Source organism: Lysinibacillus sp. C5.1, from assembly GCF_016350185.1.
Classification (GTDB): Bacteria; Bacillota; Bacilli; order Bacillales_A; family Planococcaceae; genus Lysinibacillus; species Lysinibacillus sphaericus.
Genome location: NZ_CP066226.1, coordinates 1,798,651 through 1,856,321, shown reverse-complemented (window position 1 = coordinate 1,856,321; position 57,671 = coordinate 1,798,651). Strand labels below are relative to the sequence as shown.

Sequence of the window (57,671 nt, the reverse complement as noted above, 5' to 3'; positions counted from 1 at the left end):
ACGGGTCACACCAAGAATATGGGCCGCTTCTTGCTGTAATAATTCATTTGCATCGAGAACTTGACGCATCGCACGCAGCATCGTTTGTCCTTCGCTCGTTAATGTTACACCTGTTCGACTTCGATGGATTAGTGCAAATCCACATTCTTTCTCTAAGCTTGAAACAGCATGACTAACTGCCGATTGGGTTAATCCAAGCGCATCAGCTGCTTTTGTAAAACTCGATACTTCAGCAACTTTATTCAAAATCTCGTATTTGACTAAACTCATTCACTTTCCCTCTTATACATGAATTTTTTTAATATTAATCATTATAAACATTCGTTTTACTAATCACAATACAAGATATATAGTAAATTTTAGTATAAAACTGTTTTAGTACACAGATTGAAGGTGGCATAATGAGTAATCAAGGAAAAGCAAATTTACTAATGGTAATTGTAACAATGTTTTGGGGATTGTCTTATACGTTTATGGTTATGGGGCTTGAAACATTGGCTGTTTATAATGTGGTAGCGTTGCGTTGTATTATCGCATTTTTTGCAGCAGGCATACTCTTTTATAAACGCATGATCAAAGTCGATTTCAAAACATTAAAATACGCAGCTATTCAAGGTTTGCTTTTATTCATTGTGTTTGCACTTAGCTTATTCGGACTGGAGACTACTTCCGTTTCCAACGCAGGATTTATTTTAAGTCTGACAGTTGTGCTAGTGCCTATATTCAGTAGCTTTATCGACAAAAAATTGCCTTCAAAAGCTGTTAGTTTTGCGATTGTTAGCACAATGATTGGTATTACTGTATTAACTGTACAACATTCATTTACTTTCCAAACAGGCGATATTTTAGTCGCTATTGCTGCGTTAAGTTATTCAATTTATCTGCTGTTAAACGGTCGATTTACTCGTAGCGTAGAGTCGATTTCATACGGCATCTATCAACTCGGCTTCGCTGGATTGTATGCACTTGTATTAACGCTACTTTTTGAAACACCAACACTTCCAAATTCTACTACTTCATGGATTGCCATTTTAGGGCTTGGTATTATTTGTAGCGCCTTTTGCTTTGTTGGCCAAACTGTTGCACAACAGTATACATCTGCTACACATACAGGGCTTATCTTTTCATTGGAGCCTATTTTTGCCGCGATGTTTGCCATGATGTTTATCGGTGAGGGGCTTACGGTTAAATTACTGATTGGTGGTAGCTTTATTTTAATCGGCAATCTTGTTGCCCAACTGGAACATCTTCACCTTTTACGCTTTATAAGAAAACATGAACAGGAAAAAGTGATGCATTAATCAATACGAAAAGAGTGAGATTGACCATAATCAATCCCACTCTTTTCTATTATCTGCTGCTCTGCCCACTCGGTGAGCGCTTTCCGCGACAATAATCATTTATCGTTAACTACAAATATCTTCTTATTTGTTCAGCATCATTCATACGCTCTTCAGCCTTTAAGCGTTCCTCACGTTGAGCTGGTGTCTCATCCACAATCGATTCAGGTGGCGTGACACGTGTATCCAGCGCATCCAGTTGTGCACGTTGTGATTCGACGCCAAGTGTAGCCGATGTTGGATCGATGTTGTCATCATGTTCCGCATATAATACAATGGCCCCTTCTTCCACAAGTTGTGCGTAATATGCTGTCTGACCCTCTGTCAAATCAAAACGTTTTAATCCTTCTGTAACCGCTGTTTCTCCTGTAAACCATGATTTAATTTGGTCAAACCAATTACCAGCTTCGTGGGTTTTCACATCAGCGTTCCATTTGACATCTTCCAAATCGCTAGCTTCTCTTGCAATAATATGGATTTCATCCGTGTGGTAACCTTCCATGCGCATACATTTTAAAATGTGAAACATCTCTTCTCTCGTATGTGCAACTTCAATTTTTGGGTTTTGTTCATTCATCATGTTCAATTCCTCCTAATTTGTAAGGCTTACTATGTATGTACCCCGACACTTTAAGAAAAAACCCTTTTTATGCATCCTTTATACAACTGTAATAATTGTCATCTCAATTATTATTCTGTTGCCTGTTTGTCATATTGCCTGTCCTCCCAAAATTTAAAAAACACTTGGAGCTTTAACTAAACTCCAAGTGCTCTGTATTTTAAGCGCCTTTTTTATCAAGAAAGGCTTTTAACATCCACGTATGTTTTTCAAGGGATTGATACATCGCATTCAGCAAATCTTCTGTACGGTCATCGCCTTCTTCTGCAGCAAGCTGCATCGTATTATTGATAGCTTGCATTTGCTTTTCAAAGTCAGAAATCGTAGTTGCGACCATTTCCTCTGCTGTCTCTTTTCCCGTTGCTTCTTCTACATAGGATAACTCAAGGTATTCTTTTAAAGTAGCGACAGGCTCGCCACCTTTGGATAGAATACGTTCAGCCGTATCATCAAAATTTAATGTAACCTCATTGTATAATTCTTCAAATTTTGCATGGAGTGTAAAAAAGGCATTCCCGGTTACATACCAATGATAGTTATGTAGTTTTGTATACAGTACCGACCATGTTGCTACGAGTTTATTCAATTCCTTGTTTAAATCTTGTGGCATAATTACCCCTCCAAATTATTGTTATTTATATAATTTCAGTATGCAATATACTGTCGAACCCTGTCAAGTAGACACCTTAAATAAAATAAAAAATAACAAAAAGGGTAAAAATCTTAATACACTATGTACGATTGGCATCCAAATAAAAAGAACTCTACATTGAGTACTTTGAACAAGCATACTTGATAGAGTTTGTTAAAGCATTATGTCCTTAAATTACGTATAATGGAATAAAAATGTTGGATACATCTTTCCAAAAAGGAGACTCTATGAATATTACATTAAGCCAATTGACATACGTTGATATGGAAAGTTTATATACATTCGAGCTTACTAATCGGGCTTATTTCGAAAAAATGGTACCAAGTCGTGGTGATGATTATTATGAATTTAATAATTTTCAAAAGCAAAACCTTATGCTAATACATGAACAAGAGCAAGAACGATCTTATTTCTATTTAATCAAAAATGAACTTGGACAAATCGTTGGGCGCATCAATTTAACCGACATAGATAAAAAACAACAGTTAGGTCATATCGGTTATCGAGTTGGCGATGAACATAGCAGCAAGGGCATTGCTAATAAAGCGTTAAAGTTATTATTAACAATCGCGAGCAATAAAGGCATTCGACAAATTGCTGCGAAAACAACAACAAACAATATAGCTTCACAAAAAGTATTAGAAAAAAATGGATTTATATACACTGGCACAAGTTCTGAAGAGTTTGCAATGAATGGACAAAAATTAAATTTTGTTTATTATAATTGGAACGATTCGGAGGCAAGCCGTTTGTAACAATAAGGTTTATTTAATCCTAGTATCACTTAAAATAGTAACTACTTCAACAAAGGGTTATAGCCAAAATATAGTAGTAGACGAAATAAACCGAATGCATATTATATGTACTACAAGCGTCCTTCATTTTAGCATTCGGTTTATTAATTTAGTTTATATATTTTTAGCAGTATTCCGCAATTTCTAAACTACAATCAATACTATTCCTCATTGAATAGATTTCCAACAGGATTTTTTAGAGTTGGGGTAGGCTGTGGTGCGCCCATTTGCATACTTTGTGATGGCGAAGCAGCTAGTTTCATCAATCGATAAATCCGTTTATGATTAAATTGTTTATTGTATTTATGGTTTAGATGGAGCTTCATTTTGCGATAGCCAACGTTTGCTTGTCCCTTTTCATGTAGCGCGTTTAATTCTTTTAAAATCTCGTTATTTTCAAGTTGCCTTTTTGTTGGTACGCGCTGTGTCCATTTATAATAGGCTGAGCGTGCAATTCCTGCGCATTCGCATAGTAGCGAGATAGAGTAGTTGTCGTTGTGATGCAATGCTTGAATGGCTGTATATTTATTTACATAACTCTCCTCCCTTCGATTTCCTCTAGCTTTTTTAGCAATGCATTTTCTGTACGTAGACGTTCATTTTCGCGTTCAAGATATTTTATTTCTTCTTTAAATTGTTCTTCTATTGTACGCTCCTGTTCTTTTTTAGTTCGCCCGCGTTTATCTTGTAGCGATGCTTCGTCACCCGCTTCATATTTTTTAACCCATTGGTAAACTTGTTGGTACGACACTTGAAACCTATCTGCAGTAAGTTGGTAGTTTTTATCATGCTTTAAACAAAAGAAAACGATTTGAACTCGTTCCTCTAATGTCGTTTTTCTTCCCTTTGGCATCAGTTCGGCTATCCTTTCAGCAATTCCTTTTTTATACTATTATAATAGTTAGAACAATAAACGAGAACAGAATAGTAAAGCAATATATTGTAAAAACCCCCTTCTTTATGAACTGCACCCCAATTGTTAGACACATCTAACAATTGGAGGTGCAGTTTTTAATGGCAAAATATACTGCAGAGGAAAAATTACAAGCAGCTTTACGATACTTAGAAGGCAAAGAAAGTTCACATGAAATTGCTAAATCGATTGGGACAGATCATAAGGCTATTCTTAACTGGGCTAAACAATATGAGTATAACGGTGTTGAAGCGTTTATAAAATCATATACAAACTATACAGCACAGTTTAAACTAGACGTACTAAACTTCATGATTGAGCACGGCACGTCCTTAATAGAAACAGCGGCTATCTTTGGTATAGCAGCTCCATCGTCCATTATTCATTGGCGAAAACAGTTTGAAACAAAAGGATTCGATGCCCTTCAATCAAAGGAAAAGGGGCGTCCATCCATGAAAAAAGAAACCAATAAACAACCAAAACATACACCAGTAGAAGGCTCACCAGAAGCACTTCAAGCTCGTATCAAGCAGCTTGAAATGGAAAACGAGTATTTAAAAAAGTTGAACGCCTTAGTTCAAGCCAAAGAAACATCACCAAAGAAGACAAAGTAAAGGTCATCTATGAATTAAGGCATAAATACTCGGTGAAGGCACTTGTCGAATTCGCACAGATTCCACGTAGTACGTATTATGACATAGTGAAGAAACTGAATCGTCCCGATCCAGATACCGACTTAAAGGCTGAAATTCAATCCATCTATAACGAACATGAAGGGCGTTACGGATACCGTCGCATTCGTGATGAACTCGCAAATCGTGGACGAAGAGTGAATCATAAGAAAGTACAACGTATCATGAAAACACTTCGTTTAAAGTGCGTAGTCAGAATGAAAAAGTATAAATCATATAAAGGGACAGTCGGTAAAATCGCACCGAATATTTTAGACCGCAAATTTACAGCTGAAGCCCCTAATGAAAAGTGGGTAACAGATATTTCAGAGTTTAAATTGTTTGGTGAAAAACTCTATTTATCCCCTGTTTTAGACTTATTTAACGGAGAAATTATTACTTACACAATTGGTCATCGACCAACGTATTCACTTGTCTCAGAAATGTTGGAGAAAGCATTAGAGAAGTTACCAGAGGAACGCCAATTACTGATGCATTCCGATCAAGGCTGGCATTATCAAATGAAGCAATACCGTCACGCACTTGCATCAAAAGGCATTGTGCAAAGTATGTCACGTAAAGGCAACTGTTATGACAACTCGGTGATGGAGAATTTCTTTGGGATTTTGAAATCGGAATTCCTTTATTTAAAGGAGTTCGAAAGTGTTGAGCATTTTAAATTGGAACTTGAAAACTATATAACGTATTACAATACGAAACGAATTAAGGCAAAATTAAAACTGAGTCCGGTACAATACCGAACTCAGTTTACCCAAGCTGCCTAAATGAAATAACCGTGTCTAACTTTTAGGGGTCACTTCATTAACAGAAGAGGGTTTTACTTACGTATTATCTTTATTCAATTGTTCCGCTTCTTCCAAACTTTCTTCTGCTCTTAACCGATGCTCTCGTTGCTCAGGCGTCTCGACATGATCAATCGTATCAATAAATGGTTCAGGCGCAGTAACGCGAGGTTCAAGTGGATTATGCCAATAGCGATTTTCCTCTTGATCAATCGCTATTGTTACTGGGGCATCTGTGTTGGCCTTCTCGCCAAACACAACAATAGCACCATGCTCTACAAGTTGTGCATAATAGGCCGTTTGCCCCTCACTTAAATGAAAACGTTTGACGCCTTCTTTTACAGCAGATTCACCTGTAAACCATGATTTAAACTGATCGAGCCAATTGCCTGCCTCATGCGTGTGTATATCTGTTTCCCATTTAATGTCCGCAAATGGCGTAGCGTCCTTCGCAATAATATGAATATCATTCGTGTGAAAACCTCGGTTATGCATTTGTTTTAATATTTCTAGCATTTCCTCTTTCGAGTGTGCCACTTCAATATATGGATTTTGTTCATTCATGCAATATATGTCCTCCTATTTTTAATGGCCACTCCATACTTATTCGTATCAGAGGAACTGCCTTTACTGTTTTTTTGTCTTCCTTTTAAAGTTATTCGTTCAGGAATGCTTTTAACATCCATGCATGTTTTTCAAGTGACTGATACATAGCGTTTAATAAGTCTTCCGTTCGATCGTCGCCCTCTTCTGCCGCAAGCTCCATCGTTGCGTTTAAAGCTTTCATCAACTTTTGGAAATCAGAAATTGTTGTAGCAACCATTTCTTCCGTTGTTTCTTTACCTGTTGCTTCTTCTATATAAGAAAGCTCCAGATGCTCTTTTAAAGTAGCTACTGGTTTGCCATCTTTGGATAGAATACGCTCTGCGATTTCATCTAAATTTAATGTTGTTTCATTATATAATTCTTCAAATTTTTCATGCAGTGTAAAAAAGGCACTGCCAGTTACATACCAATGGTAGTTATGCAATTTTGTATACAGTACAGAGTATGTTGCTACTAGCTTATTTAGTTGCTTGTTTAAATTTTGTGACATAATATCTCCTCCAATAATTCATACTAGCCTTTAGTATGCGTTGCTTTGTACTCTGGCTATACTTCATTTTTCCCTACTGACACAATTTCAAACATGTTCTGCTTCTTTTTAAAAAAAAATCATGATTTCGCTAGGCTACTAAAATCTTATTCTTCCCCCTGTAATTATTTCACTTTTCGAAATAGTTTCGTTATAATGGAATCACTTACGTTAAAAGGGGTGTTCTGACATGGAAGTATTACCATTAAGGAAAGATGTTGCAGTGGAAGAAACGTGGAATTTACAGGATTTACTTGAAAATGACGCTGATTTTGAACCTGCATTAGCTCAGTTTGTAGAAGATGCAGTAAAATTTGAAAGCACCTATAAGGGGAGCATTACGGATGCGCAAAAGGTAATTGAGGTACTGACAGCCTTTGAAGCATTACAAGTAGGCATTATCCCTCTGGGAACCTATGCGAGCTTAAATATACAGGCTGATCGTACGGATGACGTTGCACAAATGCGCGCAGCAAAATTTAGCACTGCGATTGGAAAAATTAGCAGTTCCATCGCATTCGTGAATAGCGAATTGCTTGCATTAGACGAAACCATTTTAGAGCAAGCTGCAGCGTCAAGTCCCCTATATAATCGCTATATCACACAACTGTTAAAGCAAAAGCCTCATCAACTACATCCTGAAGTAGAAAAAACGCTTGCTGCTTTGCGTTCTACATTCGACGCACCTTATGAAATTTATAACACGACAAAGCTCGTGGATATGCATTTCGGGGAGTTTGAAGCAAATGGCAAAAATCATCCGCTTAGCTATGTGTTATTCGAAAATGATTGGGAACTTGAAAGCGATCCAACGATACGTCGAGCAGCATTCAATGCCTTTTCTAACAAGCTTCGTGAGTATCAACATACTACGGCAAAAGTATATAACACGCATATCCAGCAAGAGAAAACAATCGCCGATTTACGAGGCTTCGACTCTGTCATTGACTTTTTATTATTTGACCAAGATGTCGATCGTTCGCTTTATAATCGTCAAATTGACCTTATTACAAAAGAGCTTGCCCCACATATGCGTCGTTATGCCAAGCTTGTACAAAAAGCGCATGGCTTAGATAAAATGACGTTTGCTGATTTAAAAATAGCACTTGATACAAGCTATGATCCAAAATTAACAATGGCAGAAGCAAAAGATTATGTTGAAAAATCATTAGCTGTAATGGGTAAAGATTATGAGGAAATGATTGAAAGGGCGTTCAACGAGCGCTGGATTGATTACGCACCAAATAAAGGAAAATCTACAGGCGCATTTTGCTCAAGTCCCTACGGTAGCCATCCGTACATTTTAATGTCATGGAATGAGCGTATGAACGAGGTATTCACACTAATCCATGAGCTTGGTCACGCCGGTCATTTTGTTAATGCACATGCACATCAATCGTATTTGAATAATCGCCCTTCCCTCTACTTTATCGAGGCACCATCTACAATGAATGAAATGCTATTAGCAAACTATTTATTGACACATAATGATGATAAACGCTTTAAACGTTGGGTTATATCAAACATCGTATCGAAAACATATTATCATAACTTCGTCACACATTTACTAGAGGCAGCATACCAACGTAAAGTATATGAACTAGTGGACGCTGGCGAATCAGTGAATGCTACAGTATTGAATCAATTAAAACGTACTGTTTTAGAAGATTTCTGGGGCGATACTGTCCATATCCTAGAAGGCGCAGAATTAACATGGATGCGTCAGCCTCATTACTATATGGGCTTGTATCCATACACATATAGTGCTGGTTTAACGATTTCTACACAAGTATCGCAACGTATTTTAAAAGAAGGTAGTACGGCTGTAGATGAATGGTTAAAAGTACTGCAAGCAGGTGGCACTAAATCGCCTGTAGAGCTTGCCCAAATGGCAGGTGTTGATGTCACGACAGATCAACCGCTGCGAGATACAATTGCTTACATCGGTCAGTTAATTGACGAGCTTGAAAGACTAACAGCAGAGATTGAAGTCTAATAGTATTACCATCTACGCTCAATTCAAGTGCGTAGATGGTTTTCTTTTTTTAGTTCTAAGCTAGAAAATACATACATATAATAGAATTAGGGCGTCCCTCTAATTTTTTGATATTTCAAAATAGATAATCATTTTTCTTCATACAAAAGTACCGTTATTATTAAGTGTACGCAATTTATTTAGCAAAAATCGACTAACAATTTTCAAAGGAAGTGTTTCTAATTATGGTAAAACGTAATGATCCATGCCCATGCGGTAGCGGCAAAAAATACAAAAAATGTTGTGAAGGTAAACAGCAAGTTACAGTTGAAGCTGTAGCAATCGAAGAACTAGAGCGTGTACTACAAACATTCTATTTAGAATATCCAGAACGCAAAGATGTTCGTGCTTATATCGAGCATGTTGGCACATGGCAGCCTAAATTAGAGAGCGTACTACAACGTGAGCTTATTGAAGCGATTGCGTTAGACGACTTCTTCTTCCATCAAGAGCCATCTATTTGGAAAGGGTATTTAAAGAAAACGAAGAAAAAGACGGTAAGACCTTCAACTTTAAAAGTACTTGAAGGCTGGTCACAACCTACACTCTTTATTGGTACGGTAACTGTTGTAGAGGAAAAATATTTTAAAGCTAGTCATGTTCTTTCAAATGAAGAAATTTATATCCGTCGCGAAAATGATAAGCCAATTCCTGAGGGAATGCATGTCTTTGCGTTTATCCTGCCAGATGGCACGAAGCAGGAAGCGCATTATCTAGCGGTATCAACGCTTATATTCTTCCCACATGACCATGAACAAGTATTTGTGAAGTTAAAAGAAAACTTCGAGGCTTCAAATAAGAAAGTTCAAACATTCTTAAAAGAAGATCATCTAACATTCTGGGAGCTACTTGTGTCTAACGGCTACAAGGGCGAAGAATTCACAAACTTCGAGAACGGTGTTATTACGCAAGTTAAGGAATTCCTTGAACAAAATGAGCGTGAAACAGCACCGATGCTTGAACTATTAGAGGATTACTTAATCGAAGGACAACCCTCTGCACGTAAAGAAGCGGCCATCGCAGCAGGTGCTATTCGCTACGGTCAGGAAAAAGAGCTATTTGAATCACTTTCTATGACAGTCAAAGAAATTGCAGCGACTTTCGATATTTCCCCTTCCTCTTTAACAAAATACTACCAAGATTTAAGTCAATACGCTTCAACAAAATAAAAAACAAAAACAAGTGTTAGATTGAGTTACAATCAATCTAACACTTGTTTTGCTAAAGCGGTATTTGCCTTCTATCCGCGATTTCTTCTGTTTTACCCGCGTTTGATGGACCTCTATCCGCGATTTACACTGTTTTACCCGCGTTTCAAAAAATAAATAGAAAAAAGCTACGTTCGTTATCTGCATAATAACAGATAACAAGGTAGCTTTTTCTATGGTAACCAACCAATTTTATTATTTCCGAACATATAGTTATTTATGCAAGAAAAGCACTACATATGCTTAATTTCATGCATAAAAATTTCTTATTGGATATTTTTATGTGAGTTCTCACAATCGGCGCCTTATTTGCTATACACTTTCATTAGCTCTTCCCCTAAAAACTGCAGTCGCTCTCCTACTGTACACGCCTCAATACAAAAACGATGGGCCCCTTGTTTCCCACGCTCTTTCCGCAGTTGCTTAATGACTAAGCAATCAGCACAGTACATATCATGTAGTTCATCAATATCTTTCATAACCGTCACTTTATCCATTAAGAACATTCGCCCCCTTCACGTCCAAATTTCATGTCTTTCTATTATGAAGTCAACATTGTGTTCAAGCAACTATTTTGTTCATCCTAATTTAACAAAAATTGTTTCAATCATTTGGAGGTTGTCAAACAGCCCCATTGCTGTACAATAAAATGGAAGTCTAATCGCAAAGTAGGGATTTTCATGTTAGAGGTCTATATCGATGCGGCAAGTGCAGGTAATCCTGGCCCTAGCGGCATTGGCATTTTTATTAAAGGAGAAGGCCATCACGTACAAATTAGTGAGTACATCGGTCATACAAATAATCATATCGCCGAATTCACCGCATTAGTACGGGGCTTAGAAGAAGCACAAAAACTAGGTACAAGCATTGTCTCCGTCCGTTCCGATTCAAAAGTGGTCGTTACATCTATAGAAAAAGAATATGTCAAAAACGAAGAATTTAAACCTTTTCTTGAACAAGCATTAACACTTGCAAATAATTTTGATTTATTTTTCATCAAATGGATTCCAGATGGGCAAAATAAAGCAGCAGATGCACTAGCACGCAACGCTATTCAAAAAGAAAAAAATTAAAAAAATAGGGGGACCGCCCGCTAAAACAAGCAGTCCCCTATTCGCTTATTTTATTTCATTGTACGTTTCTAAAAGTCCACGATAAGAACTTTCTTCGGAAAACTGTAATTTCTCATTTTTACAAAACTCCACAAAATTAATAAATTCCTTTTTCACTTCATTTTTGAAAAGTTCAATAGGAACTAGAAAGCGTTGGTGACAATCTAGTTGGATTTCATAAAACTCACCAACTTCTTGAATTACCGTATCATTATAGGAAGCATTATCTAAAAAAACAATTCCATGACTTCTTCCATCATAGTGATTATTAAAAATATAAATTAAATCACTCCACGTTTCTAATAAACTTTCCGTTATTTGCTCTTCGCCAAAAATCACCACATTATTATAAATTAAGCTCACAAAGCCACATAAGTAATCACCCTCGTTTTCTTCTAATATCTTCTGTGCCTTTTCCACAGCTAATGGATTGGTAATAGGAAAACTTTCGATTTTATAAACAGGAGCAGTTATATCTTCTTCTCCTATAAAAGTCTCGATTTTTAGTTTATTCATAAAAAGCACCACACTTTTTTGAAAATGAGTTCCAAGTTTTTTAAATAATACTGTATATTGTGGGACTGCTCATTGAAAATAAACAGTCCCTTGTCTGTATTTTTACCTTTCAACTTCTTTCATCTTCATCATAAAGTAATTCATCATACGTTTCTAAAATTCCACGATATAAACTTTCTTCGGTGAACTGTAATTTTTCATTCTTACAAAACTCCACAAAATTAAGAAATTCCTTCTTTACCTCATTCCGGAATAGCTCTATAGGTACGAGAAAACGCTGTAAATGATTTAGTTGAATTTCATAAAAATGGCCAATTTCTTGAACTAATGCATTGCCCTTGTAATTATCTAAAAAAGTAATATCAATACTTCTTCCATCATATCTATGGTTTAAAATATAGATTAAATCACACCACGTATCTAATAAATCTTCCGTTAATTGTTCTTCACCAAAAATCACCATCTCATTATAAATCAAGCTTACAAACCCACTTAAGTAATCTCCTTCGTTTTCCTCTAAAATGTTCTGCGCCTTTTCTACTGCTAATGGAGAGGTAATAGGAAAACTTTCGATTTTATAAACAGGAGCAGTTATATCTTCTTTCCCTATAAATGTTTCGATTTTTAGTTTACTCATACAAAGAACCACACTTTCTCATCATTTTCCAACTGGAAAAGCTGAATTTACATGACCATACTTATTAAGCCTAACTTCATATTCAATTCTGTTTACTTTTGCTCGCACATTTATACCTTGAATATCATTTAATCTTTTAGATATCGCAAATTTATTATTATTAATTACTGTAGTGACAATATTTTTAATATCATGAACCGATAAATCTGGATCAAAAAACGTTTTCCCTTTATTTCCAGTCCAATAATTTGGATGATGATTTTCTAGAATATGTCTCATTTTAGCTTTCGTAAAGTAAACCTTTTTACCACCGCCTACATCCAAAGTGATATCTGTAAAGTTGGCTACAGCCTTTTTCGCCGCATCTTTTGATTTACTAAAAAATGTACGTTTGCCAATTTTCAGAACCTGTTTAAAACCAAATTTTTGTACTGTATATCTAACGACCGCACCACCGATTAAGTATACCAATGGCGGTATTACGTGTGCCTGTAATCTTGCTGGATTGCTTTCATACGTTTCATCCGTTTCTAAATCCGTAAAGATTGTACTATAATGGTCATCTTCCAGTTGTTGCATCGTCACACGATAATGGTTTTGCTCAACAGTGCCGTTTTCTTCGATGACACTATCGATTAATATGTCTTCGCTTTCACTATCAAACTTGATGTCTAAATCCGCTTTCAAATCCTCGGACTCAAAAGTTGTTTGGACAAGTAATTCGTTATCATATATTTCAATATTCCGAATATTTACCGTACTATCGTCTGAATAAATAAGATTTTTATTTAATTCATCGTATAGTTCTTGTTGGTATTCTTCTGTATTCACATCCTGTATTTCATCTATGGAAATCATCACAATAGGCTCATCAGATACTACATCATATTCCTGTGCAGAAATCAAATTGGGTGCAATATTTGCAAATAGCAACGCTGCAATAATAATAGATATAAAGTGTTTTTTCCATTTCATCGTTTCATTTCTCCTTTATTATTGTATAAATATCGTACCTTTGCCATATTCAACTTCATTCCAAAAATCTTTTGTCACAGTATATTGTTGTAAGATAGCGTTAAAATTTTCTTTTGACTCAACCTCCTTATATATTTCTTTCAACTGAATGAATAGATGTGTTGCATAGGCAGCTGCAAAAGAGGTTCCCGTAAAGACAGATGCTTGCCCATTATGATGAATACTTTGTACATTCTCCCCGTTAAAAACATAATCAATTTTTCCAATAGCTGAAAAAGAGGATCGTTTATTTTTTTCATTAATAGAACCAATTGACAATACACCAGCCAATTTTGCTGGATAGTCAGTTGCTAAACCATATGTATTACCTGCTGCGGCGACAATAGTAATTCCTTGTTCTACTGCTTTTTCAATAATAGATTCTAGTTCAGCATTGGGCGTTTGAAAGCCAAAACTAATATTAATGAAATCTACCTGTTTATCTATGCACCATGTAATAGCTTCTATTAAATGATCAATGGAGCCATTGCCTTGTGCATCTAAAAGTTTTATATCGTATATTTTTAATTTAGCTTTTGCTTCTCCTACAATAATTCCCGCGACTGGCGTACCATGATTAAAATCATCCTTAATTTTTTCCCCAGGATGCGTTAAATTGACTTCTTCAAATGCGACACCTTGAAAGACATCCAAATCTTTATTTATACCACTGTCCAGTACAGCAACTTTTATATATTCGCCGTCACTTTTTATTGCCAATTGTCCGAAGGCAAAATAACAAAGAATGCAAATAATCAATGACAACAATACACTAAATTTTTTATTGATAGTGTTCGCCACCTTATTATGTAGTTGTTAAAAAATATTTCCAACATGGATTTCGTAAAGAGAGTTATTCTGTAGGGTTTTTCGAAGACAAATGAAGTTTTTCAATAATTTTTTAGATTATTCTAAATTATCTCCATAAAGGTTGTCAATCAATTTAATGTAGATTTCCATGCCAATTTTAATGGCGTTTCCTATTAGTTTAGTGGCGTTTTCTGTAGGTTTTGTGGCGATTCCCGAGGGTTTCGTGACGTTACCTGAAGTTATACTGGCGATTTCCTCATGACTCTATCAACAAAAAAGCCATCTCAAATGAGACAGCTTCTAGATTATTTTAAATTCCTTTGTAAAAATGCTTTTGTCCGTTCGTGTTGTGGATTCGTAAAGAACGCTTCTGGATGGTTGGCCTCGATAATGTCGCCGCCGTCCATAAAGACTACTTTGTTTGCGACCTCTCGTGCAAACCCCATTTCATGTGTCACAACAATCATTGTCATTTGATCTTCCGCTAAATCTTTCATGACTTTTAATACTTCACCTGTCAGTTCAGGATCGAGGGCAGAAGTGGGCTCATCAAATAATAAAATTTGTGGGTTCATCATAAGTGCTCGTGCAATAGCCACACGCTGTTTTTGCCCTCCAGATAGATTCGCTGGATAGGCCTGTGCCTTATCAGCAAGACCAATTTTTTGTAATAAGTCTTGACAACGTTTTTTAATTGCATCCGATGACTCCGTTTTTAGTAAGCCTGGTGCAATTTCAAGGTTTTGTTGTACTGTTAAATGAGGGAATAGGTTAAAATGTTGAAATACCATGCCCATTTTTGCGGTAATTTTTTTAATGTCTTGTTGCTTAGCATATGCCCCGTTTTGCACTAAATAGTCACCATCTACACAAATGCTGCCGCCATTAATTTCTTCTAAATGGATTAAGCTTCGAAGCATTGTACTTTTACCCGATCCAGAAGGCCCAATAACAGCCACGACATCATTTTTCTCTACGTTCAATGTGATGGTCTTTAGCACCTCTAACTTGCCAAAGGATTTCTTCAAATTCGATACTTCAAGCAATGCCATCTGTGTCCACCTCTATTCAAATTTAAACCGTTTTTCTAGCCACTTAAAGAATACCGTTAAAACAAGCGTCATAACCAAATAAATAGCGCCCGCAATAAAGAACGGCACAATGGTAAAGTCACGGTTGACAGCTGTTTGTGCAAAATGCAGCAGTTCAGGTACAGCTACCGCATAAAGAAGTGCTGTGTCTTTAATCAATGTAACAGATTCATTCGATAAAGCAGGCAACGCTACACGGAACATTTGTGGCAATATAATGCGTGTTGTTGTTTGCCATTTTGACAGACCTAACACTTGCGCTGCTTCGTATTGGCCTTTATCAATTGCTAATAAGCCACCACGGAATATTTCTGCAAAGTAGGCAGCATAATTTAAAATAAAACCAAGACATGCGGCGACAAAGCGGTCAAGTACCAGATATTCACCGATTACCGGCACCATCGGTAAACCGAAGCAAATTAATAACAATTGTAGTAATAGCGGTGTACCGCGCATGACATAAATATACGTATTGGCTAGCCAAGACAGTGGTTTGATACGGCTTTTCACAGCTAATGTAAGCAAAAAACCTAGTGGAATCGATACCAAAATGGCAATAATGAACAGCAACACCGTCATTTTTGCGCCTTCAAGCATCGGCAAAATCATTGTTTGCCAGTAGTCCGCCATAATTATTTTCCCTCCAAAAAGATAAGAGTTTCACGAGGAAACTCTTATCGACTGATAACATTCAATTAAAACGTGCCGCATAAGTACACGATTTATTACCATTATTTTAAAACCTTATTTTCACCAAACCATTTTGTTGAAATTTCTGCGGCTGTGCCATCTTCATTCATTTTATCTAAAGCGGCTTGCAGTTTTTCTAATAATGCTTCGTTACCTGGTTTGACACCAATTCCATATTGTTCTGGTGCTAATGATTCATCTAATAATTTGAATGTGTCAGGCTCTTGCGTCATGTAATATTCTGCTACAACAGCATCAATAATGACTGCATCTACACGCCCCGTTTTTAAATCTGTTAAAGCTAAAACATTGTCTGCAAATTCTGTTACGTTTTTCACTTCTTTGTGAATTGGATTTGAATTCAGTGCTTCAGCAGCAGATGATTGTGATTGAATACCGATTTCTTTTCCTGCTAAATCACTTAATTTTTTAATAGACGATTTATTTAATATCATTACAGCTTGTGAGTTTTCTAGGTACGGTTTTGAAAATAAAACCTTTTCTTTACGCTCATCTGTAATTGTGTAACCATTCCAAATTACATCGATACGACCGCTAATCAATTCTGCTTCTTTCGTTTTCCAATCGATTGGTTGGAATTGAGCTTCCATTCCCATATGTTCAGCAGCAGCACGTGCTAAGTCAATATCAAAACCAACGATTTCATTTTTATCATCACGGAATCCCATTGGTGCAAACTTGTCATCGATTCCTATAATAATAGTATCTTTGTCTGTTGCTTTCGTTGTTTCCTTCGAGCTATCCGTCGTACTCGATTTATCTCCAGAATTACCACAAGCTGCTAAAGCAAGAATAGCTGTAAGCATAAAAAGTAGTGTAAAAATACGCTTCATGATTTAATATCCCCTTACATTGTAATTTGTTTTATAGCAAAAACTACACTTTCTCTTGCTAAACTACTAATGTGTTAAAGAATATCAAACTGGCGCATTATTGTCAATATCCTGATTGAATTATTAGAATATTATTCAATAAAAATTTCTCTATTCTGAACGATTGAATATAACAGAAGCGCAACTTGTTCCACCAAAAAAACAATTCAACTACTCAACGTAGCTGAACTGTTTTTCAAGATATTATTTATGCTGTTGTTTTAGCCATCCTATTGCTACATTTGCATGTAGAGCAGCACCATATTTAAAAATCTCTTCATTTTGGCGCATGCGCGGATTATGCACTGGAGCCTCGCCTTCTTTGCCAGTTCCTAACACAACAAATGCAGAAGGTACTTCCTGTGAAATGTAAGAAAAGTCTTCCGAACCCCCGAGGTATCCGTTATCCACCACATTTTCATCTCCTACTACATGTTGTAAAAATGGGGTAATGGCATCAATAAATTGTGGATTATTATAAGTTGTTGGTGTATGGAATTCGATTGTATGATACTCTCCACGCCATGCTTTTACCGTATGGTCAATCATCTCCGGAATGCGTTTACATAAGTGGTCACGTGTTTGTTGGTCATAGCTACGCATATTGCCTTGTAACACTGCTTTGTCAGGAATAATATTGGTCGCCGTACCGCCACTCATAGCACCTACCGAAAAGGTGACACTATGGTTTGGATCTGCTTCTCGTGTTATTAATAGGTTTAAACTAGTATATAACTGATTCATAATCATATTCGCATCAATTGTTTTATGTGGCTGCGAGCTATGGCCACCATTACCTTGAATTGTAACGATATACGTATCCATCGCTTGCGTTAATGTCCCTTTATGGACAGATAATGTGCCCGCTTGTTGATCGGGCATAATATGAATCCCAAAAGCAGCATCCACCTTTGGATTTTCTAGTAAACCATCATCAATCATTAGTTTAGAACCATAACCCCACTCTTCACCAGGTTGAAACAATAATTTAACCGTACCCTGTAACTCTGCTTCCCTGTCCTTTAAAATTTGTGCAGCGCCTAAAAGCATTGCCACATGGGAGTCATGACCACAAGCATGCATCACACCTGGATTTTTTGAAGTAAATTCACAGTCTACTTGTTCTTCAATGGGTAGTGCATCCATATCAGCGCGCAAAAGTATACAAGGGCTTCCTTGCCCAATTGTCGCAACTACGCCTGTACAATAATCTTGCGAACCAAATCCTGCTACTGCATATTTTTCTTTTATCTCAGGGGGGACTACTCCACATTGCTTATGGGCTATCCCCATTTCATCAAGACGTTGTTGAATATATTTTTGTGTGTTCGGTAGTTCAAAGCCAATTTCCGGATATTGATGTAAATAGCGCCGATCTTGAATAATTTGTTCTTCATATTTCTTAGCATGTTGTAAAATATTCATCATGTTGCAATCCCCTTTATTTTTTAGAATGAATTAATCTATTATAATGGTCCTAGATCCATATATTGAGCAATTAATATTAAGACAAATGCCGCGAAGTGTAGTAAAAGGAATAGTTTCACTGAAAATTTCACCCAAGCGGAATAACTAACATTTGACATACCAAGCGCTGCCATTAGCCCTCCTGATGTCGGCCATAAATAGTTCGTGAAGCCATCACCAAATTGGTAGACGACAACCATTACTTGCTGATTAATGCCTAATATTTTCCCTAAAGGTCCCATAATCGGCATTAAAATAATAACCTTTCCACTTCCTGAAACAACGAAGAAGTTAAAGAAAATCACCACGATGAAAAGGACTAATAAAGTAATAATAGTTCCTGTATTACTTAATAGATTCGATAATGAATGGACTGCTGTATCAATTATTTGCGCCTGCGTCATTAAAATCATCACCGAACGTGCAAACCCAATGGCTAGACCTGTAGGCAATAATCTCGCCGCTCCAATACCAAATGTTTCAGCAGCCTCGCTTGGTTTAAGTTTTAAAATTAGGACTAGTACGATCGCATAAATCGCATAGACAGCCGATAGTTCAGGCATGCCCCATCCTAGTTTAATCGCACCGAAAGCACTACCAACTAATACAAAAACTAAACCTACTAATGCCAACTTTCTAGACCGTGTAAATTCTTCTTCTTCATATTCTGCTGTTTTTGAATTCTCCAGCTCTTCCAAATACTCTGTAGCCACAATACTTTTACTCGGATCTTCCTTTGTTTTATTTGCATAGCGAAGAATGTAAATGATTGAAATAATGACAAAGACCATTAAGGCAACGATACGGAATGCTAAACCCGAATAAATTGGCAATCCAACAATTGATTGACTAACACCCGTCGTATAAAAGTTAACCACTCCTGATGTAAAACCAATGGCTAAGCCCACAGTTGGAATGGCAAAAGCCGTGATGCGGTCATACCCCAAGCCCATCACAACAGCCATCGCAAGTGGAATAAATGGAATGCCTCCTTCTCCGAAGCCAATTGTTCCCAATACGGAAAACAAGATGAGTAAAGTAATAATAATTAGTTTTTCTTTTCCTGCTGCAATGCTTAATAATTTATGGATACCGGCTGCAATCGCACCAGACTTTTCAAGAATAAATAGGGCGCCACTTGCAAACAGCAACATGACAATGATATCTGCTGATTGCACTACCCCGTTATGTAAAGCTGTGAAAAAATCCATAAACCCTATTGGTTTTGCTTGTTCCACATACGTAAATTTTTCTGTATTAAGTTCGGTAATACCCGTATCTGGATTGACAATTCGCTCATACTCCCCACTTGGAACAATCCAAGACAATATTACAACGAGCAACATGACGAGCATGAACATAATGTAAACATGTGGAAAGTTAATTCCCTTTTGTTTGTCCTTTAATGACATGTGAAATCCTCCAAATCCCTCTTGTTATTAGCAAAATTAGTATTTAATTAATGCTTTAAAAAGCTCCACACCCGATTCAATTAATTCATCACGGAAATCATATTCATGTGTATGGACATGTGGGTAATCTTCACCATTCCCTATGAAACAATAGGCTCCTTTTGTTAACTTCGTAAAGTGTCCAAAATCTTCAGACCCTCGAAAAGCTTCGCTCAATTCAACGAATGCGATACCTTCCGATTTTGCAGCACAACGAATCTTATCTACACTTTCTTTGTGATTGACCGTTTCCGGGAATTCATCATTGTAGTGAAAACTTACCTGTAAGCCGTATTGTTGCGCTTGAACTTTGGCAAAATGTTCAAGGTTTTCTTGAAGCGTATTGAGTTCCTCTTCATATAGGGCACGTATCGTTAAACGTAGATCCCCTTTCGAAGCTGCGATACCAAAAGCATTTTCTCCAACATCAATATGTACAACTGTACAAAGGACAAGCCCATTATGGCGTTCTGGAGCTGTAAAATCAGGAATTGCTTGGACAATGTTCGCAATCGCAAATGCTGGATTAATGCCCTTTTCCGGCTGACTGGCATGGGTAGGTGAACCTTCCATATGGATGGTCATACCCTTAGAAGCACATAAGGCTGTACCATCAATAATTCCGACGGTTTTATAAGCGAGCCCACTCATATTATGGTAGGCGAAAATTTCATCAATATTATGTGCTTTAATAAAATCGACACATTGAATGGCTCCATCGCCCGTTTCTTCCGCAGGCTGAAAGAGGAAAAAGATATTTTTATCAGCGCCCATTTGATCGACTTCCAGTGCCAAACCCGCTAAAGTCGCTGCATGACCGTCATGTCCACATTTATGTGCTTTACCTGGAAATTGAGAAGCCCAAGGAAGATCAATTACTTCATCCATCGGAAGTGCATCAAAATCTGCACGGAACGCGATATTTTGCGTAGCTGATTGGGCATAGTAAATGGCATAAAACCAGTTTCCTTTATCTACAATTTCTAGATTTGTATACGTTTTCAAAAAATTGATTAAATGTTGCTTTGTCCACACTTCCTCGTTCGAAAGTTCCGGATGTTGATGCAATTCGTGTCGCAATTGTTTTGCTAAATCGAAATTTAAACTTTTCACTGTGTAATTCCCTCCTAAAATAACCAGATTTTTTAATCCCTAACGCTTTCAATTTATACAAATTCGTATAATGTATATTGTATATTATATTTTATATTTTAATTTTTTCAACAAAAAAAATAATTCTGTCTTTTTAAAGACAGAATTATTTTTTGTGTATAAGCGAGCATTTTTCATCCTAAAGTGGGATAAGCTCTGCTTTATCAATATTCCAATGTACTTCTTTCATGTATCTCTCTAGTTCAGCTAGCTCACCTTTTTTAAATAATTCCATCATTTTTCGATGTTCATTATTAGTTTGAGACAATCTTTTCTTTGTCAGTTCTGCCTCACCAGAATGAGCGAAGTTTTTCAAAAACTTTTTTTGTAATTGTAAAAGAAGATTTACAAGACTTTTATTTGGGCAGACAGAAAGATAGACGCCATGAAAAGCTTCCTGCATTTTATGATACATCGAGAAATTACCAGTATTAATGGCTAAATCAATACTTTGAATATAAAACTCCATTTCATTCATATGTTTCTCTGTTAAAAAAGGGGCTGCTAATGAAGCAGCTAAACCATCTAATGCCCCAATAATAAAATACGTTTCTTTCGCTTCTTCTGTTGTTAGGTTTTTAATTACAAACCCTTTTCTTGGCACATTTTCTAATAACCCTTCAGAAGACAATTGTATTAATGCCTCTCTAACGGGTGTCCTGCTAACATTTAAGCTTTCACTAATCGCACTTTCATTGACCTTTTTTCCAGCAATCAGATTCCCGTTGTTGATTTGATCTACGATATAATTATAAACATGGTCTTTTAACGATAAATAATTATTCATAAAGTAACCTCTATTTAATAATATTTTTACAATCCTTTTTATCTACTATACACTATACACTTTTTTCAAGTATCTTAGCCATAGTCATGAAATGGATTTTTATTTGTTAAATCGCTTTCCCTCTTATGTTACTTTACAAATATATTAAAAAACCATTATACATTGCGATATTTCGCTAACATAATTTCATCATAGTATTTATCGAATTGAGGTAAACCCAACGCTTGTGCAACCTGAAGCTCAGCCTCTCTATCGTACTTTACCCTAATAAATTGAATAGCATTGTTTGCATAGGTTCCATCTAGTATTGCATAGGAAGCTGAAGTTAAATCCAGTGAATTGCCGACGCTCCCCACGTTACACAAAATACCATTTGTATATGTATGTAAAAAAGTTGTATGAATATCGCCGTAGAATACAATATCAGGAATTTTATTGTTATGGTTTGGATCGGTTATTGTACTATTGTCAAACATAGATAATCGCTTCTCAAGTGGATGACTATCCAAAATACGCTCAAATTCACTTCTTGGAGACGCATGGAAAAACCTTATCAATTGTCCATTTAATTCGAGATCAATGTGAAATGGTAACGATTTTAAATACTGATAATCTTTTATTGTTAATCTATTTTTGAACCACTGAATAAAATCATTGTCTGTAGGCGATTGAATAAATACGTCCCAATTGCCTCGCACAACTCGTTCGCAATTCTTTTGGATAAGTTCTATACATTCAGATCCACGCGGACCTTTGCCAATTAAATCACCTAAACAAAAAATTCTTTCAATTTTTCTTAAGCGAATATCTTTTAAAACTGCTTCCAATGCCGTTTTATTTCCATGGATATCCGAGATAATTGCAATTTTCGTCACAAAGCTTCCTCCTCTTATCCCACCTAATCAGGATTACCTATTACTGGAAAAACTAGCAAAATGTCTTCTACTTCCTTTACTAATCTTTGCAAATAGGATTGATCAGATTTAAATTCAAATTTTAACACCGCTCCGTTGCCTACTGGATAACATGTTTGACCTGACCACAATAGTTGTCCCATCTTGTTCATTTGACATTCAAGTTATATATAATCTTCCATATTTAATAGCATTGCTTTACCACTTAAATCACTACTTATCATAGTTAATTCAGCAAGAAAATCCCTTAATTCGTCTGTTCTTAAATCTGCAGTAAATTGAACTAAGTAACCTGGGATTTCTATTTTTATCGTTGATGTAATCCAATTGGCATCCCAATAATCTGTGCTATTAGGGTAACTTCTTATTAGTACTTCAATTTCTATTCGTTCATTTTTTTCCCCTAGTATATAAAATTTCATTTAAATCACCTCCTCAATCAAAATAAACCTTAAAGTGTCCCTTTAAATTTCTCGGGCTTTTTGACATAGCTTTCGATAATAAAACCGCAGTCTGTACAAAGAATATATTCAACTTCTGAGCCAAAGCTCATCTTGTTCACTGGGTGCATTAATGCATAACCACTATGTTTTCCCTTCCCTAATTCTAGTCCACCACATTTTGGACATTCCGTTATTGTCGGATATTGATTCACGCGAAAACCTCCTTATTTGATCTATGTAAAAGTTCAATAGATGCCATATTATTCATAGTTAAAAAATGTATGCTTATCCTTACTATATTTACGACCGAATAATTATTTCGTTTCATTTCAAAGTAATCGTTCACATTTACTAATAGTTTTTCAACAAACAATCTCTAAAAATATCTCCTTTTATCGTAATTCTACTATATTCATCTTAGTGCCAAACAACGCGAAGAACTTTTAACCAAAAGAAGTATTACAGATACATGTTTGTGTCCATTTTGTTAAAGATGTATTTTATATATTGCTTTAAAGATTGTTTAAGCATATAGTAAAGCACGAAAGGACGTGTTCAACATGTTAGATCAACATACAATTAACGTGATTAAATCCACAGTACCGGTTTTGGAGGTACACGGTGTAGCCATTACAAAAACTTTCTATCACAATTTATTTAAAGATAATCCATCACTATTAAATATTTTCAACCATACTAATCAAACAAAAGGTCGCCAACAGGGCGCTTTAGCAAATACAGTGTATGCCGCTGCACAACATATCGATAACTTAGAACCGATCGTACCAGTTGTCGTACAAATTGCACATAAACATGTAAGTCTTGGCGTCTTACCTGAGCATTATCCAATTGTCGGTCAATACTTGCTTGCAGCTATTAAAGAAGTTTTAGGTGATGCAGCAACTGATGAAATCATCGAAGCTTGGGGCAAAGCGTATGGTGTGATTGCAGATATCTTTATTTCAGTGGAAGAAGATTTATATAAAGCGGCAGAACAAAATAATGGCTGGCGCGCATTTAAACAATTCAAAATTACGCGCACTGTCAAAGAAAGCGATGATGTTACATCCTTTTACTTGCAACCAATAGACGGCTCAAAAGTACCTGCGTACAAACCGGGCCAATATGTTTCTATTCGTGTAACAATTCCAGGTGAAGATTATTTATTAAATCGTCAATATACATTATCCCAAGCAAGTAATGGGCAAGAATTCCGAATTTCTGTGAAACGAGAAAGTGCACACAGTCCAAAAGGGAAAGTTTCCAACTTCTTACATGATGCTGCACTTGGAACAATTATTGATGTTAGTGCACCAGCCGGTGTATTCACATATGAGCCAACAAGTGCTCCCGTACTATTCATTAGTGGTGGTATTGGTGTAACACCGTTAAATGCGATGTTACAAACGATTGAAAATAAAGAAAATGTTACGTTTCTCCAATGTGCACGGAATGAACAGGTCCTTGCTTTCCATGAAGATATTCAAAATAAAATGAATGCTTTAAATGGTCCTACTGGTTTAAGCAAGCTGTTCCGCGTATTCAAAAAAGACAGCAATGCCCATCATAAAGTGTTGTATTCTGATAATAAGGAGTACATTAATGCGAATGTGCTTCGACCTCTGTTAACACTAGATACGCAAGTATACATTTGTGGCCCAACTCCGTTTATGGAAGCAGCAGTAAATGCTTTACACGAATGCAATATCGCTGACAGTCAAATCCATTACGAATTTTTCGGTCCCGCACTACAATTAAATACAAAGTAACAATGGACTAGCCCTGTATGCGCAGGGCTAGTTTTTTCTATTGCTTAAGTCATAAGCTTAATTAGCGTTCCTCCATTACTATATGAATTGTATCCTTAATGTTATTTTGTTGACATAGAACTGTAATATTAGCATGTTAATATCATTATTGTACCAAGTAATACGTTTTAATGTTTTTAGGAGGATACATATCATGAAAAAGAATAAACGAAATAAGTGGGGGATGAAATTAGCAGTATTAGCTTTAGGCTCTTCTGTACTTTTTTCAACAATTGACACAGCATCTGCTGCAACATATACAGTGAAATCTGGGGATTCTCTATGGAAAATTGCCAGTCAAAACGGCATTTCTTATCAAACATTGATGAGATGGAATAACTTAACTTCTTCAAATATTCGTGTTGGACAAAAATTAACGCTGAATAGCACGCCTGCAAAAGTTCCAGCAACCCCGAGCGCACCGAAAAGCCTTGTTCAAGTTGCCAAACAGCAATTAGGTGTAAAGTATACATTTGGTGGTAGCAAACCGAGCACAGGATTTGATTGCTCAGGCTACATTACTTATGTTTATAATAATGCTGGTATTTCGACAAGCCGCAAATCAGCAGCAGGCTTTTATTATGCTGCAAAAAAAATAACATCACCACAAGTTGGGGATTTAGTATTTTTCGCCAATACTTATAAAGCAGGCATTTCACATGCAGGTATTTATATTGGCAATAACCAAATGATTAATGCTAGTAATGGCGGTGTTAGCATTGCCAACATTCACAGCTCCTACTGGAAGAAACATTTTGTAGGTTATGGACGCTTATCATGATTTATAAAACAGTTAGGCATGCCCTAACTGTTTATCTTTTTTTATAGCATTCAGGCTAATCACAAAATAAAATCGCCCTTTACAATCGTAATGGGCGATTTCTAGGTTTATCGGCATTCACAAATATGTTACGTGTGTGCTACTTTCTTGGCTTTTAATTTTGCTAAACGAAGCAAATAGATAATAAAAACAATCCCAAGTACAGCTGCTGCTGTAAAATAGACGGAAGCGTACCCTACTTGCACCGCGACCATACCTAAAATATAGGATCCAAGGGCAATACCAAGATCGAACATTGTAAAATATGTTGCGGTTGCATAGCCACTACGAGTATGAGCGGTTGATTGAACTGCTAGAGCTTGCAAGCTTGTCGTCACAGCACCGTAACCAAAGCCAATAAAAATGGCCGAAACTAAAAATAGTGCTGCTCCTGCAACATTAGCAAGGAGGATTAGTCCAATTGCGAAAGAAATAATACCGGGGATAATAACAAACTGCGGTCCTTTCGTATCATAAAGCTTGCCAGTATAAGGTCGTGTAATTAACATAGCGGCTGCAAATACAGCATAAAAAAGACTTGCCACAGCCATTAAATCTTTTTGCTGTGCGTATACTGACAAAAATGATAACACACTTGCATAAGAAAACGCGACCATACTTGCAATGGCAGCTACTGGCAATGCTTTCCGTTCAAATAAATCATCAAACTTAAATGTCAATTTCCCCGTATGTTCAGGCTTGGGTAAATCCTCTGTATCAACTGTTACAGCTAGTATACCCCCTACTAAAATACAGATACTCATAACGATAAACAAAACATTAAAACTACTATATTGAATTAGTAGTAAACCGATAAAAGGACCAATGACTACGGCTAAATTTGTGGACATTGTAAAATAGCCTAGCCCTGCTCCTTTACGGCTTGCCGGCACAATATCAGCCGCTAAAGAACCGGCTGCTGTCGTAATAATGCTAAAGAAAATCCCTTGCACAAAGCGCAAAGTTAATAAAAGGCCAAATGGATGAATAAATAAATATAAAATGGTACATAAAAAATAGCCTGCAATTGCGATAACTAATAGCTTTTTCTTACCGAACACGTCTAATAACTTACCAGAAAACGGGCGTACTATAATGGCAGATAACAAGAACCCCGATAGTAATAATCCCGCTTCTTTATCCGTTTGGTGCAGTTCACCAATCGCATATAAAGGTAAAGTTGTGACTAGACCATAAAAAACAAAAAATACCGCTATATTTGTTAAAAATAAACTAATGAACCGCTTCGTCCATATTTGTGTGTTTTCCTCTTGCTGCATATCAATCAACCTTTCATTTTTTGCAATAGATTTATAAATTGTGACTGTTCTTCTTCAGTCAGGGAACCAACCATTTCTGCTTCAAATGCTAATATCGTTTTTGTAATAATCGGTAAACGTTCTTCCGCCATGGCTGATAATGTCACAATTTTTTCGCGCTTATCTTCTCCTTCAACTCTTTCCACCCAGCCTAAATCTTCAAGCCGCGATATAGCTCTTGTTATACTTGGCGCCTCGACATTTAAATACTTCCAAATTTGTGTCAAAGTCATTGAACCGTGCTTATGTAAACAATATAAAATGGTCCATTGCGAACTATACAACTGATGTTGTTTTAAAACTTCGTTTAAACAATTCGTTAAATATCGACTTTTTTGAAATAATGCATGGAAAATTGGATTCATTGTATCTCCCCCTCATTTATTTACCTAGCTAAATAAATACTATACGCCTCATTTTTTATGTTGTAAAGGAAGATATTTATACTGGCGTTGCGCATGCATTTTATGGCGTTTTTCTTATGGTTTGTGGCGATTCTCACGAGTTTAGTGGCAATATGTCCTGTTTTACCCCTACTAGCAGGGAATTTATAGTAAATGTCGAATAAAGCTACTAGACTAAAAAAGGGAGATGGAAACATGGGGAAAAACATACTAATTATCGCAGGTGATGCAGTAGAAGCTTTAGAGATTTACTATCCATATTACCGCTGTTTAGAGGCGGGCTATCATGTCACTATTGCTGCTCCATCAGTAAAAAAGATGCAAACGGTTTGTCATGATTTTGTGGATGGTGTGGATACGTATATCGAGCGTCCAGCATATGGCATAGAAGCAAATGCAGCCTTCGCGGATATCGATCCAGCACAATTTGATGGTTTAATTATTCCTGGTGGGCGTGCCCCTGAATACATCCGATTAAACGAGCATGTTCCGGCGCTTGTAAGCCATTTCTTTGAAGCAAATAAACCAATCGCAGCTGTTTGCCATGCCGCACAAATTTTCGCGACAATACCGGCAGTCCTAAAAGGGCGCGAACTAACAGCTTATATCGCCTGCAAACCGGAAGTTCAAGTCGCAGGCGGTACGTATATTGACGCAAATCTGCACTCCGATGGTAACCTTGTCAGTGGTCATGCATGGCCAGATTTACCTGGATTAATGCGTGAGTTTATCAAAAAAATAGAAGCATAAGGAAGAAGAGGTTGGGACATAACTAAAAAAAATTAAGAAACAGACGAAATGTGTTCATAATTTTTTGCTATATGGGAACTTAGCTATTCTTGCTTTTGTAATTAAAAAAATTAGAAGTGTTCACTAGTTGTTGGTAGCGGAGGTGGTGACTCCGGCGGGAACAGTACACAATGTAAGACGCGGGCAGACCGCGCGTTAGCGAGGGTTGCGGCTTACGGTGCTGAGCGGAAAGCACCGCTGTAGCGGATAACAACGGCATAGCAAAAAAGTGTTAGATTGATTAGGTTCAATCTAACACTTTTTCTCATATGTCCCAGCCTCTATTTCGACGTTTCCTGAAGCTCGATATCAACTACTTGTTGTGTTTTGGTCGTATATTTTATTGTTACATAAACACCAAATTCTTTGTCACCCTCTTGTAACCACAGTTTAAATTTTTCAATCGTTGCACCTTCTTTTATTTCACTGCCTTCATGCAAATAATCAATAATTTTTGAATTAGGATAGGATGACTGTGTTTTTTCAATCGCAAGCTTGCCCCATTTTGCATAAGCAGGCGTTTGTTGTTGAGCATTGGCATCTGGCATTTGTTGTGGAAGCGCCAATACTGTCATCATAATCCCAAGTGCTGCAAGTATTTTTCGCATGTTGTAAGCCCCTTTCTTTTTTATAGAATGTGCAACATCCTAAAAATCATTATGCCTTAAGCAAAATAAAGAAAATCGAATCGTTTAGATGTATGTATTTGTTTAGCCTTGCTGAAACTAAAAAATGCTCCAAATAGTAACTTGGAGCATTCCACTTAAATTACTTAACGACTTTTTTTGCTTGGTTGCTGGGGATTATTATGAATAACTTGATTAAATTCGGCTGAATATTCTTCCCGATCATTTCTTTTATGTGTATCTTCTTTCTTTTTCTTTTTGAAACTTGTTTTACTTTTCTTTGCCATTGCTAACTCCCCCATTTTAGTTCTTTTTATTGGATTGTTGGTTTTTATCATGGTTCGTTTTATTGTTTTTGTTTTTCGCTTTAGCATCAAATTCTGCACTGAATTCTTCGTTTAAATTATCATTTGGGTTGTTATTGTTACTATTACTATCATCAAGGTCTTTACTTTTATACGTTCCAAAAGGATTATGTGTTCTTTTATTCATTGTTTTATTGTTATTTTTATTATTTCTATTTCCCACAGATTTTCACCTCCTCCTTGTAATGTGCGCACGCGTGAAGGTTTTATGCTATGGTGAAAACTTCAATGGAAAAATTCCAACTACTGTAAGACTTACCATACTGACAAATTGGAATAAACAATCTAGCAAACTTCATATATTATAAGAAGATATACTACATAATACTTTCACTGTACGTCATAACTTAAATCATAAAAGGAGACATACCATGTCAAGTTCTCTATCATCCGCGAAATTAAATGTGCCTTATAGTACGACCGAAACAATTGAAAGACCTAGATTACATGATTTCTTTCGTGAAAATGACCAGAAAAGGATTACAATACTTCGCGCGCCAGCAGGCTACGGCAAAACAACACTTTTAAGTCAATGGCTTATCCATTCTCAACAACCAATTGCTTGGGTCGCCATAGACCAAGCAGATAATGATCCAATCAGATATTGGACTTTTGTCTTTCAGGCAGTAGCGCAAGCCTGTGAAACCGATGTCGATAAAGTGCTCGCACCACTATTACAAGGGCAAGATGTTTCCACTTTCGATTTTCTGATGGAGTCGTTTATCCATGAACTAAATACGGCTAAAAAAAGCTTTCATCTTGTAATGGACGATTACCATTTGATAGAAAACGAAACAATTCATCGCACGATGATTAAACTAATCGAACAACTACCATCTTATGTTCACATATATTTGACTACTCGAACAGCTCTTCCATTACCAATTGCGATATGGCGAGTAAAACAATGGGTACATGAATGTAATACCGAACATTTACCCTTTACTTACCAAGAAACAAAGCAGTTTTTTTCCTTAAAAAATTCAATCTCATTAAACGAACACCAATTACAAACAATACAAAATAAAACAGAAGGATGGATCGCAGGATTACTATTAACGAGTCTAACTAATTTTAATGAAGTACAACCATTTATTTCTAATTTTTTGTGGCAAGGCATTATTCATAAACTCCCAAAAACAATACAAAATTTTCTGTTAAAAACCTCTTTTTTACATGAATTAGAGCCTGCTATATGTGACCAATTAATAGAGGAGACGAATAGTGCAGAACTATTAGCTTATTTAGAAGAAAATGGCTTGTTCACAGTTTGTCTTCAATCATCAAAACTTGTTTTCCGCTATCACCATTTATTTGCTGAGGCATTACAAGAAGAACTGATGAAGCAATATACCGAACAAGAAATAAAGTCCCTTGTCGAAAAAACGGTTCAATTAATTTATGGAAAAGGTGATTACACTTCCGCGATTGAATTAGCATTAAAACATCATCTATATGAGCAAGCCCAACAATGGATCTCTCATCATCTTGTTCAACTTTTTTTATCAGGTCAAACTGCAACTTTCATGCGCTGGTTACAACAGCTAAGAGACAATCAACAAACAGTCCGTTATGAAATGCTTATTTTGGGCTATGAACGTGCAATTTCAATATTAGAAATGACAACCGCTACCTCCATAATGGAAGAGCTTGAACAGCGTCAACTCAGTGAACAATGGATGGAACAAAAAGAAAATATAGCTATCGCGAATATTTACGAACGAACCAAAGCATATGCCTTAGTTGCCTCGGGTGGGAAATTACAAACCGTGAAAGAAATATTAGAAAAACAGCTCACTACACAACAAGCTCCGTGTCGTTGGGATAAAGTACGAATGCCCTACAATAATTTTGAATATAAACTTTCGCGCACAAATTTAGCTTCAAAAGGCAAATTACCCGCAATGGATGAAGTTCCAAAAATTACACAGCTATTTCGGGATACAAATTTTAAAACATTATATGTGACCGCCTATATATCTGGCATTGCTGCTGAGGTGTACTATGAGAGAAATTTACTAGAAGATGCGCAAAAGGAGCTTGATATTGCAATCCAATTAACTCAACAACAGCCAGATCCTAACTTATTTGTTCCTATGTATTTGCTAAAGGCTAACATTTACATGCATCAACAGCAAACCAATACAGCGCGCGCTATGCTGACACAATTGTTAGAAGATGTTGTTGAAAAACATTGGCGGAATACTATCCAAATTATGATTGCTTTTTGTTACATTGTGGAGGGTGATGACGAGCGTGCAGAGTCTATCCTACAGGCTACAAAAACGAAACAGCCATTTTGGATGCTAGTGTATGCTAGATTATTATTATTAAAGAAACAACCAAATGATGCATTATCTATCGTTGTACAAGTTAAAACAAAAGCACAACAAGACGAGCAAGTTGGGACAATTATTGAAGCAACCATTCTTGAAGCCGTTTGCCAACTACGTTTAGACAACCATGATATAGCTTTAGATACTTTACACGAAGCGCTACAATTGGCAGCAAAGTTTTACTACGTACGAACCCTTTTAGACGAAAAAGAAATACTGCCCCTTCTCAACCAGTATTTTCAATTAGAGTCCTTAACATCTAAATGGAATCCTGTCCCTAAAAGTTATTTTGACTATTTACAAAAAAATTGTACAGTGAAGAAGGAACCGACTGATTTACTTACCCCGCGCGAACAAGAACTCTTCGATTTATTAACAAAAGGGCTGAGTAATCAAGAAATAGCCAAACAACTGCATTTATCTAATGGTACAGTTCGCGTTTATTTATCTACTATTTATAGTAAGCTAGGTGTCAATTCAAGAGCGAAAGTAATTGCACTTAAAAACCAACGATAGCCATTCGTAAAAAAAATGTACATCACTAAAATCGTTAGGGATGTACATTTTTATTTGTCCTTTAGACAATTGTATATTCAGTTATGTTAAGTAGGGCACCGACTGCACCGGAAAAACCGTGGTCATTGATAAAAACAGGTGTATGCTTTTTCGTGCGTGTATAATTAGCAATGACTTGTGCAAGATGTTCATTATAACTTAAGGTAGAGCCAATATACACAATATGTTGTGCATTTTTTTCCTCGGCATATTGAATACTAAGCGTCGTGATAACCTCACCAACGAGGCCTTGAACAGTCGCAATAATATCCTCAGCAGGCTGTTTCAATTCCTCAGTAATACTGACTTTACCAAAATTACTTGCCGTTAAATGCCCGTCAATAGGTGTATCCATACCTTGATAAATATCTTTGACAAGCAAGTCTACACCTTCACGATTACCCTTTGTAGCCATCTCTCGGATTTCATTGTAATCTGTAATCCCTGTTGTAAGCGCTGACAATCCAATCAAGGTTCCGCCCCCAACGCCTGTCCCTCCTACACGTATATGGGTGTTCCCCTCCATATAATGGATTGAAGTTCCTGTACCGATATTGGTAATCATACTACGCTCGAAGAAGTATCCTTCTTTATTTAGTAAAAAACGAACTCCCTTCAATGTAGCTTCAAACTCTACTATATAATGAATCGATTTCATTGTTTTGATGACATCAAGTAATTGTTCTGTACGCCCCCCCGTAACACCAATATCCTCAATATCTGGATTATTTCGAATCCACTCCATTACAGACTGCAAATCATTAGACGGAAAAGTTGTTAAAATAAGCTCATTGTGCTCGTCTAAATAAGCAACCTTCGTCAATGTGCCACCTGCATCAATACCTATAGCCTTTGGCATACCATTCTCCTTTAACTTTATTCAGCAGAAATTTTTCTACCTAAATAGATGGTTAGTTGAATATGAATACTAGTTTACTCTTTTATTCAGCGTGTGTCTAAACGCTAACTAATAAAAGTTCATGCCTCCGGCGATTGTCACGGATTTCAAAAGGAGTTTTTTGTGTATGCACAATTCAAAATCCTGACGCACTTTATTTTGCGCGAAAGCGAAAGGTCAGCGATCATTACGCCGAGGCATAATTGAATATTCGCTCTCCCTAAACTTTACCGCTGTTGAAATGATTGTGCAATAACTTGGCAAACTTTCATGTAAAATAACATGAAAAAAAGCTCGTTAAATAGATAAATTAAACAAATTATATAAATTTATGTAAAAAAAGAGCCCCTGTCAAAACAGTGAACTCTTTTTGAAATCGTATGAATTCTAACAAGCAAACATAATTATTGTGCAGAATATCCGCCATCAATTACTAGTTCGCCACCTGTAATATATGAAGCTTCATCAGATGCTAAGAATAAAATAGCATTGGCAACTTCTTCTGGTTGGCCAAGACGACCCATTGGAGTAGCACGAACTAACATATCCATTGCTTCTTTGAATTGACCGATGTTCGCAGTCATTGGTGTTTCAATTACACCTGGGAATACTGTGTTTACACGAATATTAGATTTTCCTAATTCAGCAGCCGCAGCACGTGCGATGGCGCGTAAAGAACCTTTTGATGCTGTATATGAATTTAAGCCAGAACCGATAATAGCTGTGTATGAAGATGTATTAACGATTGAGCCTTTACCTGCCTCTTTCATGTATTTAGAAACGTGTTTAATTCCTAAAAACGGACCGAATGAGTTAATTTTGTGCATAATCGCCCAATCTTGGTCTGTAATATCTTGTGGAGATTTTTGTGAAGAAATACCAGCATTGTTGATTAAAATATCAATTCGACCGTATTTTTCAATAACTGCTTTTGTAAATGCAGCCCAGTTTTCATCAGATGAAACATCTAATTTCATACCTTCCACATTTTCTAATTCAGAAATTTTAGCTAGATTTTCTTCGTTAATATCCGCAGCAATAACGATTGCGCCCTCTTTCGTGAATAATTCTGCCATTGAAGCACCCATACCTGATGCGCCACCTGTAATAATTGCAATTTTGTTGTCTAAACGACCCATAAATAAAAACTTCCTCTCTGTTCTATTTCGCCTAAGCGTCTTAAGCGCTGTAACGTATCTTTTTATACCAACAGTCACCAAGTACTTTAAAACTAATACCGATATTCAAATACTGTATAGCTTTAAATAGTTTACTATTAAACTTTATCATATATTTGAAGTGTTTTCAAAGATTATGACTAGAATTTAAACAATCTGTTTTATCTTTCTCCTGTTTTGCGATACGATATAGATAGAGGCTTGACCATTTGAACGGAGGAATACAAGTGAAAGATCAAAAAACACTTTATAAAGAAGCGATGCATGTTTTAAAAGAAACGAGTCGCACATTTTATATACCTATTACTTTTTTAAAAAATGATTTAAAAATGTCTGTTGCCGCTGCTTATTTAGCGATGCGTGCCATTGACGAAATTGAAGACCATGAAAAGCTATCGAATGATGTGAAGTTTGATTTACTTTCAGCAATAAGTGAATTATTAAAAAATGAATTCGATGCTGAAGCATATCAAACCTTATTAGCTCCATATGCCGATCAACTGCCGGAAGTTTCCCTTCGCCTAGCAGATTGGTTAACATTTTGTCCAGATGGATCTCGAAAAATTGTCCAAGCTTCTACAAGTGAAATGGCTTATGGCATGGGAAAATGGGCAAAAGCCAACTGGCAAGTGCATACACGTGAAGATTTGGATGACTATACATACTATGTGGCAGGTCTCGTTGGAACAATGCTGTCAGAGTTATGGGCGTGGGGTGCAGGCATTCAAACAGATCGTGATTTAGCGATTGGCTATGGTCGCGGACTTCAAGCCGTCAATATTTTACGTAACCAGCATGAAGATTTAGATGAGCGTGGTGTAAGCTTCGTGCCGGACGGTTGGACACGAGAAGATTTATTTGCCTATGCAGAGGAAAACTTAGCCAAAGCAGACCTTTATATAAAGGCTATTAATAAGCGTACCATTCTATTGTTCTGCCGACTCCCACTTGCGCTAGCGCACAAAACATTAAAAGCGATGCAAGAAGGTCGTGAAAAAATGACACGCGCAGAAGTGGAGCAAACAGTAGAAGAAGTGCAAGGAGAATAGAGGTGCCTGACACCCAAACAATTCAAACAATTCACTTCAATTTATAAAAATGCATAGGCCCTTGTCTTAAGTAAGCTTAAGACAAGGGCTTTGCTTTTATATTTCGCTGATAAATCGACTAATCAGCTCATAGCTCAAGTATAGCGAAAGTACAGATAATAATGTAAATACAATCTTTTCTACTTTTCCACCTGTTCTTGTTGTTAGTGGAAAACGAACCGACATGTTGAACGGAAAGAAAAGCTTCACTCCCTGTTTCGTTCCCATATCCAATATAATGTGACTCGACATCCCTATTAAAAGTCCCGCAACAATCGACGGATATGGAATAATTGTCTGTAACAATAGCGCGACAAGAACCACAAACAATAAACTATGTGTAAAAGAGCGATGTCCAAATAGCTTGTTTACCATTTTTGAAATAAGAGGAAAGGTTCTCCCGATTTTACTTCCTCCGTGGCAAATATCTGGAAGTAATGCACCAAGTACACCCGCTCCTACTAATACAAATGGATTATCATTCGAAATTTGTGCAAAAGCAAGGCTTGCTGTGATGCCTCCAACAATATGTGTATTCCCTTGCATGATATCTACCTCACTTTTTATGTATTAAACATGTTACTTTTCTACTGTACCATATTCCTCATTAAAATAGAACATACATTCCAAACATACGTTTTTATTTTACAACGTTCTATCTTTTTAAAATTTTATTACACGAACATCAAAATATCAGAAATAATTCAGTAACTTAGTGTATATCTAGTATGTCGAGAGAGAAAAATGATTACTGGAGGTTAATATGAAATCGTATAAAGGAATGCTATTTATTTTAATAACAATGTGTGGCAGCTGCTTACTATGGTATTTTGCCACTCCGATTGAAACGATACATGTGTTAAATAAGCTTAGTCACATCGTCGGCGGATTGTCGATTACTGGATTTTTTCTAGTATTTTTATTAGCAACACGAGTGAAAATTCTTGAAAAATGGTTTCACGGCTTAGAATATGTTTATATGTACCATAAATATTTGGCGATTTTGTCATTAGGGTTGGTCATTCTACACAGTCAATTACAGGATTTGGTCCCTCATGGAGACCAAGCTATTGAAACGCCGCTAAGTGAATTTGCAAAAGAACTTGGAGAGCTGGCGCAAAATGGCTTTATCGGACTTATAGTGATAGCATTATTTGCTAAATTTCTAAAATATGAGCATTGGCGCTATATCCACCGCCTATTGCTAATTCCTTATGCATTAGGTCTTTACCATGCATACTTCTCAAGTAGATATGATTTATTTCAACCGACACCTTTAGGGATATTTACGGCCATTACTGCTATTGTCGGGACTATGTCCGCTCTGTACATGCTGACAATGTATCAGGACATGCGCTTTAAACATACGGGTAAAGTTTCAGGCATTCGGAAATTAGGTGACAGTGCTGTTGAATTAGAATTAACTTTAGATCGCAAACTGAGTTATCAAAATGGCCAATATATCTTTTTAAAAATTTTCCAAACGGGGCTAGAAAAAGCGCCACATCCCTTCTCTATTTCAGGTGGAGATGGGCAAAAAATATATGTAACGATTAAAGCACTTGGAGATTTTACTAAAAAGGTCAATGCACTGATACAATTAGATTCAAAAGTAGCCGTTGAAGGCCCCTATGGTCATCTAGACTTTGACAAAGGTTATCAGCAGCAAATTTGGATAGCAGGCGGTGTAGGTATTACACCTTTTTTATCTTATTTACAATCTAATCCTACCGATCGAGACATTGAATTATTTTACACTTACCGTGGGCACAACGATGCGATTCACAAAGATCTTTTGCAAAAATATGCAGAAAACAATAAACATTTCAAAGTGAATTTTATTGATACGACTACTATGGACAGGCTGACATTTGATGATGTTTCAGTGCCAGCCCATACGAGTATCTTTATGTGTGGGCCTGAAAAAATGGTAAAACGTTTTACAAAACAGTTTAAACAATCTAGCACTAACGATATCGATGTCAACTTTGAAGCTTTTAAATTTAAATAATAGCCTTATTTCCAAATAAAAGAGGCTTACATCCCATAGAAGAGATGTAAGCCTCTTTATTATTGATTCATTTTGATTACAAACAACTGCCTATTTTTACCGATTAGGATACTTACTATTGCTAGTAATAGACCCGAAATCATAAATACTATTCTTATGCCGAATACATCTGCTATTATGCCCATTACTAAAGAGGCAATGCCAAATCCCCCCGTTAAGATAGCGCTTAAAGCCGTATAAACAGCTGAGAATTCCTTTCTTGAAACACTTGTTTGAATAACGGTATGTTGTGGGATGCTCTTTATTTGCCCAAAAAGCCCCACACAAAAAGTTAAAAATAATGCAATGTTTGGCATGCTGTTGACACTAAATAAAATAGTAGCACAACACGTAAATAATGATCCAATCACCATCACTTGCGCTATGTTCTTTTCAATGGATGCGCTATATTTCACACAATAAATGCTGCCCACTATTAATCCCACAAAATATGTGCCATTGATAAAGCCCCACCACCGCTTGTCAACATGCAAAGCATCATGGACAAATACCAATATAATGGCTGCAATCCATACCGTACCCGCAATGGTTTCAAGAATATCAATCCATACGATTTGACGTAACAAAGGGGCATTCCACAATGTTTTCCAGCCCTTAACAACCTGATCTATTTTCCCTTGTTGTTCGAGTGATGGCTGGTCTACATTTTCTAATAAAGATAATACAAAACTCGCTATGGCAAACAAACACCCCACAACCCAAATAAGTTGCTGAGAGCTGAGAACAAGTAAAATTAGGCTCCCTACAAACCACATAATGGATTGAATAAATTGCGTGACTCCTTCATCTATACCATTTGCTTTCAATAATTGTTCATCCTTCACATAATGAGGAACCAATGTCTGTCTTATTGGGTTGGCACAGCCATCAAGAAATGCAATCATACTGATGACAATAAACAACAGGTAAAAATTTGTTGTGGAGATGCTAACTAACAATAGCCCTAAAGCAAATAATAAACACGTTTTTCCGATTTGCGAACCTGCCATTAACCACTTTAAATTTACCTTCTCGAACAAAAGCGGCGTCAATATACTGGACACAAACATCGATGTTGCAATCGTAAATGGCACAAAGGATGCGGCAATAGCTGATCCCGTTAAAAGATAAATGATATGAATAACACTTACGATATATAAAACGTCACCTATATTGGCAAGTGACTGCCCTACAAGTAATAACCAAAAATTTCTACCCAAATTCATAAACTATCCCCCATTTTTCAAGAAAATAAATTCATTGAAATGGGCGATTTTAAATTGGACGATTCATGAAACTTGCCTCCCCCATTTTTAACGAAATACCATTCATTAAAATGAGCGATTTTTAAATTGGACGATTCATACAAACGGTCTCCTTCTGCTAGCTGATAAATCAGGGGGATTTAGATTTATCAAATTTTATAGTGAATAACTTATTTTTCTATATTTTTATTTTCCATACAATAAATCTTGCTTACAATTATACCGATATTTATAAAAAATAGTTGTTTTTTTATTTACTTACAGAGCATGTTGAACTGGATGATATCATAAAGTGATTTAATGTTCCCTAAAGTAATTAGTCCATTTTTATAGGACTATTACGATATTTCTTGGGAAATGATGTGGATTTTATGTGCTTAAATAAACGTATTGAAAGGGGAGAGTTTTAATGAATTATTATGATCCGTATTATAGTGATTATGATGCAGTCTTTGGTGGTTTCATGGTGGTTTTCTTTTTCGTATTATTGGGCATGTTAATTGTTGGGTACGTTGTGAATGCACTTATTTATTTTATGGCTTCGAAAACAAACGGTTTTAGCGATGTAGCTTATATAGCATGGATTCCAATTATCAATATTTATAGTTTATTTCTACTTACCGCCAATGGTGATGATGATGCGACAATCCGTGCAACAGCGAAAAAAACAACATTCATTTATGCAGCATTATTTATCATTTCGTTCGTCCCATTAGTTGGATTTATTGCTTCACTTGTTATGTTCGGCTATTGGGTTTACTACACATATCGTCTTCTATTCCGCTGGACTGGTGAGTCTGGAAAAGCCGTTCTCTACATTATTTTATCTATTATTACATGTGGCTTATTCTATGCTATCTACGGCTTAATGCGTATGAAACGACCATTTATCGTATAGTTGTAGTGTAAAGAGCCTCTTTAAATCCCTTTTCGTCCAGCAAGACGGAAAGCGGATTTTTTTGTGCTTATACCTTGTCGTTTCTGTTCATTCCCCTCCTATTTCCAATATTTTTTCCAAAATGAAGCCAGCGTTCCCGATGAATATGCTATATTATAGTTAGAAAATTTAGAATTTCTAATTTTTAAACAAAGGGGATTTTATTTATGTATGAAAATATTTTAAGACATCCAGGACCTACACCGATTCCTAAAAAAGTGCAACTTGCGATGAACCGAGATATCTTCAGCCATCGAAGCAATGAATTTGTTGAGCTATATCGTGAAACGACAGAGCTAGTGAAAGCTGTTTTCGGCACGAAGCAGGACATATTATTGCTTCCATCTGGTGGCACAGCAGCACTAGAGGCTGCTGCTGTCAATACCGTTAATGCGGGCGATGATGTTGTTGTCATTACCGTAGGAGCTTTTGGAGATTATTTCGTTTCAATTTGCGAAAAATATGGCTTTAACGTACATAAGCTAGCAAAACAATGGGGACAAGCATGCACAGCTGAAGAGTTGCGTACTTTTTTACAACCTCTACAGCATATTAAAGCTGTTTTTATTACGTACAACGAAACGTCAACAGGTATTTTAAATCCCATTGCAGCGTTAGCACAAGTCGTGCGTGAAGAAAGCGATGCGTTAGTTATCGTTGATGGCGTAAGCTGTATTGGTGGAGCTCCTGCTGAGATGGATGCGTGGGGAATTGATATCCTCGTAACAGGCTCGCAAAAGGCGATGATGCTTCCACCTGGGCTTTCTCTCGTTAGCGTTAGTGACAGAGCTTGGAAAGTTATCGAAGAAAATACTATGCCATCTTATTACTTAAATTTATTGAGCTATCGTGATTGGGCTCACAAAGGGATGACACCAAATACCCCTACCATCACACTTATTTATGGATTACGTGAAGTATGTAAACTCATTGAAGAAGAAGGTGGCTTTGCTCACACTGTTGCACGCCATGAATTGATGAAAAATATGGTGCGCAGTGCAATGAAAGCTCTTCACATGGAATTATTGACAACGGATGAGTTCGCTTCACCAACGATTACTGCTATCATGGCGCCAAAAGGTATTGCATTAAATGCGTTTTTACATCACCTTAAACAACACTATCATTTAGATTTTGCTGGTGGTCTTGGGCCTTTACAAGGGGAAATTTTTAGATTTGGGCATATGGGCTACTGCTTCCCTAGCGATATTTTACAAGCCGTTTCTTTAATGGAAGCGGCATTGCAAGACTTTGCCTATGACTTTGAGCCAGGTGCAGGTGTCAGCGCAGCACATAAAGTGTTTTTAGCCGCACAGGCGAATACGATTACAAGCCCCTAATTAGCTGACCTATGAGCTTGGACAAAAGAGAAAAAATGTTAGATTGACTAAAGGGACTGACCCCGATATATAAGACAATAATCAAAAAAGCATTACTCAACCAGTTGTCGGTATTGAACCGGCGACTGGTTGTTTAGTTTCGTTTGAATTCGGTTATTGTTATAATAGTTTATATAGTCTTTGACAGTTTGTTCTACGATGGCCGTCGTAGTACTGTTCAAATTGTCTAAGTAGAATGTTTCAGACTTTAACACAGAATGAAACGATTCGATTGGGGCATTATCAGCGGGCGTACCTTTACGGGACATGCTCATGGTAATGCCTTTTGCTTTTACGGCCTGTTGATAATCATACGATGTGTATACCGCCCCTTGGTCACTGTGCAACGTACACCCTTCGGGCAAATGATGAAGTTGAGCTAATGTATCCAGCACAAAATCAGTATCTTGGCAGTCTCCAATCGAATAGGCAATAATTTCACCATTATATAAATCTTGAATACTTGAAAGATACAACTGTTTTTGACCAAATGGCAAGTAAGTAATATCAGTTACGAGCTTCTGTAACGGTGCGGTGGCTTCAAAATCGCGATTTAATAAATTTGCTGCGATTGCATAAGGTTGTCCTGTTCGTTTCCGTTTTTTCACTTTCACGCGACATTGCCAACCATATTTTTGCATGATACGTTGAACCACTTTATGATTGACGCACATTTCTTGACGTAAAAGTGCTGTAATTTTTCTGTAGCCATAGCGAAATTTATTTGCTCGACAGAGTTCACCGATACGTCTCTCTATTGCTTGACGAGACCTTGCATCGGTTGATGCCTGTTTCCAACGATAGTAGGTAGATCGTGCAATCCCAAAGTGTTTACAAATGTCCTTTACAGACATCATGCTTCTTAGTGACGCAACTAACTGTACAGCTACTTCTCCAACCACTTCCTCTCCAACTCTGCGTACTTTTTTAGCACCTCAATTTGTTGCTTTAAATAACGGTTTTCCAATGCTAATTTCGTTTGTTCATTGTCCGGTTCAGGACCCTTATTAAAGATATATTGTTTGCCTACAGGTTGTTTCAAACGATTGACTTCACCATTTCTATACCAACGCACCCATGTTTCGACCTGTGTTTTATGGCGTATATTTAATTCCAATAGAATCTGTTTGACAGGTACACCTGCTAATCGCATCTTAATCGCTTTCATTTTTACTTCATAGGGATAACTCACTCTTGTTCCCATAGAAAAAACACCTCCACATTGAAATTTAAGTATCTATACCCGAATTTCAATCGAAGATGCTTTTTTTATTTGTCTATACCTATTGGGGTCAGTTCCAAAGTCGTTCTAACATTTTTTCTTATCTAGACAATTTTCTTACAGACTATAAAGATAATAATAAAGTTGAGTAAAATCCTTTGCAATTAACGAATCTCGTTCTATAAAAAATTGTAATGTACCCGAGTCTGCTATCATAGCATATGTTTTTTTGGCATTACCTTCCATATCTAATTGAAATAGTAACTCAGCATTGCTATTTTTTTCATCAAAGCTATTTTTATCCATAAATGCATAGCCACCTATTTTCGTTCCACTACCATCTGTTTCATCAAAGTACTTTGAATAAGCAGGATTCTCTATTGGTAAGTCATAATGAACGGAGCGAGGATCCGTATACGGAACTAGCTCTTGAAGTAATGTTGCCTTCAATGCATAAGGACCCCCAAAAATAATCGGTTCACATAGCTCATAATCCATTTCTTCATCTGAAAATGGCTCGATATCATGAGAGGGATCAAAGTCCGAATAATACCGACAATAATAGCCATCCTTGTCAACACCATAATCTTCATCCGCCAACACAAAAAACTGTAGAAGCCCTTGCTGTGGATAATCTTTTAGCTTAGGTAGCTTTGTAAAATTAAGCTGTGCTATAAACATATATGGTATGCCACTACTATGTACTGGGAAATCATCACCTAATTTACAATACGGTCTTCCACCTAATTTACTATCCGTATAAGTAACTGACTCCTCTACTGCTTGTAAAATAATCGCCTGCTTTAATGAATCCTTCAATAACGTTCAATCCTTTCCTATTAACTAAAAATAATTTCCTAATTAACATCCTGCAAAATAAAAAGACACATACCACTCTAACAGAGCATATCTGTCTTTTTATTGACTTTACTCATCATTTTATCATTAACTGTTTTTCATTATTTATTTTTGCTACATGTTCACCTTCGCCATGTACTCTTCTCGCATCTCTTGTGGTACCATACTTCCCCCTGTTGCCCAGACAAGATGTGTAGCTTGTTCCATTTTATCCTGTAAATGATGCTTTTCTATATAGTTTTGTCCGTTCTTTAGCAAATGAATGGGACCAAACATTCCCGCATGTGCAGAAGGCTCTAATAATACCCCTTCACTTTCCATTGCCAAAGCAAGGGACATAAACAATTCTTCATCTTTTACAGTATAGCAACCGCTAATATACGATTCCATCACTTTTCCTACAAATTTAGAAGCACGCCCTACAGCAAGACCGTCTGCTTCTGTTTGATTGTCCAAGCCAATATCCTCTACACTGATTTCATCATGTAAGCCTGTCATAAGCCCAATCATCATACAAGGTGAGGCAGTTGGCTCTGCAAAGAAGATATGAACATACTCCCCGAATATTTCACGTAAACCGTATGCAACCCCTCCAGGTCCACCCCCTACCCCACATGGTAAATAAACGAACAATGGATGTGCTTTGTCCACTTGAATGTTTGTCTTTTCTAACTGGACTTTTAGGCGTTTTGCTGCTACTGCATAGCCAGCAAATAAATCTTTTGAATTTTCATCATCAATAAAATGACACATTGGATTTTGTGAAGCCTCCAGACGCCCCTGTTCTACAGCAACACTATAGTCTGCTTTATATTCAATAACCGTTGCACCTTTTTCTCTTAGCAACGCTTTCTTCCACTCTTTTGCGTCACTAGACATATGTACAACGACATTGAACCCTAATTTTTTAGCCATTATGCCGATACTGAGCCCTAAATTACCAGTTGAACCTACGGCAATCGTATACTGCTGAAAAAACGTCCGTAGTTTTTCAGTGGCGAACACCGCATAATCATCTTCTATTGTTAACATACCATTAGCAATTGCCAAACGCTCTGCATGCTTTAAAACTTCATAGATTCCACCACGAGCTTTGATGGAGCCAGAGATAGGCAACGTGTGATCACATTTTAAAACGAATTTACCTGGAATGGATAGTGCGAACATTCTCTCGAGTGCCTTCTTCATTTGTGCAATTTGTTGAATAGGCGATTCAATCAGCCCTTTACTGTGTAATAGTTCAGGATAAGCAATAGTTAAATAGGAAGAAAAGCGTTGCAGCGTTTCTTCCGCATCTTTAACCTCCTCGTTAGAAAAGAGTGTTGTTTTTGCCTTTTTCATCCATTTTGTATTCTCCCAAAATACAGTCTCCCGATTTTTTATCGTTTCTAATAGTGGATATTGGTGAAATAATTCGTGTTTTAGGTCATTTTCCATCTGCTGATTCCTCCATTTTTTGCGCTAAAATTGCTCGTTCACAAATTTGTCGAAATTTCATTTCGAACAGCATATTATTTTCTTTCGTTCTTTTTTTAGGTCCCTTGGTTCGTCCTCCAGCACGTCTAATTTTCTGCCCAACATGGCGCATATCGAGCAAACGTTCGATATTTTCATTAGACATTTCCCTGCCATTTTGATCGATTGGATAACCTCCACGTGCCAACACCATGGCCGCTAAACCGTAATCCTGTGTAATAACAATATCATGTTTTGAAAGCGCATTCACTAGCGTGAAATCAACCGAATCTGGACCCTTTGGTACAATAATTGTTATTACATTATCACGTTCAATACGGTGTGATGTATCGCAAAACAAGATAGTTTCAATCTCAAACTCAGATGATATAGATAGCGCTAAATCCACGACTGGACAGGCATCAGCATCAATTAATACCTTCACAATAAGGCATCATTCCCTTCTCATTATTAGATAAATCAAGTACCTTGATATTATTTTAATATAATATTTTCTTGACCCTGTTTGCTCATTTTTTCACAAACTTATCCAACTTGGAAAAAGTATTTTATTGAATAGTGTGAAAAATAGATATACGATACACCTATCAACCAATTTGGAGGTTTTCATAATGACAACAACAACTTTAAGCAATGAACAATTAGCACAAGAATACGTTGACGGCGTGTTCGAGCAACTAAAACAACAAAATAGCCATCAAGCGGAGTTTTTACAAGCAGCTGAAGAAATTTTCCTTTCATTAGTGCCTGTATTTGCACAACACCCTGAATATATTAAAGCAAATATTCTTTCTCGTATCGTTGAGCCAGATCGCATCATTTCATTCCGTGTCGCTTGGCAAGATGATAACAACCAAGTACAAGTGAACCGTGGTTACCGCGTTCAATACAGCAATGTAATGGGTCCTTACAAAGGTGGACTTCGTTTCCACCCTTCTGTAAACGAATCAATTATTAAGTTTTTAGGTTTTGAGCAAATCTTTAAAAACGCTTTAACTGGGCAACCAATCGGTGGTGGTAAAGGTGGATCTAACTTTAATCCAAAAGGTAAATCCGATTCAGAAATCATGCGCTTCTGCCAAGCATTCATGACTGAATTATACCGTCATATTGGGCCAGATGTCGATGTTCCTGCTGGTGATATCGGTGTAGGTGCTCGTGAAGTGGGTTATCTATGGGGTCAATACAAACGTTTAACAAAAGCAAATGAATCTGGCGTATTAACAGGTAAAACTCCTGGTTATGGTGGTTCATTAGCTCGTAAAGAAGCAACTGGTTACGGTACAGTATACTTTGTAGAAGAAATGTTAAAAGATGCAAATGATTCTTTTGAAGGTAAAACAGTTGTCGTTTCTGGTTCTGGTAATGTATCGACTTATGCAATTGAAAAAGCTCAAGCTTATGGTGCAAAAGTAGTTGCGTGCTCTGACTCTTCAGGCTATATCTATGATCCAGAAGGTTTAGATCTTGATGCCGTTAAAGAAATTAAAGAAGTAAAAGGTGACCGTATATCAACTTACGTTAATTATCGTCCAAATGCTACATTTACAGAAGGTTGTACAGGAATTTGGTCAATTCCATGTGATATCGCGCTTCCATGTGCTACACAAAACGAAATCAATGGCGACGCTGCTCGTACATTAATCTCAAACGGTGTAAAAGCAATTGGTGAAGGTGCTAACATGCCATCTGACCTTGAAGCAATTAACGAATTTTTAAATGCTGGCGTATTATTTGGTCCTGCTAAAGCAGCAAATGCTGGTGGTGTTGCTGTATCTGCACTAGAAATGGCACAAGATTCAAGCCGTGTATTCTGGTCATTTGAAGAAGTAGATGCGAAGTTACACCAAATTATGAAAAATATCTATGCAGATAGTAAAGCTGCTGCTGATAAATACGGTTACCCAGGCAACTTAGTTGTTGGAGCAAACATCGCTGGCTTTATTAAAGTTGCTGATGGTATGCTATCTGAAGGCGTATATTAATAAAATCCTTTTACAATTTATTCTAGCATCTAGTAACTAGAATCTATTGATAAAATTTAGAATCTTCTTAATTTCACTTAAGATGATAACGAACATTCGTTATCATCTTATTTTTTTGTAGAATATAGGTGAAAAAATAAGTATAACAAAGATTAAAACGAACATTATTTATATTATATATTTAAAACATTCGTGTTATAATTATTGTGTACTATGAAATATTGGAGGGTTTTTTGTGGAATTATTGTATACAGGTAAAACGAAAAATGTGTTCAAATTAGAAGATGGTCATTATTTATTAAAATTTAAAGATGATGTAACTGGTGAAAATGGCGTATTTGATCCGGGCGCAAATACTGTTGGTTTAACAATTGATGGTGCAGGTCTTGCAGGTCTTCGCCTAACTTCTTATTTCTACTCAAAACTAAACGAACAAGGTGTCCCTACTCACTACGTAGACGCAAACTTCGATGATGCTACAATGACTGTAAAGCCCGCAACTGTTTTTGGAAAAGGGTTAGAAGTCATTTGCCGATTCAAAGCTGTCGGTTCTTTCCTACGTCGCTATGGTGCTTACGTACAAGAAGGACAACCTTTAGACTCTTTCGTAGAAGTAACAATCAAAGATGATGATCGTCTAGATCCTCCAATTTCTGAAGATGCTTTAGCGATGTTAAACCTGTTAACACATGAAGAATATGCTATTTTAAAACAACGCACAATTGAAATTTCTAAATTCGTTGGTGCAGAGCTGGCGAAAAAAGGCTTAACACTATACGATATTAAATTAGAATTCGGCCGTGACGCACAAACAAATGAAATATTATTAATTGATGAAATCTCTGGCGGCAATATGCGCGCTTACAAAGGTGAACAATATATTGAGCCATTAGAGCTTGAAAAAATTATGTTAGCTGACTAATCACGGATTCCCCTTCATGCAACCAATGCATTGAGGGGGTTTTTTAGTGTGTAGTAGTAATATTTTTTACATTCAATCCAAAATTTCCAATCTAACAAATTTTTTTGAAACCTTTTACCACTTCACTCGTATATTGAATAGAAACATATATTATCATCTTTGGAGGTACTTTAATGGAAAACTATAATGAAACACCGCAACAAGAAAGGTCTAAAGTGAATCCGTTTCTGTCTACTTGGATGCATCCAAAGCAAACTGCTCGCTATATGATTGATGCCAAATCAATCGGTTATGCAATTCTTGTTATGTCCATTGCCTATATTGGAGCTATGCTTACTGGTCTTATAGATAGTAATTTTTTACTTGATGTATCCCCTTGGATTATCGTGCTATTCTGTGTGATTTTAGCACCGATTTCAGCAATTATTGGTACAGCTTTTTCTACCCTAATTTTGTGGTTAGTCGGTAAATTATTTAAAGGTAGTGCAACGTTTTCTGAAATGTTTAAAGGATTGAGCTTAGCGGGTGTACCATTTATTGCGCTTATTCCATTCTACTTAATATGGCTATTTACATCACCTGAGTCTTTAATGGATGCTAACTACATGGAATCAGCCCCTTGGATTTTTTGGCCGTCAATACTTATGACAGCTGTTACTAGCATTTGGTCTATGGTTATTACAGTTGGTGTTGTAGCAGAAGCACATCGATTTTCAAATTGGAAGGCATTCTTTACAGTTCTTATTCCTTCAATTGTTGGTGTAGTCATACTATTTATCCTTCTTATTATCATATTCATCGGAATAATCGGTATCAGTATGATTTAAAAAAATCTCCCCTCTCAAATTATTGAGAGCGGGAGATTTTTTGGACCATAACAATTTACATTATACCGAAAGGACGGTTTGTTGCTGGAATAACTCAGATACACCAGATGCAACGGCTGCTCCACTAACTGCACGTGAAACAATTTCAACAACACGCTCATCTAATGATTTAGGCACGATATATTCCTCAGTTAATTCTTCATCACTCACAAGAGAAGCAATCGCCTCTACTGCTGCTAACTTCATATCTTCGTTAATATCTGTTGCGCGGACATCTAATGCTCCGCGGAAAATTCCTGGGAAAGCTAGGACATTATTAATTTGATTTGGATAGTCAGAACGACCAGTCCCCATAATACGAACACCCCATGCTTTCGCATTTTCATACGTAATTTCTGGATTTGGATTCGCAAGTGCAAAGACAACTGGATTTTCATTCATTGATGCAATATGTGCCTCTGTTAGTAAATTCGCAACAGATACGCCAATAAAGACATCGGCACCTACGAGAGCATCATCCAACGTACCATGTAATTTTTCCGGATTTGTTAAATGCGCAACCGCATCTTTAATCGGGTTCATACCTTCCGCACGGCCTTCATAAATAATTCCTTTTGTATCACACATATAAATATTTTTATAGCCCATTTGTACAAGGATACGTAAAATGGCAATACCAGCCGCACCAGCTCCGTTAATGACTACTTTCATCGTCGCTACGTCCTTCTTCACAATACGATTTGCATTTATCATCCCAGCACCTACAACAATTGCCGTACCATGCTGATCATCATGAAACACTGGAATATCACATTCTTGACGTAGTCGATCTTCAATCTCAAAGCAACGTGGTGCAGAAATATCTTCCAAATTAACACCACCGAATGTTGGCGCAAGCGCCTTCACAATGCTGACGATTTCATCCGTACTTTTTGTATCTAAACATAGTGGAAAAGCGTCAACATTGGCAAAACGCTTTAATAAAATTGCTTTCCCTTCCATTACAGGTAGTGCTGCTTTCGGCCCAATATCCCCTAGCCCTAACACCGCAGTACCATCAGATACAATAGCCACCATATTACCCTTCATTGTATAGTCATAGACAAGCGATGGATTTTTTTCAATTTCAATACAAGGTGCCGCTACACCAGGCGAATACGCAAGGCTAAGATCATAAGAGTCTTGCACTGGTACTTTTGAAATCACCTCTAATTTCCCACTATATTGTGCATGCATATCTAACGCTTTTTTCATAATATCCATTCAATCCGCCCCTTTTCCTTCTGTTTTATTGTATGTCAGTATCATAATACTTTGTGAAATAGCAGTCAACGAAAAAACTTTAAAAAGCAGTATTTTCTTTGTTAAATCAACATTATCTATCATTTATAACGTTTTATTGTATTGTTATTAATTTCACAATCAATTATTATAATATAACAAATAACCTTTTTCAGCTTTTAAAAAACGTAGTTATAACAGCAATCAACCTGTTCAGTTTTTCACATAGTATTTTACTGCAGTAAATGAGAAAAATTTCACAAACTCATGTAAGCGCATCCATTGTTACATCTAAATCCGCCACATTTTATTCACATTTTTTCACAAACTTTTTTAGCAACAGAAAAAAGAGTCCTTACGGTAAGGACTCTCAGAACGAGGACAAACTCATATTAAAAAGGAACATACTTGCCAAGTAGTGCAGTTTACCCGCGGATTGAGCTAAAATATCCGCGAAGTAGCACGCTTTACCCGCGGATTGAGCTAAAATACCCGCGAAGTAGCACGCTTTACCCGCGATGTATTTTAAGACTCTTGCTTAAATTGCTTAGTAAAAGCGGTAATAATATGTTTGGATGACCATTGCTCCCCCGACACCTTGGTGATTGGGTACTCTCGGCGAAAAATGGCTTTCGTTATGGCATCGTCTGTGTAGCCTTGGGAATAGAGCTTTCGCACCTCTCCCTCCAAGTCCTCTAAATAAGCAATTTTTTCGCTTATTTTCGCCCGACCATCCGCAAGAAAACCTGCATGGCAACAATAGACCTGCTCAAAGTCAAAATGTAATAGTTTCTTTAACGATGCCAAAGTATGTACGATGTTTTCCTCATCGAGCACAACCTTTGTCTTCGTTTGAATATATAAATCTCCTGTAAACATGGCACCTGTTGCCCGATTGTAAAACGACAGATGATCTGTTGTATGTCCTGGTGTCGCAATAATGTCCCAAGTGGCAGATTTCGTTTCAAGTGTGTCTCCAAATGGCTGTGCAATAAATGCTGGTCGCTGTCCCCAGAGCGCCTGACGATAGAATGGATAGTTTCCGTCTTCCGCACAATTGGCAATGGACTCACGATGAACGTAAATCGGGATCTTTTGTTGTTGCTGAATCCAAGCAGCATTGCCCGAATGGTCTTCATGTGCATGAGTCAACGCAACCTGTTCAACCGACAGCTCGCGAAAAAAAGATTGAAACTCCTCTGCAAGCGAATTAGAACCTGTATCAATCAGGAGTCCATCCACATAAAAGCTATAGACACTCATTCCTATACCTTGAACAGCTACTTTACCATGTGCACATTGCACGTTACCGTGTTGTTCGATTTCAATACTTTTCTCTAATTTATACATATGTTTCCCCCTTCCCCTTTGTAAAAAAAGTGTAGCATATAATGAATGATGAGTCATTTTTAGCGTAAATTTCCATTTGAAGCCCCATGAGCGATTTATTTTAATCTGGCCAAGTATTTCTGAAGAAAAAAACGCCCACCAAGGTGAACGTCTTCTCCTAATTATTCATTTGTTCCAGTTTCTACATCGTATGCTGTAATCCAATCACTATAGCTTCCTGTATAGAGCTGAATATTTTCATAACCTTCATCTGCAAGTACTGCGTAGAGCGGTGATGCTGTGACACCACTGCCACAATAAACCACTATCTGTTCATCTTGTGCAACCTTCGCACGAAGCGCATCATTAGCTTGCAGTGTTCCTTCAACTTTTAACTGCTCCCAATCAAAGTTTTTAGCAGTTGGGATATGACCCGCCACTTTATCAAGCGGTTCAACTTCACCACGGTAACGGGCAGCAGCTCGTGCATCTAATAGCGTTGCTGACTGTTCTCCATCAACAATTGCCTTAACTACTTCACGTGGCGCATACAGATGATCTTGCCAATTCAAATCAAGCGTTGTCGGCGCATATTTCACAATATCCTTTGTGAACGTCACTTTTTCTCCCAATGCCGTCGCTCCACCATTGACAATGACCACATTTGGGAAACCTGCATAGGTTAACATCCACCAAGCGCGCGGTGCAAACGGTGATGCTCCTTGGTCATAAACGACAATTTGATCTTCGTAGCGCAGACCTAATTCTTGAAAGACAGACGTAAGCTTTTCCTTACTCGGCATCGGATGTCGGCCGTTTTCGCTTTCCATATCCGATAAATCCTGCTCTAAATCAACATACACCGCTCCTGGTGCATGACCTGCCTCAAATGATTGCTTTCCAAATTGTTTGTTTTGTAAATCATAGCGAGCATCTACAAAACGGACACCGTCAACTTGAATTTCCTCAACTGTTTTGAACACTTTTCCCATGTGAATCACCTCATGCGTATTGTAGTTGTGCGTAAATTGATTTCCACGAAGCTAATCGACTTTCCTCTTGTAACACAAGTCGTTCAGTTGCAATTTGCTCTAGTGCTTGATGGTAAATATGCAAGCGTAATCTTTCCGCTTCTTCACCGATATAGGCTATGGCCCAAGTCATGAGTGCTACTTTTTGTCCATCTAAATAATTTTGAGCATCTGGCTTTGTTAATGCTTCTAACGCTTCACTTAGCTTGACTTTTTCATTTTTCTCAAAGAATGCTTTTTGATTACGGAAATGCGATTTCACACTTGCATATTTTGTACCATCTGCAAATGGACCTTCAAATGCTAATAAATCTGGCTCAGATGATTCAAAGGCTAAAAACGAGAAGCTACGGTTCATTTCTTTCAGCTCACGGACTTCATCTTTAAAACGAAGTTGCATTTTCTTACTAATAAATTGGGATAAGCGGAAGTTTGTAACACGCATTTCCTGTGTAAAATCAAATCGTAAGCTTTGCAAGACTTCTTTCAACGCATGCTCTAATGCTTGCTGTGCAGGCATAGCCGCAAAGGTTGAAGGGTTATATCCTTCTTTAAAGAATTCAGGGTAGCGATAAAAGACGCGTTGTAAAACATAATACAATAATTCATCTAATTCCTGTTTTGTTTCACTTTCCATCATGCTTGTATTTAACGCATTAAACTTCGATTTAATGTGCTGTTCAAGCGTAGTCAACTCAGCTAAACGCTCATCTTTACGTTTTAAGTTTTCCTCTGTTTGAGCAATTAAATCACCTAAACGTTGCTCTGTTTTGTCCACTTCTTCTGCAAGTGCCTGCACCGCTAATGCACTTAACTCATCATTTAAAAATGTATGGAAAGCATCCTCGAACGGCGGCATGCCCGATGCAAATGAAGCACCCTCTACTTTTTCTTTTAATGCCATTAAGCTAGATACCCCATATAAACGTGGGAAACGAATACCAAAGCTTTGTAATTCTGAACGAACATAACCTTTTACATCTTCTTGTTCTTCTTCTGTCGTTGCCAAATCAATCGCATTAACGATAAAGAACATTTTATCAAGTTCAAAGGCATCCTTTACACGACCTAATTGAATTAAAAACTCTCGATCCGCTTTAGCAAATGCGTGGTTATAGTACGTAATAAATAAAATGGCATCCGCATTACGAATATATTCAAAGGCAACCCCTGTGTGACGTGCATTGATGGAATCTGCCCCCGGTGTATCGACAAGCGTTACACCCATACGCGTTAACGGACTATCATAATAAAAGTCAATATTATCGACGAAGCATGATTTATTTTCTTGTGCTACAAATTTTTCAAACTCTTCACGCTCTACACGTAACACTTGTCCAAGTTCCGTTTTAAATGTTGGATAGCCTTCTTTATATGCACGAATAAATGATTTATGCACATTTAATCGTTCATCAGTAAGCTGTACCGCTAGTCCTTCATCTGCACGGTTAAATGCTTCATCTAAAGACGAAACCGTTAAACCAATCGCCGCATAAGAACCTTGGATATCCTCAAGCATTTGTGCTGCCGTTTTTAACTGAACATCTGCTGTTTCGTGAGGATGCTCTGGTGTCACCGGACGAATTTTATTAATAGCCGCTGTTGTAGGATTAGGTGATACTGGTAACACTTTTGCACCCATTAGGGCATTCGAGAAGGAAGATTTCCCTGCACTAAACGCACCGAATAATGCAATCGTAAAGTCCTTTTTCTGTAATCGCTCTACTTTGTTTTCTAAATAGCTTGCTACTTCTGCAAAACCTTGGACCTCTTTCACTGCATTGGCTGTATGAAGTGCCCGTTTTATAACACCTTCAATAGGTAGACTAGATGTACTCACTGCATGTTGCGTTTCCTCTTGCTGAATAATCTCTTCTTTTGGTTTGAGCATCGACTCGTCAAATAATCGGATATCTGCTAAATCCTGCTCAAACGCTTTTTCCCAAAGTGTGAGTTGATCATTCGCTTCTTTTCGAATTTCATTGCTTGCTTGATGCATAACACCTGCACTATATTGCTGATAACTTTCGATTTCTAGTACAGCTTGAATGGCATCTACTTTTGCCTGCATACCAGCCATTTTCAACTTAGATGGTGCTGCCGTTTCAGTTGCAACAGTTTGTAATGTTGTTGCTTGGGCATCCTTCCACACATCTGTTTCCTGTATAAAATAACGTTTCGTTGCTTCTGCAACACGGTTGGCAAAATTAAGAACAGCCTCTCCTGTTAATATAGCACCGACTTGTACTTGCTGTTCAATTAACGAAAATGGTAAATCAAATACATAAGCATCCACTGCTTGCGCACGTTCCTCACTTAACGCCCCGACATCTTTTAATGCCTTTTTCATTAACCCTTTTAAATGACCCGTAATTTGAGCGTGTACAACTGTTTGATAGGCACTGTATGCTTCTTCTTTACGACGATTACGCTCTTCCTCAGTTTTCTTTTTCGCTGAAAATAAACCGCCTACTTTAAACCCTTCCTGCTTACTTTCTAAATAAAGACGCAATTTATCTCGCACATCGGCCGGCATAATGGCTGCATTAGCAAGTAACTCTTTACGTTCTTCCTCAAATGTTTCATTCCAAGCTTCCACTGAGAATAATTCTACTTGACGATTTAACTTATTATATTGCTCTAAAATATCCTGATGATGTGCCCAATCATCGGCACTTAAAATATCTTCATCAATATCTAAACGATCTTGCTTTTCTTCCATTAAGAAGTTGTCATGCTCACTTTGCAATAAACGTAGCGTATTGGTCGCTGTCTGTACAAGCTGATCTTGCCAATCGTTCATGCTATCCATCACAATTTTTTTCACTGTTTCAAAATCATTATTTGGATGCTTTGGCTCTCGTAAAGATGTGAAAAAGACGCCTTTTGGCACAACGCCCCATGCTGAAAATGAATTGTGAACAGTCGCTTTAAAGTCTTCAAAGCTTAATTCATTTTCCTTATGCTTATCAATCATATTAACGATTAAATATACATTCGGATTATATTTCATTAATTGTTTTGTAAATTGAAAGTTCAATTCCGATTGAACATGATTATAGTCCATTGTATAGAATACAATATCTGCAATATGAAGCGCTGATTCTGTAGACATACGGTGTGCGTCATCTGTCGAGTCAACACCAGGTGTATCCATCACTGTTACGCCAAGAGGTAATGTAGAAGCGCTATGACCAATTTCAATTTGTGATACAAGATCTCCATTTTTGCTGAGTTCTTTAACGGTTTTAAAATCATATCCCGCTTCAAACTTAACAGGTTTTTCATTATGCATATAAACGACGGCGAAATCTTCTTCTGACTTATGCACCTTCACAATATTTGCACTTGTCGGTATCGGGCTTGACGCAAGTAAATTCTCACCAGATAAGGCATTAATCATACTTGATTTACCAGCAGAGAAATGGCCAGCAAAACCGATGACATATTCTTTCTGTTGTAATTTACGTGCAAATAGCGAGGTTTTATCCATACGCTCTGTATCACCATTATGCTGATAGATTATGTATTGTAATGAAGCTTGCTTTAAAAGCCCCTCTAGTTGTTGGTCAAATTCTTTCATAAAACTGTAACCCCTTTATCCTTTTAATTATTCACAATTAGTATTCTACCTTATTAGATATGCAAAGTATAACACTAATTTACTTTGAAAAGCATATATATCAAGGTTTCAGACGTAATATTCGTCAACATAGTCATGTTTATCCAAAATGAAGTAGCATGATCCTTGTAGAAAATCTACTATTTTTATCTGCAAAATGGATAGTTAACTAAGCAATTCTTCTTTTTTTTCATATTTTAGATAAGAGTGAAGGTTAAAAAACGGTTACAAAATAACAATTTGAGGTTCAGCACTAAACAAATCTGATACAACTATAGGGGCATAAAGATCAAAATAAAAGGAGTGATTATATAAATGGTAAAGCAAAAACATTGTTTTCAGATTACACCGTTATGCGATTGTGAAAATCAATTTAGATGGCCTCGTATTATAGCTCGTGATGTCCCTATTCCCCAACCCCCTTCCATCATTGTTCCTGAAGGGATGGTTATTCCTAGAGTAAATAGATATTTCTATATAGTAACATCCGATATTCAATTGACAAATGGGGCCACTTTAGCAGCGAATCTATTTTCTGATGACAACGGCGTAAATGTACCAGAATTTATTATCACCTATCCAAATGGCTATGTAAATCTCTATATTAACGCCGTTATGCAGGAAGGTGGCATTTATTCCGTAACACCAAATGCACTCATCTTAAATGCTGATAACGCAACTATTTATAGAGGAACACCCATTATTATTGAATCTCTCGGCTTTTTTAACGAAACTCACTAGCACTATTGAAAGGAGGTGAATGCACGTGGCACTTTCCATTATTAATATTAATGTCAATGTTTCAGGCACATCCACGAAATTTTTTAATATTTTAGCAACACCACTTGCCATTACAGATGGTACAACACTTGCTGCAACAACGTTTTTGACTGACAGTGGTACTGCAGCAACTGCTTTCCCAGTCGTAATTAATGGCTACTATAATTTATATATCAATGGTGTGCTTCAAGAAGGTGATGCCTATACAGTTTCCGCAACAGAAATAACATTTAACACTGTGACAGCGACTATCTCGGCAGGCACTCCAATTATTATTGAAGCTGTAGAATTAGTGACAACTATTTAATAGCATTAGAAGAAGTATTTTGCTATTAAATCGAGTCATTCAATGTATTTTTTAATTGGATGGACGCTCTTTTATTGAGCATCCATCCATTTTGTTATCCTATTTGTTTTCTTAACGCAAAAATCTTCTTTGCAAAAGTCAATGCATGTGGGCCATCTCCATGTATACATAATGTTTGGGCAGAAAGTTGTATTTTCTTTTGTTGGACAGACATCACTTCATTGGCAGTTAAAATACCTTTGACATGCACAAGCATTTCTTCTTCTGTTTGAATTAATGCATTCGGCTCTTCTCTACTTACCAATGTCCCATCGTCATTGTAATGACGATCCGAAAAAACTTCCTCATAGACGCGTAAGCCCTTTTCCTTCGCAATATGCACGATTTTGCTACCTGCTAAACAATATAAAACATACGCTGGGTTTAAATCATATACCGCATTGACAACGGCTGTTGCCTTTTCTATATCATTGGCACTTTGATTATACAGTGCGCCATGTGGCTTCACATGATGAAGAATGCCTTTTTCTACCGAGACAAATGCTTGCAAAGCACCAACTTGATAGACCATCATATTATAAATTTCTTCCGCACTAACATCCATATTTCGACGCCCAAATCCTTGAAAATCAGGATAGCCTGGATGTGCTCCAATACGAATATTTTTACGAATAGCATTTTGTACAGTCCTATGCATGATTGTATGATTCCCTGCATGATACCCACAGGCTATATTAATTGACGTTACATAGTCTAAAATTTCGTCATCTTTGTCGAGTGTCAAAACATCCATACCTTCGCCCATATCACAATTAATATCAATTGGCATACGATTCCTCCGTTAGTACAAATCTTATTGTGTTAAACATACGCATTTGGGCAACTTTATGTAAATCATCTTCATGGATGGTAGCAATGATTGGATAGCCGCCGACTGTTTGGGCATCGGCCATTAAAACAATAGGCTGACCGCTTTGTGGCACTTGAATTGTCCCAAATTGGGTCGCTTCTGAAAGTATATCTTTCCTCGTTTTCAAATCGAGGACGTTCCCTTTTAAATAATAGCC

The 57,671-nt window shown here is 37.0% G+C and carries 58 protein-coding genes and 2 pseudogenes (2 of these 60 only partly in view); 19 read left to right on the top strand and 41 right to left on the bottom strand.

Annotated features, from left to right (window positions below):
* Window positions 1-270, bottom strand: partial view of a LysR family transcriptional regulator gene (locus I5435_RS08735; protein ID WP_025219213.1) — the start only. The gene continues 606 nt to the left of window position 1, outside the view; only the first 270 of its 876 coding nucleotides appear in the window; the start codon lies at window positions 268-270; its stop codon lies off the left edge, out of view.
* Between the two features lie 131 nt (window positions 271-401).
* Between I5435_RS08735 and I5435_RS08730 the strand changes: the two genes are divergently transcribed.
* Window positions 402-1,301: a DMT family transporter gene (locus tag I5435_RS08730; protein ID WP_024363456.1), complete on the top strand. Its 900-nt coding sequence runs from the start codon at window positions 402-404 to the stop codon at window positions 1,299-1,301.
* Between the two features lie 109 nt (window positions 1,302-1,410).
* On the opposite strand, the gene I5435_RS08725 is transcribed toward I5435_RS08730, so the two are convergent.
* A complete protein-coding gene (locus tag I5435_RS08725; protein ID WP_024363455.1) occupies window positions 1,411-1,920 on the bottom strand; it encodes a general stress protein in 510 nt (169 codons plus the stop codon).
* 199 nt (window positions 1,921-2,119) lie between these two features.
* On the bottom strand, window positions 2,120-2,569 hold the full coding sequence (locus tag I5435_RS08720) for a Dps family protein (RefSeq protein ID WP_024363454.1): 450 nt from the start codon (window positions 2,567-2,569) through the stop codon (window positions 2,120-2,122).
* Window positions 2,570-2,838: 269 nt separating this feature from the next.
* Here I5435_RS08720 and I5435_RS08715 point away from each other — a divergent pair, with 269 nt between their 5' ends.
* A complete protein-coding gene (locus tag I5435_RS08715) occupies window positions 2,839-3,366 on the top strand; it encodes a GNAT family N-acetyltransferase (protein WP_108030513.1) in 528 nt (175 codons plus the stop codon).
* A 200-nt stretch (window positions 3,367-3,566) separates the two neighbouring features.
* On the opposite strand, the gene I5435_RS08710 is transcribed toward I5435_RS08715, so the two are convergent.
* Both I5435_RS08710 and I5435_RS08705 read right to left on the bottom strand, forming a co-directional pair.
* Window positions 3,567-3,911 carry an IS3 family transposase gene (locus I5435_RS08710; RefSeq protein WP_167492662.1) on the bottom strand — a complete coding sequence of 115 codons (345 nt, stop codon included), beginning with the start codon at window positions 3,909-3,911 and terminating at the stop codon, window positions 3,567-3,569.
* Window positions 3,912-3,934: 23 nt separating this feature from the next.
* On the bottom strand, window positions 3,935-4,258 hold the full coding sequence (locus I5435_RS08705; protein WP_107894120.1) for a helix-turn-helix domain-containing protein: 324 nt from the start codon (window positions 4,256-4,258) through the stop codon (window positions 3,935-3,937).
* Window positions 4,259-4,419: 161 nt separating this feature from the next.
* Between I5435_RS08705 and I5435_RS08700 the strand changes: the two genes are divergently transcribed.
* Window positions 4,420-5,774 (top strand): IS3 family transposase gene (locus I5435_RS08700; protein ID WP_337982349.1). Its coding sequence is split into 2 segments (ribosomal slippage): window positions 4,420-4,873 and window positions 4,873-5,774, totalling 1,356 coding nucleotides; the frame shifts between segments, so codons are not numbered across the junction.
* Window positions 5,775-5,831: 57 nt separating this feature from the next.
* Here I5435_RS08700 and I5435_RS08695 read toward each other — a convergent pair.
* Together I5435_RS08695 and I5435_RS08690 are read right to left on the bottom strand one after the other, a co-directional pair.
* The gene (locus I5435_RS08695) at window positions 5,832-6,356 is read right to left on the bottom strand and encodes a general stress protein (RefSeq protein ID WP_108030511.1); all 525 of its coding nucleotides are present in this window, start codon (window positions 6,354-6,356) and stop codon (window positions 5,832-5,834) included.
* 91 nt (window positions 6,357-6,447) lie between these two features.
* Window positions 6,448-6,888 (bottom strand): Dps family protein, encoded by a 441-nt coding sequence (locus I5435_RS08690; protein ID WP_024363449.1) that lies wholly within the window; start codon window positions 6,886-6,888, stop codon window positions 6,448-6,450.
* Between the two features lie 229 nt (window positions 6,889-7,117).
* Between I5435_RS08690 and pepF the strand changes: the two genes are divergently transcribed.
* Together pepF and I5435_RS08680 are read left to right on the top strand one after the other, a co-directional pair.
* Window positions 7,118-8,923: an oligoendopeptidase F gene (gene pepF / locus I5435_RS08685; RefSeq protein ID WP_108030510.1), complete on the top strand. Its 1,806-nt coding sequence runs from the start codon at window positions 7,118-7,120 to the stop codon at window positions 8,921-8,923.
* Between the two features lie 224 nt (window positions 8,924-9,147).
* Window positions 9,148-10,131: an SEC-C domain-containing protein gene (locus tag I5435_RS08680; RefSeq protein WP_024363447.1), complete on the top strand. Its 984-nt coding sequence runs from the start codon at window positions 9,148-9,150 to the stop codon at window positions 10,129-10,131.
* 344 nt (window positions 10,132-10,475) lie between these two features.
* Here I5435_RS08680 and I5435_RS08675 read toward each other — a convergent pair whose 3' ends face one another.
* Complete coding sequence (locus I5435_RS08675; protein WP_024363446.1) at window positions 10,476-10,667, bottom strand: zinc-finger domain-containing protein; 192 nt, start codon at window positions 10,665-10,667, stop codon at window positions 10,476-10,478.
* A 183-nt stretch (window positions 10,668-10,850) separates the two neighbouring features.
* Here I5435_RS08675 and I5435_RS08670 point away from each other — a divergent pair, with 183 nt between their 5' ends.
* Window positions 10,851-11,243, top strand: a complete 393-nt coding sequence (locus I5435_RS08670; RefSeq protein ID WP_024363445.1) for a ribonuclease HI family protein — start codon at window positions 10,851-10,853, stop codon at window positions 11,241-11,243.
* 45 nt (window positions 11,244-11,288) lie between these two features.
* Here the strand turns inward: I5435_RS08670 and I5435_RS08665 are convergent, their stop codons facing one another.
* From I5435_RS08665 to I5435_RS08600, 14 genes and pseudogenes are all read right to left on the bottom strand, one after another.
* On the bottom strand, window positions 11,289-11,798 hold the full coding sequence (locus I5435_RS08665; protein WP_337983606.1) for a hypothetical protein: 510 nt from the start codon (window positions 11,796-11,798) through the stop codon (window positions 11,289-11,291).
* A gap of 109 nt (window positions 11,799-11,907) precedes the next feature.
* Entirely contained in the window at window positions 11,908-12,435 is a 528-nt protein-coding gene (locus I5435_RS08660) for a hypothetical protein (protein WP_337983605.1), read from the bottom strand.
* 21 nt (window positions 12,436-12,456) lie between these two features.
* Window positions 12,457-13,410 carry an SAR2788 family putative toxin gene (locus tag I5435_RS08655; RefSeq protein WP_337983604.1) on the bottom strand — a complete coding sequence of 318 codons (954 nt, stop codon included), beginning with the start codon at window positions 13,408-13,410 and terminating at the stop codon, window positions 12,457-12,459.
* Window positions 13,411-13,428: 18 nt separating this feature from the next.
* A complete protein-coding gene (locus tag I5435_RS08650) occupies window positions 13,429-14,169 on the bottom strand; it encodes a S8 family peptidase (RefSeq protein WP_337983603.1) in 741 nt (246 codons plus the stop codon).
* Window positions 14,170-14,564: 395 nt separating this feature from the next.
* On the bottom strand, window positions 14,565-15,311 hold the full coding sequence (locus I5435_RS08645) for an amino acid ABC transporter ATP-binding protein (protein WP_024363439.1): 747 nt from the start codon (window positions 15,309-15,311) through the stop codon (window positions 14,565-14,567).
* Window positions 15,312-15,323: 12 nt separating this feature from the next.
* The gene (locus tag I5435_RS08640; protein ID WP_025219199.1) at window positions 15,324-15,980 is read right to left on the bottom strand and encodes an amino acid ABC transporter permease; all 657 of its coding nucleotides are present in this window, start codon (window positions 15,978-15,980) and stop codon (window positions 15,324-15,326) included.
* A 101-nt stretch (window positions 15,981-16,081) separates the two neighbouring features.
* The gene (locus tag I5435_RS08635) at window positions 16,082-16,894 is read right to left on the bottom strand and encodes an amino acid ABC transporter substrate-binding protein (protein WP_024363437.1); all 813 of its coding nucleotides are present in this window, start codon (window positions 16,892-16,894) and stop codon (window positions 16,082-16,084) included.
* Window positions 16,895-17,137: 243 nt separating this feature from the next.
* Window positions 17,138-18,361: a M20 metallopeptidase family protein gene (locus I5435_RS08630; RefSeq protein ID WP_337983602.1), complete on the bottom strand. Its 1,224-nt coding sequence runs from the start codon at window positions 18,359-18,361 to the stop codon at window positions 17,138-17,140.
* Between the two features lie 38 nt (window positions 18,362-18,399).
* The gene (locus I5435_RS08625) at window positions 18,400-19,812 is read right to left on the bottom strand and encodes a YfcC family protein (RefSeq protein ID WP_337983601.1); all 1,413 of its coding nucleotides are present in this window, start codon (window positions 19,810-19,812) and stop codon (window positions 18,400-18,402) included.
* A gap of 36 nt (window positions 19,813-19,848) precedes the next feature.
* On the bottom strand, window positions 19,849-20,964 hold the full coding sequence (locus I5435_RS08620; RefSeq protein WP_108030501.1) for a M20 metallopeptidase family protein: 1,116 nt from the start codon (window positions 20,962-20,964) through the stop codon (window positions 19,849-19,851).
* Window positions 20,965-21,142: 178 nt separating this feature from the next.
* A complete protein-coding gene (locus tag I5435_RS08615; protein ID WP_024363433.1) occupies window positions 21,143-21,790 on the bottom strand; it encodes a GntR family transcriptional regulator in 648 nt (215 codons plus the stop codon).
* Window positions 21,791-21,945: 155 nt separating this feature from the next.
* Window positions 21,946-22,665 (bottom strand): metallophosphoesterase family protein, encoded by a 720-nt coding sequence (locus I5435_RS08610; RefSeq protein ID WP_337983600.1) that lies wholly within the window; start codon window positions 22,663-22,665, stop codon window positions 21,946-21,948.
* A 23-nt stretch (window positions 22,666-22,688) separates the two neighbouring features.
* Window positions 22,689-23,126: pseudogene (locus tag I5435_RS23160) on the bottom strand (WapI family immunity protein).
* Between the two features lie 29 nt (window positions 23,127-23,155).
* The gene (locus tag I5435_RS08600) at window positions 23,156-23,359 is read right to left on the bottom strand and encodes a hypothetical protein (RefSeq protein WP_024363430.1); all 204 of its coding nucleotides are present in this window, start codon (window positions 23,357-23,359) and stop codon (window positions 23,156-23,158) included.
* 348 nt (window positions 23,360-23,707) lie between these two features.
* On the opposite strand from I5435_RS08600, the gene hmpA reads away from it, so the two are divergent.
* Both hmpA and I5435_RS08590 read left to right on the top strand, forming a co-directional pair.
* Window positions 23,708-24,916 carry an NO-inducible flavohemoprotein gene (hmpA, locus tag I5435_RS08595; protein ID WP_337983598.1) on the top strand — a complete coding sequence of 403 codons (1,209 nt, stop codon included), beginning with the start codon at window positions 23,708-23,710 and terminating at the stop codon, window positions 24,914-24,916.
* Between the two features lie 193 nt (window positions 24,917-25,109).
* Window positions 25,110-25,736, top strand: a complete 627-nt coding sequence (locus tag I5435_RS08590) for a C40 family peptidase (RefSeq protein WP_337983597.1) — start codon at window positions 25,110-25,112, stop codon at window positions 25,734-25,736.
* 128 nt (window positions 25,737-25,864) lie between these two features.
* Here the strand turns inward: I5435_RS08590 and I5435_RS08585 are convergent, their stop codons facing one another.
* Together I5435_RS08585 and I5435_RS08580 are read right to left on the bottom strand one after the other, a co-directional pair.
* Entirely contained in the window at window positions 25,865-27,055 is a 1,191-nt protein-coding gene (locus I5435_RS08585; RefSeq protein ID WP_025219191.1) for an MFS transporter, read from the bottom strand.
* Window positions 27,056-27,060: 5 nt separating this feature from the next.
* Window positions 27,061-27,459: a MarR family winged helix-turn-helix transcriptional regulator gene (locus I5435_RS08580; RefSeq protein ID WP_024363426.1), complete on the bottom strand. Its 399-nt coding sequence runs from the start codon at window positions 27,457-27,459 to the stop codon at window positions 27,061-27,063.
* 234 nt (window positions 27,460-27,693) lie between these two features.
* Between I5435_RS08580 and I5435_RS08575 the strand changes: the two genes are divergently transcribed.
* Complete coding sequence (locus I5435_RS08575) at window positions 27,694-28,248, top strand: DJ-1/PfpI family protein (RefSeq protein ID WP_337983596.1); 555 nt, start codon at window positions 27,694-27,696, stop codon at window positions 28,246-28,248.
* A 320-nt stretch (window positions 28,249-28,568) separates the two neighbouring features.
* Here I5435_RS08575 and I5435_RS08570 read toward each other — a convergent pair whose 3' ends face one another.
* The 3 genes from I5435_RS08570 to I5435_RS08560 form a co-directional block, all read right to left on the bottom strand.
* Complete coding sequence (locus I5435_RS08570) at window positions 28,569-28,895, bottom strand: DUF3889 domain-containing protein (RefSeq protein WP_107894102.1); 327 nt, start codon at window positions 28,893-28,895, stop codon at window positions 28,569-28,571.
* 164 nt (window positions 28,896-29,059) lie between these two features.
* A complete protein-coding gene (locus I5435_RS08565; RefSeq protein WP_162832722.1) occupies window positions 29,060-29,200 on the bottom strand; it encodes a hypothetical protein in 141 nt (46 codons plus the stop codon).
* Between the two features lie 16 nt (window positions 29,201-29,216).
* On the bottom strand, window positions 29,217-29,441 hold the full coding sequence (locus I5435_RS08560) for a hypothetical protein (protein ID WP_024363423.1): 225 nt from the start codon (window positions 29,439-29,441) through the stop codon (window positions 29,217-29,219).
* Between the two features lie 208 nt (window positions 29,442-29,649).
* Here I5435_RS08560 and I5435_RS08555 point away from each other — a divergent pair, with 208 nt between their 5' ends.
* A complete protein-coding gene (locus I5435_RS08555; RefSeq protein WP_337983595.1) occupies window positions 29,650-32,130 on the top strand; it encodes a winged helix-turn-helix domain-containing protein in 2,481 nt (826 codons plus the stop codon).
* A gap of 61 nt (window positions 32,131-32,191) precedes the next feature.
* Here I5435_RS08555 and coaW read toward each other — a convergent pair whose 3' ends face one another.
* Both coaW and I5435_RS08545 read right to left on the bottom strand, forming a co-directional pair.
* Window positions 32,192-33,028 (bottom strand): type II pantothenate kinase, encoded by an 837-nt coding sequence (coaW, locus tag I5435_RS08550; RefSeq protein WP_024363421.1) that lies wholly within the window; start codon window positions 33,026-33,028, stop codon window positions 32,192-32,194.
* Window positions 33,029-33,471: 443 nt separating this feature from the next.
* Window positions 33,472-34,206 (bottom strand): SDR family NAD(P)-dependent oxidoreductase, encoded by a 735-nt coding sequence (locus I5435_RS08545; protein WP_024363420.1) that lies wholly within the window; start codon window positions 34,204-34,206, stop codon window positions 33,472-33,474.
* Window positions 34,207-34,472: 266 nt separating this feature from the next.
* Here I5435_RS08545 and I5435_RS08540 point away from each other — a divergent pair, with 266 nt between their 5' ends.
* On the top strand, window positions 34,473-35,294 hold the full coding sequence (locus I5435_RS08540; RefSeq protein ID WP_238600186.1) for a squalene/phytoene synthase family protein: 822 nt from the start codon (window positions 34,473-34,475) through the stop codon (window positions 35,292-35,294).
* A gap of 96 nt (window positions 35,295-35,390) precedes the next feature.
* Here I5435_RS08540 and I5435_RS08535 read toward each other — a convergent pair whose 3' ends face one another.
* Window positions 35,391-35,879, bottom strand: coding sequence for a metal-dependent hydrolase (locus tag I5435_RS08535; RefSeq protein ID WP_024363418.1), 489 nt, complete (start codon window positions 35,877-35,879; stop codon window positions 35,391-35,393).
* Window positions 35,880-36,096: 217 nt separating this feature from the next.
* Between I5435_RS08535 and I5435_RS08530 the strand changes: the two genes are divergently transcribed.
* Window positions 36,097-37,344: a ferredoxin reductase family protein gene (locus tag I5435_RS08530; protein ID WP_337983594.1), complete on the top strand. Its 1,248-nt coding sequence runs from the start codon at window positions 36,097-36,099 to the stop codon at window positions 37,342-37,344.
* Window positions 37,345-37,403: 59 nt separating this feature from the next.
* Here I5435_RS08530 and I5435_RS08525 read toward each other — a convergent pair whose 3' ends face one another.
* Complete coding sequence (locus I5435_RS08525; RefSeq protein WP_337983593.1) at window positions 37,404-38,609, bottom strand: MFS transporter; 1,206 nt, start codon at window positions 38,607-38,609, stop codon at window positions 37,404-37,406.
* Between the two features lie 448 nt (window positions 38,610-39,057).
* Between I5435_RS08525 and I5435_RS08520 the strand changes: the two genes are divergently transcribed.
* Together I5435_RS08520 and I5435_RS08515 are read left to right on the top strand one after the other, a co-directional pair.
* Window positions 39,058-39,546, top strand: a complete 489-nt coding sequence (locus tag I5435_RS08520) for a hypothetical protein (RefSeq protein WP_024363415.1) — start codon at window positions 39,058-39,060, stop codon at window positions 39,544-39,546.
* A gap of 206 nt (window positions 39,547-39,752) precedes the next feature.
* Window positions 39,753-40,925, top strand: a complete 1,173-nt coding sequence (locus I5435_RS08515) for a pyridoxal-phosphate-dependent aminotransferase family protein (protein ID WP_024363414.1) — start codon at window positions 39,753-39,755, stop codon at window positions 40,923-40,925.
* Between the two features lie 92 nt (window positions 40,926-41,017).
* Here I5435_RS08515 and I5435_RS08510 read toward each other — a convergent pair.
* The 4 genes from I5435_RS08510 to I5435_RS08495 form a co-directional block, all read right to left on the bottom strand.
* Window positions 41,018-42,168, bottom strand: a protein-coding gene (locus I5435_RS08510) for an IS3 family transposase (RefSeq protein WP_337982902.1) whose coding sequence is annotated in 2 segments (ribosomal slippage) — window positions 41,018-41,895 and window positions 41,895-42,168 — 1,152 coding nt in all. Because the reading frame shifts where the segments join, the coding sequence is not laid out codon by codon here.
* A 135-nt stretch (window positions 42,169-42,303) separates the two neighbouring features.
* Window positions 42,304-43,005, bottom strand: coding sequence for a YwqG family protein (locus tag I5435_RS08505; protein WP_337983592.1), 702 nt, complete (start codon window positions 43,003-43,005; stop codon window positions 42,304-42,306).
* A gap of 153 nt (window positions 43,006-43,158) precedes the next feature.
* Complete coding sequence (locus tag I5435_RS08500; RefSeq protein WP_337983591.1) at window positions 43,159-44,481, bottom strand: D-serine ammonia-lyase; 1,323 nt, start codon at window positions 44,479-44,481, stop codon at window positions 43,159-43,161.
* Complete coding sequence (locus I5435_RS08495; RefSeq protein WP_024363411.1) at window positions 44,471-44,944, bottom strand: YaiI/YqxD family protein; 474 nt, start codon at window positions 44,942-44,944, stop codon at window positions 44,471-44,473. The genes I5435_RS08500 and I5435_RS08495 overlap by 11 nt, the downstream gene beginning before the upstream one ends.
* A 187-nt stretch (window positions 44,945-45,131) precedes the next feature.
* Here I5435_RS08495 and gdhA point away from each other — a divergent pair, with 187 nt between their 5' ends.
* From gdhA to I5435_RS08480, 3 genes are all read left to right on the top strand, one after another.
* Entirely contained in the window at window positions 45,132-46,505 is a 1,374-nt protein-coding gene (gene gdhA / locus I5435_RS08490) for an NADP-specific glutamate dehydrogenase (protein WP_024363410.1), read from the top strand.
* A 235-nt stretch (window positions 46,506-46,740) separates the two neighbouring features.
* On the top strand, window positions 46,741-47,427 hold the full coding sequence (locus I5435_RS08485) for a phosphoribosylaminoimidazolesuccinocarboxamide synthase (RefSeq protein ID WP_025219181.1): 687 nt from the start codon (window positions 46,741-46,743) through the stop codon (window positions 47,425-47,427).
* Between the two features lie 173 nt (window positions 47,428-47,600).
* A complete protein-coding gene (locus I5435_RS08480; protein WP_108030491.1) occupies window positions 47,601-48,254 on the top strand; it encodes a Yip1 family protein in 654 nt (217 codons plus the stop codon).
* Between the two features lie 60 nt (window positions 48,255-48,314).
* Here the strand turns inward: I5435_RS08480 and I5435_RS08475 are convergent, their stop codons facing one another.
* From I5435_RS08475 to I5435_RS08460, 4 genes are all read right to left on the bottom strand, one after another.
* Entirely contained in the window at window positions 48,315-49,517 is a 1,203-nt protein-coding gene (locus I5435_RS08475; RefSeq protein WP_024363407.1) for an NAD(P)-dependent malic enzyme, read from the bottom strand.
* 543 nt (window positions 49,518-50,060) lie between these two features.
* On the bottom strand, window positions 50,061-50,885 hold the full coding sequence (locus I5435_RS08470; protein ID WP_231785983.1) for an MBL fold metallo-hydrolase: 825 nt from the start codon (window positions 50,883-50,885) through the stop codon (window positions 50,061-50,063).
* 161 nt (window positions 50,886-51,046) lie between these two features.
* The gene (locus I5435_RS08465; protein ID WP_231785982.1) at window positions 51,047-51,856 is read right to left on the bottom strand and encodes a sulfurtransferase; all 810 of its coding nucleotides are present in this window, start codon (window positions 51,854-51,856) and stop codon (window positions 51,047-51,049) included.
* Between the two features lie 10 nt (window positions 51,857-51,866).
* Window positions 51,867-55,478, bottom strand: coding sequence for a dynamin family protein (locus tag I5435_RS08460; protein WP_337983590.1), 3,612 nt, complete (start codon window positions 55,476-55,478; stop codon window positions 51,867-51,869).
* 354 nt (window positions 55,479-55,832) lie between these two features.
* Between I5435_RS08460 and I5435_RS08455 the strand changes: the two genes are divergently transcribed.
* Both I5435_RS08455 and I5435_RS08450 read left to right on the top strand, forming a co-directional pair.
* Window positions 55,833-56,258, top strand: coding sequence for a DUF4183 domain-containing protein (locus I5435_RS08455; RefSeq protein WP_108030488.1), 426 nt, complete (start codon window positions 55,833-55,835; stop codon window positions 56,256-56,258).
* A gap of 25 nt (window positions 56,259-56,283) precedes the next feature.
* On the top strand, window positions 56,284-56,604 hold the full coding sequence (locus tag I5435_RS08450; protein ID WP_024363402.1) for a DUF4183 domain-containing protein: 321 nt from the start codon (window positions 56,284-56,286) through the stop codon (window positions 56,602-56,604).
* Between the two features lie 94 nt (window positions 56,605-56,698).
* Here the strand turns inward: I5435_RS08450 and I5435_RS08445 are convergent, their stop codons facing one another.
* Both I5435_RS08445 and I5435_RS08440 read right to left on the bottom strand, forming a co-directional pair.
* Window positions 56,699-57,433: a 5-oxoprolinase subunit PxpA gene (locus I5435_RS08445; RefSeq protein WP_337983589.1), complete on the bottom strand. Its 735-nt coding sequence runs from the start codon at window positions 57,431-57,433 to the stop codon at window positions 56,699-56,701.
* A pseudogene (locus tag I5435_RS08440) lies at window positions 57,423-57,671 on the bottom strand (biotin-dependent carboxyltransferase family protein); it runs 624 nt beyond the window's last position. Before I5435_RS08440 ends, I5435_RS08445 begins: the two are co-directional and overlap by 11 nt.

Bases quoted from the DNA above. Each gene is read 5' to 3' on its own strand.
- I5435_RS08475 (WP_024363407.1), bottom strand. From the start codon at position 49,517: ATGGATATTATGAAAAAAGCGTTAGATATGCATGCACAATATAGTGGG.
- I5435_RS08705 (WP_107894120.1), bottom strand. From the start codon at position 4,258: ATGCCAAAGGGAAGAAAAACGACATTAGAGGAACGAGTTCAAATCGTT.
- I5435_RS08455 (WP_108030488.1), top strand. From the start codon at position 55,833: ATGGTAAAGCAAAAACATTGTTTTCAGATTACACCGTTATGCGATTGT.
- I5435_RS08660 (WP_337983605.1), bottom strand. From the start codon at position 12,435: ATGAGTAAACTAAAAATCGAAACATTTATAGGGAAAGAAGATATAACT.
- I5435_RS08535 (WP_024363418.1), bottom strand. From the start codon at position 35,879: ATGCAAGGGAATACACATATTGTTGGAGGCATCACAGCAAGCCTTGCT.
- I5435_RS08460 (WP_337983590.1), bottom strand. From the start codon at position 55,478: ATGAAAGAATTTGACCAACAACTAGAGGGGCTTTTAAAGCAAGCTTCA.
- I5435_RS08565 (WP_162832722.1), bottom strand. From the start codon at position 29,200: ATGGCAAAGAAAAGTAAAACAAGTTTCAAAAAGAAAAAGAAAGAAGAT.
- I5435_RS08515 (WP_024363414.1), top strand. From the start codon at position 39,753: ATGTATGAAAATATTTTAAGACATCCAGGACCTACACCGATTCCTAAA.
- I5435_RS08670 (WP_024363445.1), top strand. From the start codon at position 10,851: ATGTTAGAGGTCTATATCGATGCGGCAAGTGCAGGTAATCCTGGCCCT.
- I5435_RS08500 (WP_337983591.1), bottom strand. From the start codon at position 44,481: ATGGAAAATGACCTAAAACACGAATTATTTCACCAATATCCACTATTA.
- I5435_RS08635 (WP_024363437.1), bottom strand. From the start codon at position 16,894: ATGAAGCGTATTTTTACACTACTTTTTATGCTTACAGCTATTCTTGCT.
- I5435_RS08690 (WP_024363449.1), bottom strand. From the start codon at position 6,888: ATGTCACAAAATTTAAACAAGCAACTAAATAAGCTAGTAGCAACATAC.
- I5435_RS08525 (WP_337983593.1), bottom strand. From the start codon at position 38,609: ATGAATTTGGGTAGAAATTTTTGGTTATTACTTGTAGGGCAGTCACTT.
- I5435_RS08530 (WP_337983594.1), top strand. From the start codon at position 36,097: ATGAAATCGTATAAAGGAATGCTATTTATTTTAATAACAATGTGTGGC.
- I5435_RS08725 (WP_024363455.1), bottom strand. From the start codon at position 1,920: ATGATGAATGAACAAAACCCAAAAATTGAAGTTGCACATACGAGAGAA.
- I5435_RS08730 (WP_024363456.1), top strand. From the start codon at position 402: ATGAGTAATCAAGGAAAAGCAAATTTACTAATGGTAATTGTAACAATG.
- I5435_RS08630 (WP_337983602.1), bottom strand. From the start codon at position 18,361: ATGATGAATATTTTACAACATGCTAAGAAATATGAAGAACAAATTATT.
- I5435_RS08720 (WP_024363454.1), bottom strand. From the start codon at position 2,569: ATGCCACAAGATTTAAACAAGGAATTGAATAAACTCGTAGCAACATGG.
- I5435_RS08665 (WP_337983606.1), bottom strand. From the start codon at position 11,798: ATGAATAAACTAAAAATCGAGACTTTTATAGGAGAAGAAGATATAACT.
- I5435_RS08580 (WP_024363426.1), bottom strand. From the start codon at position 27,459: ATGAATCCAATTTTCCATGCATTATTTCAAAAAAGTCGATATTTAACG.
- I5435_RS08445 (WP_337983589.1), bottom strand. From the start codon at position 57,433: ATGCCAATTGATATTAATTGTGATATGGGCGAAGGTATGGATGTTTTG.
- I5435_RS08675 (WP_024363446.1), bottom strand. From the start codon at position 10,667: ATGGATAAAGTGACGGTTATGAAAGATATTGATGAACTACATGATATG.
- I5435_RS08645 (WP_024363439.1), bottom strand. From the start codon at position 15,311: ATGGCATTGCTTGAAGTATCGAATTTGAAGAAATCCTTTGGCAAGTTA.
- hmpA (WP_337983598.1), top strand. From the start codon at position 23,708: ATGTTAGATCAACATACAATTAACGTGATTAAATCCACAGTACCGGTT.
- I5435_RS08585 (WP_025219191.1), bottom strand. From the start codon at position 27,055: ATGCAGCAAGAGGAAAACACACAAATATGGACGAAGCGGTTCATTAGT.
- I5435_RS08465 (WP_231785982.1), bottom strand. From the start codon at position 51,856: ATGGGAAAAGTGTTCAAAACAGTTGAGGAAATTCAAGTTGACGGTGTC.
- I5435_RS08655 (WP_337983604.1), bottom strand. From the start codon at position 13,410: ATGAAATGGAAAAAACACTTTATATCTATTATTATTGCAGCGTTGCTA.
- coaW (WP_024363421.1), bottom strand. From the start codon at position 33,028: ATGCCAAAGGCTATAGGTATTGATGCAGGTGGCACATTGACGAAGGTT.
- I5435_RS08545 (WP_024363420.1), bottom strand. From the start codon at position 34,206: ATGGGTCGTTTAGACAACAAAATTGCAATTATTACAGGTGGCGCATCA.
- I5435_RS08555 (WP_337983595.1), top strand. From the start codon at position 29,650: ATGTCAAGTTCTCTATCATCCGCGAAATTAAATGTGCCTTATAGTACG.
- I5435_RS08470 (WP_231785983.1), bottom strand. From the start codon at position 50,885: ATGTATAAATTAGAGAAAAGTATTGAAATCGAACAACACGGTAACGTG.
- I5435_RS08570 (WP_107894102.1), bottom strand. From the start codon at position 28,895: ATGCGAAAAATACTTGCAGCACTTGGGATTATGATGACAGTATTGGCG.
- I5435_RS08480 (WP_108030491.1), top strand. From the start codon at position 47,601: ATGGAAAACTATAATGAAACACCGCAACAAGAAAGGTCTAAAGTGAAT.
- I5435_RS08715 (WP_108030513.1), top strand. From the start codon at position 2,839: ATGAATATTACATTAAGCCAATTGACATACGTTGATATGGAAAGTTTA.
- gdhA (WP_024363410.1), top strand. From the start codon at position 45,132: ATGACAACAACAACTTTAAGCAATGAACAATTAGCACAAGAATACGTT.
- I5435_RS08590 (WP_337983597.1), top strand. From the start codon at position 25,110: ATGAAAAAGAATAAACGAAATAAGTGGGGGATGAAATTAGCAGTATTA.
- I5435_RS08575 (WP_337983596.1), top strand. From the start codon at position 27,694: ATGGGGAAAAACATACTAATTATCGCAGGTGATGCAGTAGAAGCTTTA.
- I5435_RS08695 (WP_108030511.1), bottom strand. From the start codon at position 6,356: ATGAATGAACAAAATCCATATATTGAAGTGGCACACTCGAAAGAGGAA.
- I5435_RS08520 (WP_024363415.1), top strand. From the start codon at position 39,058: ATGAATTATTATGATCCGTATTATAGTGATTATGATGCAGTCTTTGGT.
- I5435_RS08625 (WP_337983601.1), bottom strand. From the start codon at position 19,812: ATGTCATTAAAGGACAAACAAAAGGGAATTAACTTTCCACATGTTTAC.
- pepF (WP_108030510.1), top strand. From the start codon at position 7,118: ATGGAAGTATTACCATTAAGGAAAGATGTTGCAGTGGAAGAAACGTGG.
- I5435_RS08680 (WP_024363447.1), top strand. From the start codon at position 9,148: ATGGTAAAACGTAATGATCCATGCCCATGCGGTAGCGGCAAAAAATAC.
- I5435_RS08615 (WP_024363433.1), bottom strand. From the start codon at position 21,790: ATGAATAATTATTTATCGTTAAAAGACCATGTTTATAATTATATCGTA.
- I5435_RS08640 (WP_025219199.1), bottom strand. From the start codon at position 15,980: ATGGCGGACTACTGGCAAACAATGATTTTGCCGATGCTTGAAGGCGCA.